Consider the following 56387-nt stretch of genomic DNA (forward strand, 5'->3'; position numbering starts at 1 on the left):
GAAATATCGATCCACAGCTTTGGCCAACATCGGCAAACATTTGGCCGAAAAGCGATGTTCGCACATCAGGCCGTTTGGAAATTATACTATCGAAGTCAGCGAGAAATAATGTCAGCGTCAGCCTCGCCCCCCTCTGAGGCTCGGCTGGTCAAGCGAGCGAGCCTAGCGGACGTTGGCTAGTTGTGCCGCTGGCGGAAAACATGCCGAGTAGTGTCCTGAGCGTCACTCGCCGTTTGGCACATAGGAAGGCAAATAATACGACAAAGCACCACCAAGTATTTTGAAAATCAAGAACCTAGGATGAATTGTGGCGGAGACGAAGTCCGAAAGTTATTTTATATCAGTAACTTAAGTCTATGTTTTTGTTGGAGTCAGGATTTCCGAGGGTTGCTATTTGTGCAGCAAAGTGTGCAGCAGAATTGGGCGACTTTTTCTGCTCATAGCCTTCGACCAGGGTAACCTGATGCTGCGAACCGGTCATTTGCGAGACCGCGGAATTTCGCGCTCATGTCCGCGAACCTCCGAAGTGTCGCACCTCAGAGCAGGGCTCTGCAAAGAGACGTTCTCGTCCCAGAGCCGACCTTGGCCGCTGGTTCTGGATTCTGCAGTGCAGCCCGTCGAACCAGCCATTCGCTGCGCCTGCAAAATCTCAGCACAAGCGAACTCACGGTCTGCGGGACAAAGCTGCCGTGCAAGTGGTATGAATGAACGACAGCTTTCTCAAAAACCGCTAGCCCGCCCTAGCTTTGTGCCGCTGAGCGGATGACAATGTCGCCGACCTCAACATCTGATGGCTGGTTGATGGCAAAAGCGATGGCTTGGGCGATTGCATCAGGTGACAGGCCAATTTCACCCATTCGCTTTTCGATAGCCCCTCTCATCGCTTGATCCGTGATCGAGCTGGCAAAGTCCGTTTGGACAAATCCGGGCGAGACGTTTGTGACACGCAGGTCCGGACCTGACTCTAGGCGTAGTCCTTCCCCAATGGTGCGCAACGCATTCTTTGTCGCAGCGTAGACGGCCATTTTGGGTGCGAGGACCAATCCGGCGGTCGAGACGACATTAACGAAATGCCCGCGCTTTTGCTGTCTGAAGATCGGTAAGGCTGCCGCGATCCCATAAAGCGGCCCGCGCAGATTGACATCAATCATCGCATCCCATTCCGCGACGTTCAGATGATCAAGATCTGATATCGGGGCAATTCCGGCATTGTTCACCAAGGCATCAAGCTGACCGAACTGATCCTCAGCCGATGTCACAAAAGCCGATACACTGGCCCGGTCCGCGACATCCAACGTGCAGGCGATCACATCTGCGCCTTCCGCGCGCATATCTTCTGCGGCGGCCTCGATTTTATCAGCGCGGCGCGCGCCGATCACAAGCTTTGCGCCGCTTTTGGCCAATAGCTTTGCTGTTGCGAGGCCGATTCCGCTGCTGCCACCGGTGATCGCAACAACCTTGGGGGTGGTATCCATCATGATTTATCCTTTGTTTTGCTTTCCACTTCTCAATAATTGACGGACACTTGAGGATTTTCTATATTTCAAGACCTCATTTTATGTAGAAATCGTCCAAATGACCGATGTGCTTTCCGATGTGTTGAACCATCTCAATTTGCGCAGTGTGCGCTGCACGCGACTGGAAGCCGCCGGTGGGTGGTCTTTACGGTTCTCTCTTCGTACGACGCTAAAATTTGTTGCCGTGATGAAAGGGAACGCTTGGCTCATTCCTGACGGTCAGGATGCGGTCCAGCTTTTTGAGGGCGATACGTTTTTCTTAGCTAATGCGGCCGGTTATGTCGTCACGAGTGATCCAACATTGACGCCGATAGATGGATTGCAGGCGTTCGATTGGGATACAGGAGAAACCGCATGTTTTGGCGGCGACGACACCATCATGCTTGGCGGCGGTTTCGATGTACGGGGTGATCCCATCGATTTTCTGCTCAAGGCGATGCCGAGCGTAATCCGGTTTTCGGCGCAGGATCATTCAGCGACGGCACTGCGTTTGTCTCTATCGCTTTTGAATAACGAATTGGAAAACCCGAAAATCGGATGCGATGCGGCTAGTAAAGGCCTTGCAGATGTCATGCTTGTCCATGCGCTGCGGGCATATGCCTTTAGGGGTGATCATCCCGCGCCGACATGGCTGAACGGCCTTGCACATCCTAAAATTCGGCGGGCGTTGGAGGGTATGCATGGAAATCCTGAATACGGGTGGACAGTGGACAATTTGGCCCGCGCAGTTGGTATGTCACGTTCGTCTTTTGCCCGAACTTTTACGGAAACGGTTGGGAAGCCACCTTTAGCCTATCTGACCCAGTGGAGATTAGAACGCGCCTGCGCTGCCTTGCGCAAAGGTGTGGAGCCAATGTCCAACATTGCTCAAGCCGCTGGATACGGATCAGAAAGCGCCTTTGGATTGGCATTTAGGCGACAGTTTGGCATCTCGCCCGGCCGATATCGGAATAATCATACCGTAACGGATCACGTAATAGCTGACATTGGCCCATAGTGCTGCATCGAGCACTTTGGGCTCAAAGCGGTCACCGGGTGCGGCGCAGCATCTGCTCAATTTTGACCTTGGCTGGCGACACGAGCGGTCCAAACCGGACATCCGTGGTTTAGTTCTTCACCGCGTTCTTGTTTCCCTAAAGCAGACATCGTTCAAATAAACAGCATCATCGGGGCCGGAAGGCTGCTGCTCGTACAACAAGGCCTTGATGCCGGTACAAGAAGTGGTTGCTTTCTTGGGCGACCTCGCAAGAAGACCACCTAGTCAATCGACCTTGGCTCACTGTGATAACAAATCTGGGTCGTCTCTTCCGTTGTTAGATTCGCCCCAAGTAGCTGACAGGCACCGCCTTCGCCTTGCTTCTCAAAATGCTTGCACCTTCTGCACAGACCAAAATCCCGTTGCTGTTTCGCAAGAAGAACTCTGTTTAAGACCGGTCGCAGGACCAAAGCAATTTCAAGCAGCTTTTCGCGAGGGATGCCATCAAGCGCTTCTGTGAGGGTGTCGGTCTCTGCAAGACGTTCAATACCTTTTGCAGTGAGAACGAAAGACTTTGAGCGCCTGTCCAACTCCGGGCAATGTTCTTCTGCGATAAATTCTTTTTCGGCAAGAGCTTTGAGCGTTTGGGATACGGTTCCCCGCGTCGACCCCAAAAAATCCGCAATATGGGATGGCTTACGCGAAAACCGGTTTGCGCGCCCCAGATATTCCAACGCTGTGCGCTGCGCAGGCTTTAAGTCTGATTTCCACCCTTCATTTTCATCTACTCGGGCAAGCCTTTTGATGAGGTGTTTGATAAATTCTTTTTCGATCATGGGCTGTTCCAACACTCGCCTTCGTTTACCAGTCAGGCTTTTGCCTTGCAATAATTTCGAAGCGCTACTAAATAAAACTGATAGCGGTTCACTACTAAATTTTCGATCCAACATATACCTCAGAAAAGGTTAGCCGATGACACAGACCATTTTCATTACCGGCGCCTCTTCGGGCATGGGAAAAGACACAGCAAAGCTCTTCCATTCAAAGGGTTGGAACGTTGTCGCAACAATGCGCTCTCCTGAAAAAGAGACGGAGCTGACTGAGCTTGAAAACGTTTTGGTCCTGCGTTTGGACGTCACTGATCATGACAGCATCGACGCAGCGCGCGATGTAGCCGTCGCAGCTTACGGCAAGATTGATGTCTTGCTGAACAATGCAGGTTATGGCGCGTTTGGGCCCCTTGAGACGTTCCCAATGGCGGGGATTGAGAAGCAATTTGCGACCAATGTTTTGGGTTTGATCGCGACGACCAAGGCTTTCATCCCTCATATGCGTGCAAACGCGTCGGGAACCATCGTAAATGTGTCCTCCATGGGTGGGCGAGTTACTTTGCCGCTCGCAAGCCTGTACCATGGTACAAAGTACGCCGTCGAAGGATTTACGGAGTCGCTGAGATATGAGCTTGAGGCGTTTGGTGTGCGTGTGAAACTCGTTGAACCTGGCAACGTCAATACAGATTTCAGTAGCCGGTCACTTGAGTTCGTGATGGATCAAAGCATCCAAGAATATTTGCCGATTGCGGGCGGCATGACCAAGCTTTTTGAAAAGATGGGCCCTGATGCGTCCGAGGTGAGCGCCGCAAGTGAGGCTATTTGGTCTGCGGCAACCGATGGCAGTGATACGTTGCGATATGTTGTTGGCGAAGATGCGCGGAAAATCCTGTCCAAGCGCAATAGCCAAGACGACGATGCGTTCCACGCCACAATGAAGACCATGATGACCTAAAGCGGATCCGCTCGCCGAATGATCGCTACCCCAGTCATTGCCACAATACGGCAGCCCCAACGAATTTTTTTGCCAGCAGAGGAACGTCCACATGGAAATTAGTGTCAATGGTGAGAAGCGCGAGATTGATGTCGCACTAGATATGCCGCTGCTTTGGGTGCTTCGCGACGAGCTGGGGATTATGGGCCCAAAATACGGCTGTGGCATCGCTCAATGCGGTGCTTGCACAGTCCATATTGACGGCATGGCTGTCCGCTCTTGCCAATTGGCCGTTAGTGACCTCGCTGGAGGCGAGGTGACGACGATTGAAGGTCTCGGGACACCTGACGCCCTTCATGCCGTGCAAGAAGCTTGGATCGAAGAGCAGGTCGCGCAATGTGGCTACTGTCAATCGGGACAGATCATGCAGGCCGCATCTTTGCTCGATGCAGACCCCGCCCCATCGGATGAAAAGATCGATGCGGTGATGTCTGGAAACTTGTGCCGCTGCGGGACTTATCCTCGCATTCGCGCAGCCGTGAAATCCGCGGCCACCAAACTGCAGGAGACCTGATCCATGAGCCGTGTTGGAACAATTGCCCGTCGTACGTTTCTAATCGGATCGGCTACCATTGCCGGTGGTGTCGCCTTTGGTGCGTATATGGTGAACCGCCCGATCCCGAACCCTTTGCTAGACGATCTTGCTGAGGGCGAAGCGGCGATTACGCCATACGTCAAGATTGATGCAAACGGGATTACGTTGATCACACCGCGTGCGGAAATGGGGCAAGGCGCAGTTGCGCTTCAGGCGAACCTGATCGCAGAAGAGTTGGACATTGACCCTGCCTCTGCAACTTTGACCCCCGGGATGCCCGGGCTTGCCTACTATAACGCGGCCACCCTCGAAGAAGGTGCCGCGCCTGGATATGACGATAGCACATCGACGCAGATCACCCGGTACATGTTTGGCAAAGTCGCCAAATTGATCGGGCTTCAGATCACCGGTGGATCGTCCACAACGCCTGATAGTTTCACAAAACTTCGCACAGCAGGAGCCGTGGCACGCGAAACCCTGAAAGAGGCGGCAGCGCAGCGCACGGGCGTGGACCGCAGCCAGCTTGCGACAAAAGACGGGCACGTCATTTTGCCAAACGGCGAAGAAATTGCCTACACAGCGCTTGCGGCTGAATCAGCACTCATCGCCCCCGTCGAAGACGTGACCTTGCGCGACCCCAGCACTTGGCGCCTCCTTGGTAAGCCGAACATGAAGCGGTTGGACATGGTCGCCAAAAGCACAGGAACCGAAATCTACGGAATTGACTGTAAGGTTGATGGCATGGTTTTCGCGTCTGTTTGTGCCAATCCTGCCATTGGTGGTGACATAATCAGCTTCGATGCAACGACAGCCAAAACAATGCCGGGCGTCCAAGAAATTGTGCCTGTAACTGGCGGCGTTGGCGTGATTGCCAGCAACACATGGTACGCGATCCAAGCGGCGAACGCAGTGGAATGTGTCTGGGGACCCGGTTCTTACCCTGAGAACTCCGAAAAGATGTGGAACGTTCTTGAGACGGCCATTGATAACGAAGACTATTTCAACGACCGGCAGCGTGATGAAGGTGATGTGGCCGTCGCGTTGGAAACAGACGACATCATCGAGGCCGAATACCGTGTGCCCTATCTGGCGCATGCCCCGATGGAACCCATGAATGCCATTGTTCTGGTGACCGATACGAAATGTGAGATTTGGAGCGGCGTGCAGGCCCCCATCTGGACTCGTGACAAGGCTGTCGCATTAACCGGTCTTGCCCCCGAAAATGTGCACGTCTACGTCCAGCAAATGGGCGGCAGCTTTGGCCACCGCGCAGAGATCAAACATGTCGAACAAGCCGTCGAAATTGCGATGGCCGTCAAGGGTACGCCCGTCAAATTGACGTGGAGCCGTGAAGAAGACATGACCCACGAATTCCCCCGCCCACCAGCAATTGCACGCGCGCGGGGCAAGGTTTCGAACGGTCAAGTGGACACATTTGACCTGTCAGTCAGCCAAGCGGCCGTCATCCCAAGCTGGTTGGAACGAAACTCGGGCATCGCCATGCCGGGGCCCGATCCGTCGATCGCTCACGGGTCTTGGGACCAGCCGTTCACGATTCCGAATTACCGCGTAACGGCGTATCGCGCCCCCGACATGGTTCCGGTTTCGACATGGCGTTCTGTTGGGGCATCTGGAAACGGGTTCATGCACGATACGTTCATGGACGAACTCATTCATGCTGCCGGGGCAGATCCGTTGGTAGAACGGGTCCGCCTTTGCTTCGATGGTACTTCCCGAAAAGTTATGGAAGAGGTTGGCAAAATCTCTGGCTGGGATGGGCCGTCTCTGGGTGAAAACCGCGGTCGCGGCATTGCATTCTGCATGTCATTCGGCGTGCCCGTCGCGCAGGTTGTAGAGGTTACCAACACACCCAACGGCATTAAGATCGACAAAGCGTTCATCGTGGCGGACGTCGGCACTGTTCTAGATCCGAAGAACGCGGAAGCGCAGTTGTTCGGGGGGATGATCTACGGGCTGGGTCACGCAATCAACAGCGAGTTGACCTACGAAAACTACGCAGCTCAGCAAGACAACTACCACGCCAATGAGGGACTGCGGTTGTTCCAAACCCCTGAGTTCGAAGTGAAAATACTGGAGAATGGCCATCATATCCGTGGCCTTGGAGAACCCGGTGTCCCACCTGCTGCACCTGCCTTGGGCAACGCGATTTTTGCCGCAACTGGACAGCGCATTCGTGAAATGCCGTTCCACAAGCACATCAACTTTGTCTGAGAAAGGTAGATTATGAAATATCCACTTTTAGTTGCCGTAATCCTTGGCATGGGCTCAGCTGTGTTAGCTCGGGAAACGGCGGTCGAAATCGTGCCACCTGCGGAGGGTTCGGTATCGGTTGAAGACGGTTTGGACGCCTGGTCGCGCGTCTATGAAGTCACGGGTCATCCAAGGTGCGCGAACTGTCACACCGGCCCCTCGGACCGACCCATGTGGTCAGGGCCAACCTACGGCGAAACGCGCCCACACGGTATGAACATTCAGGCTGGCGAAAGCCGCATGGGCATCGAAAACCTGCAATGTTCCACATGCCATACAACCAAAGATGAAGACTGGGATAATGCAAATGATATCCCACATGCCGCCCCACGCGTTGCAATGGGATGGCAGCTTGCGCCAGTTGAGGCTGATTGGTTCGGCCGCTCTACGGAAGAGATTTGTGCACAGCTACGTGACCCGGATCGCAATGGCGGACGGACCGCGATCGATTTGGCTGAACACCTCAATCACGATCTGATCCTGCATTGGGCGTGGTCGCCGGGGGGCGGACGCGAACCTGCACCCTACAGTCTTCAGGAACACATCAACGACATTTTGGCCTGGGGCGTGGCTGGTATGCCCTGCCCACAAGATTAAGGACTACCTATCATGGGACTAGCAGGATCACTCCTCGTATTCACAGGTTTTTGGCACGCATGTGAATGGATAATGGGCGGGCGCAACAGGGACACGCTCGCGCTGATCCCATTCGGAATCGTCTATATCGTTTTGGGCTACTTGATCGTCACTTTCACAGGCGGGATAGCGGTTCCAATCCTTGCTCTTGTTATTGTCCTCGTAGGCCTGTCCCTCGGGATTATGACGCGTCGTGTGACCGCAGTCAGAAAATGGGTCCTGTGGATTTTCATCGGCTTGGATATTTTGATAGCTTTGGGATTGCTGATCGGGCTTCTTAACTAACGTTACATGGCCATCAGCTGAACAAAGAAACGAAAATCGGGAACGCTCCAGATATCGTGAGGCACCGCCGAGGTTTTGTGCTCTAACGATCATGAACAGGATGCGTAAATCTGAAAGGCCGCTTAAGGACCAAAAATTCTAATGGCCATCACCACCCCCCTTGCAGAACACCTAGCGTTTCCAAGTGCGCCAATGCGCCGCAATCTAGTCCATCCTTAAAATAACTACGCTCTCGCGCCTTGTGACCAAAAAAATTCTTATATCTCGTTATCGTACTTTCAGCATCATCGCCGCCTGTTATCACTGTGATCTTTGGTCGAATGTTTTCTGTCAGCTGAATTCTCTTTAGCATTGCCTTAAATTCGAAATCAGCGGCGGGAAGAGAATAACCAAAAAAAATCCAATTTGTAGCTTCGGCAAGTCGTTTTTCAGCAGTCGTCCAACTTGCAGTGAACATCGGGAAATCGAGAGCCTTCTTATAGCTGAATGTTGCAAAGCGTGTTCCCAAGCTTTTTGCAGAGCAATAGGGACACTTAGGTTGGATGCACACGTGGCGCTTACCTCGTGGACCTACGCCGATGGCGTCCCAATCAGCAGGTTGGAACAATGCACGGGCGATCTTTGACGAACTTTCGCCACCCACCCAAAAAGTTGCACGACAGTTGTCACAGTAGAGCCAGTTCACCGAGCCATGCGGCTTAACGATGTGCAGAGTATCCCCAGACCGTTTCGTTTCTTTTAAGGAATCTTTGCAAAATTTTGCAGACAATGCATTGCAACCATACTCGATACTTTCAACACCCTGAGTTCGAAGCAAACCCTCTTCAAAAACTGTATCCCAATTCATACTCAAGACGGCACATTCCTCGAAACAAAATCTTGAGAACAAATCTTCCAGATTGCTCCACTTGGCGTCAGGGTTACGTCTTTTCTTTCTTGCTGACTGCTCGAACATGCGTATGAGCCGCACCAAAATCGCTCTGCGTACTACACGTAAATCCCGAGGCGCATAGTCTTTTCCAAGATGATGACCAGTGTTGGCTGACAAATCTATTAGGGTAAAAATATCTTCTATTTCCGGCCAACTACCAGCATCAATATCGATATCTTCTGCAAATACGCGTTTTACAAAAGTCTTGATGTATCGCACCTGTGCGACACTTGGTCCATCAAGACTCAATCTCTTAGTGTCAGTCAATCTGTCCGTAAAGTCACTGGCAAGTGGAAGCCCCGCATTAAAAGAAGCTCCTGCACCCACTATTAACACATGCTCAGCTTCAAATGGTCGCTTTGCAGTCATTGAAAAACTGTCCATTTCATTGCGTAGCCCATAACATCAAAAAAACCTTAAGTCCGCACCACTGCAAAAATATCAAAGCCAAGCAAGAGTCACTATGATGCTATCTGTCGCAACGCGATACCCTATCATTCCACCTAGTTCCAGAATGCGATGGGGGATCAAATGGGGGATCAAAAATACCTAAGTCGCATATTTTATCATAAAAACAACGACTTAGGTGATGTGTCTGGCGGAGACGAAGGGATTCGAACCCTCGAGACCCTTCCGAGCCTACTCCCTTAGCAGGGGAGCGCCTTCGACCACTCGGCCACGTCTCCGACGACGCGTATATCGCCACATGGGCTGAAAGAACAAGCGGTTATCGCAGGTATCTGCACGTTTCTGTAAATCACGGGATTTGATCGCTTAAACGTGCGCGCGCGGCGTACAAATCATTTTGTTGTTCTTTGCATGCCGCCCCACCAGCTGCTTTTGTGCGGCACCTTTCGGAATGGGGCACGTTGGCGTCATTCCGGCACCTGCATCCAACAGCAGCGGGAACAGATCGGCAATTTCGCGCGTGGCATCCGGCCCCAATGCGGCCAAAGAACTTTGGGTCACCAGCAGGCTTTCTGTGCCAGCCCCTTCCGCAAGGACGATGGCATGATCGTCCAGCAAGAGATGCACATATTCTATCGAAGACACCTCAGAGGCTATTTCTACCCCTCGCAAGCCCGTCAAATGAATGGCGGCAATGAGCACTTCGTCATCACCAAACATCCGCTTTGCGATAGGGGACCGTGTCAGCATTCGGTGCTGACGCGACACCCAAAGGTCGCGCTCGGGCAGCCCTGCGCCCAGCGCCCCGGTCCTTATGCGGACAGGCTTTAACTTCGGGTTCTTGGCCAAATCGCGCGCATCAATCTTGCGATGCATCCGCAGGCGCAGTTGGTGCCACGCGCCGTCATGCGCCAAAAGCCTGATACCAACCGGCAAATCTTCAACCGGAATGGGGCCATCTTCAGTTTCAATCAGGGTGCCTGCACAAAAACACGGAATCGCACCAGACGTCGGGCTGGTTTGGGTTGTATACGTCGCACCACCATCGAGCGTTTCCAAAGACGAGCCCGCCCCCGCAGACCCGACTTGCGTTGAACTTTGACCGCTGGCGATACCCGATGTCGCGTTCACAACCGCCCCGTCATCGAACGACGAAAATGACAACAACGACCCACCTTGTTCCAACGCAACGCCGCCGGACTTGTTCAGCCCGTTAAACGTGCCAGACGTCGATGTGCTGATGACGTAAATATCTTTGCCGTATTGCGTGGTGACCGAACTGCCCAGGCCATTGACCGTGCGCACGGACCCGTTCGGATTGTAGATCGTCACAAAAATATCCGAAACATCGGTGCCGGCATCCACAGCAACCTCAACGAAGTCGAGCGTCGCACCGCCCAAATACTTCATTTCAGATACATAGGGGTCCGGCATTACAAACACTCGCGCTGTTAAGATCCAGCAAAATCGGGGCGTATATGATCGCCCAGAAGTTGGCTGGCTTGAAATCTTAACTCGCGATTAACGTGTAAACCTGACGGAATTTAGGTGAAAAACCGTCAAGTTACGTCACAATTGGGCGAAATACCCCGTTGCTGTCCGGCTTAGGTGTTGAACAGGAAATGCAGGACGTCGCCGTCTTTGACGACATATCCCTTGCCCTCGGCGCGCATTTTTCCGGCCTCTTTTGCGGGTTGTTCCCCGCCGAGGGTCACGAAATCATCATAGGCAATGGTTTCAGCGCGGATGAACCCTTTTTCGAAATCACCATGGATCACACCCGCCGCTTGCGGTGCTTTGGTTTCGGCCGGTACCGTCCAGGCACGAGCCTCTTTGGGGCCAACGGTGAAATAGGTTTCCAGATGCAGCAGCGCGTAACCTGCTTTGATCAGGCGATCCAATCCGGCCTCTGCTAACCCCATTTCTTCCAGAAACATAACCGCTTCATCGTCTTCAAGCTGGCTGATTTCTTCTTCGATCTGGGCGGAGATTATGACGTGGCTGTTGCCCTGCGCTTCAGCCATGGCGGCAACGGCGGCAGAATGGGCGTTCCCCTCGGATGCTTCGGATTCACCCACGTTGCAAACATACAAAACAGGCTTGGTCGTCAGCAATTGCAGCATGTTCCAGGCTTTCAGATCATCATCATCAACCTCAACAACGCGCGCAGGTTTCCCATCCTCAAGCGCGGCCTTGGCCTCCTCTAACAAACGGACCTGTTGCACCGCATCTTTGTCGCCACCGCGTGTCTTGCGGATCAGGTTTTGCAGGCGCTTTTCAATGCTTTCCAGATCAGCCAGCATCAGTTCTGTTTCGATGGTTTCCGCGTCCGCAACAGGGTCAACGCGCCCGTCAACATGGGTCACATCGCCGTCTTCAAAACAGCGCAGCACGTGGGCAATCGCGTCCGTTTCGCGAATGTTGGCCAAGAACTGATTGCCCAGCCCTTCACCCTTGGACGCGCCTTTGACCAGTCCTGCGATATCCACAAATGTCATCCGTGTCGGAATGATAGATTTCGACGATGCAATCGCCGCAAGTTTATCAAGCCGTGCATCAGGCACTGCGACCTCACCGACGTTGGGTTCAATCGTGCAAAACGGGAAATTCGCAGCCTGCGCCGCCGCCGTGCGTGTCAACGCGTTAAACAACGTCGATTTGCCAACATTCGGCATGCCGACGATACCCATCTTAAAACCCATCTGGACGCTCCTTTTCGCGGTTCTTGGGCTTCTAGGCCGCAGCGCGCATCACCGCAAGCAAACTGTGCTATAATCATATCAGGAGGACGACCCAATGACCGTAGTTCCATATTTGAAATTCAACGGCACCTGCCGCACGGCGATGACCACATACGCCAAGATTTTCGGTGTCGAGATTGAAATGATGATGACCGCCGCAGAGATGCCGGACTTTGACGCGCCGGACGGCACACAAGATCACATCGCCCATTGCAGCATGAAAGTGGCGAGCGGTGAAATATACGCATCAGATTCGTTCATGGACGGCAGCGGTGCGATGGACGGCTGTTCCATCATGGTTTCCCTGCCCTCAAACGTGGCCAGTCGTGCCGCGTTCAATGCACTCGCGGATGGCGGCGCGGTGGAAATGCCCTTTCAACCGACGTTCTGGTCAGGGGGTTTTGGCACCTGCACGGACAAGTTTGGCGTCAAATGGATGATCTCATCGCTCGAAGAACCCGCGCAAGGCTAACGGCCATTGATTTTCCCTGATACTTCGCGCAAACCCAGCCGAGGTATTCAGACGGGGATCATCATGAGCAGACTTGACGCCAAATTCGCAGAGCTGGCCGCAGCCAACAAAAAAGCCTTCGTGGCCTATATCATGGCGGGCGATCCCGACTACGCGACATCGCTTGAAATCGTCAAAGGCCTGCCCGCCGCGGGCGTTGATGTGATCGAACTCGGCCTGCCCTTCACGGATCCGATGGCAGATGGCTCCACGATCCAGCTCGCCGGACAGCGCGCCCTTGAGGGCGGCATGACGTTGGACCAGACGCTGAACATCGCGCGCGAACTTCGCCAATCCGATGACACCACGCCGATCGTTTTGATGGGCTATTACAACCCCATCTATTCACGCGGCGTTGATACATTCCTGACCCAAGCCAAAGACGCAGGCATCGACGGGTTGATCATCGTTGATCTTCCGCCCGAAGAAGACGACGAATTGTGTATTCCCGCGCAGGCCGCTGGCCTCAACTTTATCCGCCTCGCGACGCCGACCACAGATGCAAAACGCCTGCCCAAGGTGCTGCAAAACACATCCGGCTTTGTCTATTACGTGTCCGTCACCGGAACGACAGGCGCCGCCGCCGCACAAGCATCAGATGTTGCACCAGAAGTCGCCCGCATCAAAGCGTCGACCGATCTGCCCGTCATCGTGGGTTTTGGCGTGCGCACACCTGAAACGGCCAAAGACATCGCAGGCGTCGCAGATGGCACGGTCGTCGGATCCGCCATCGTCGAAAAGATCGGCGCGGGTGAACCTGTGGCCGACGTTCTGGCGTTTGTTAAATCTTTGGCCGATGGGGCACATTCTGCATAACGGCTGACCGGACTAAACATTTGCACTGAATTGGCCGAATTGGTAAAAGAACCTAACCAATCCAGCCGAAAGCACGTGTAATGCCCGTCATCACATCCATCGCCGATCTGAAACGCCTCCATAAACGTCGCACGCCAAAGATGTTCTATGACTACTGCGAAAGCGGATCATGGACGGAACAGACATTTCGCGAAAATACGTCCGACTTTGATCAAATCCGCCTGCGCCAACGCATCGCCGTGGATATGTCGGACCGCACAACAGCCAGCCAGATGATCGGGCAAGATGTGGCGATGCCCGTCGCCCTCGCCCCTGTCGGTCTGACCGGAATGCAGCGTGCGGATGGCGAAATCAAAGCCGCGCGCGCCGCTGAAAAATTCGGTGTACCCTTTACCCTGTCGACCATGTCGATCTGTTCTATCGAAGACGTCGCCGAACACACAACCAAACCCTTCTGGTTCCAGCTTTATGTGATGCGCGACGAAGACTACGTCGATGCGATCATCGAACGCGCCAAGGTTGCGGGCTGTTCTGCGCTGGTCCTCACGCTTGATCTACAAATCCTTGGCCAGCGGCACAAAGATTTGAAAAATGGGCTGACAGCCCCGCCCAAGTTAACGCCGCCGGTGATCCTCGACCTCGCCACAAAATGGCGCTGGGGGATTGAGATGCTGCAAACCAAGCGCAAGACATTCGGCAACATCGTGGGTCACGCGAAGGGCGTAGAAAACATGAACTCCCTTCACACTTGGACCGCGGAACAGTTCGATCCCCGCCTTGATTGGGAAAAAGTCCGCATTCTGAAAAAGAAATGGGGCAGGAAACTGATCCTGAAGGGTATTTTGGACGTCGAAGACGCGAAAATGGCCGCCGAAGTGGGGGCTGACGCGATCATCGTGTCAAACCACGGCGGCCGCCAGCTTGATGGGGCACTATCGTCAATCAAGATGCTGCCCGGCATCATGCGCGCGGTGGGTGACAAGGTCGAAGTGCACCTAGACAGCGGTATTCGCTCCGGCCAGGATGTGCTCAAGGCGCTCGCGCTTGGCGCAAAGGGCGTGATGATCGGGCGCGCCTACATTCACGGGCTTGGTGCCATGGGTGAAAAGGGCGTCACAACCGCGCTTGCGGTCATCCAAAAGGAACTCGACATCACCATGGCGCTGTGCGGCAAACGCGATGTCAAAGACCTGAGCCCCGACGTCCTGTTGGTGCCCGACGATTTCGAAGGAAAATGGGCCTAAACCCCCTTCCCAAACGGCCAAACCTGCCCTATACGCGCGGCTTCACTAGGGACCAGCAGGTTCCTGACATGGCAAAGTGGGTCACCCAGAGAATTCGGTGACGCGCGAATTGAAAGGACGATACTATGGCTGGCCAAGTTCCAGATTTCGAAGCAACATTGCGTACTGACACAGGCAAAGGTGCTGCGCGCCAAGCCCGCCGCGACGGCCTCGTGCCCGGCGTTGTCTACGGTGGCGGTGAAGACCCTATCGCGATCAATGTACCCTTCAACGTGCTGCTTAAGCGGTTGAAAGCAGGCCGTTTTCTTTCCACATTGTTCAACCTGAAGGTTGAAGGCCACGACGATGTGCGCGTGATCTGCCGCAACGTGCAGCGCCACGTTGTCAAAGATTTGCCAACGCACCTCGACTTTATGCGCCTCAAGCGCACAACGAAAATCAACCTGTTCATCGGTGTTGAATTCATCAACGAAGACGAATGCCCGGCCCTGAAAGCTGGCGGTATTTTGGTGCCTGTGCGTAACGAAGTGGAACTGGTTGTCACCGCTGGTGACATCCCAGAGGTTCTTACAGTTGATCTCGCAGGTCTCGAAATCGGCGATACAATCACGATTTCCTCGATCACGCTGCCATCTGGCGCGAAGCCGACAATCGACCGCGACTTCGTCATTGCGAACCTGCAAGCTCCGGCAAGCCTGACATCCGCAGAAGATGACGACGAAGGTGAAGTTGCAGCAGACGAAGTGCCCGCAACAACGGAAGCATCCGAAGACTAAGACGCTGCGGCGTTAGTCTGAAATTCAGGAAAAGGGCGTGCCGATTGGTGCGCCCTTTTTACGTCCGCACACCGCCTGTCTTAAACACATGCGCCTACGCGGTTTTTGTGCCGCCCAGAATCAGGGACGCCAATGCAGGGCGACCCAAATAATACCCCTGCCCCAATTCAACACCCAACATACGCAGCGTTTGCATTTCGGCTTCGGTTTCGATGCCTTCGGCGACCACATGCGCCTTGGTGTCCTGCGCAAATTGAACCATCGCAGACGCCAGTGACCGCCTGGCGAGGTCTTTGTCGACGTCTTGTGTCAGCGACATATCCAACTTGATAACATCCGGTCGCAGCCGGATAATTTGCTGCAATCCTGAATATCCGGCACCCGCATCATCCACGGCGATCCGCGCGCCGAGGTCCCTCAGGCGGTCAATCTCCATCAGCAACACATCAAGATCATCAATTGCAGCATGCTCGGTAATCTCGACGACCACGCGGTCCCGGCCAACAGCCTCAACCAGCGGCGAAATCCGCCCCGTCGCAAGCGTCGCCGGGGACGTGTTCACCGCCAGATAACACGCCGCCGGAAGATCCGCCAAAAGGGCCAAAGCGACCTCAATAACATGAAGCTCAAGCGCGACTTGAAGCCCGACGGCGGCAGCATCATCAAACCAAAAATTCGGCGGGCGATATGGAGTAGGAGAGAACCTGCACAGCGCTTCGTACCCGGCAACCCCTTGATCTTGCAGGCGAAGAATAGGCTGCAACGCGATTTCGAAATCACTTGTCTGCAACACCTTTTCAATCGAATCCCGTTTGGCCTGTATGGCAAAATCCGAGGTCAGCTGCGTGTTCACCTGATCCGCGGACAGCGACGCAAATGCGCGCATCACCTCAAGATCACGCGAATTCAGCGATCGGCGCGGCTTACGGCTCAAACAGCAAAACATGCCGTAGATATCGCCATTTGTACGGTGGATCGGGATGCTCACGTGCGACCGCACAGGCAAATCATGGGTCATCGCGATACCCTGCGCGAACGGAACATCATCCGTATCCGGCATCAGTTCAGGCAGGCGCCCTTCAAGGATATGGCGGCAATACACCTCATCAAGGGGCATCGACCCACCAACGCTGACCATATCTTCAAGTCCGGGCGCATTAACCGCGCGAAACACCAGATTCTCATCAACGAATTCGGACAGATACGCAACTTCCATATCCAAGTGGGACCGCACAAACGCCAGAGAGTTAGAAACGATATCCCCGTTGTCCCCTGTCACCCGTGGCACAAGCGCCGCTGTCGCCGGGTCCATTTTTGTCATTCTCGCACCTCATTCCTGTAGAACAAATGTGCCCGAAACTTCCTAACAAAGTGCTTATGATCTTGGTGGAGTTTCGCTCAACTGTTAATCAAATCTCCCCTTGTCACGAGGGCTAGGACTGCGCCGCTCAGGCCGTTATAAGGCGGCATGAAATTGTTTGTTGGCCTCGGCAACCCCGGCGCAAAATATGCGCAAAATCGTCATAACATTGGGTTTATGGCGCTGAATCAGATTGCGCGCGATCACGGGTTCGCACCCTGGCGTGCCAAGTTTCAGGGACAAATGTGCGAAGGCCGCCTCGGGTCTCAAAAGGTGGTCCTGCTGAAACCGGAAACATTTATGAACCTGTCCGGCCAGTCCGTCGGTGAGGCCATGCGATTCTTCAAACTCGACAGCACAGATGTCGTTGTCTTCCACGATGAAATTGACCTCGCCCCTGCCAAAGTACGCCTGAAATCAGGGGGCGGCCACGCGGGCCACAACGGGTTGCGATCTATTCACCAACACATCACGCCCCATTATGATCGCGTGCGGTTGGGCGTCGGACATCCCGGCCACAAAGACCGCGTGCCGGGCTATGTCCTTAGCGATTTTGCAAAGGCCGATCAGGACTGGCTGGATGATGTGCTGCGCGGCATGTCGGACGGCGCACCGTATCTGGCGGATGACGACGGACCAAAATTCCTTAACGCGGTTGGCCTGCGAGTGACGCCTGCCCGTTCCTCAACCACGACGCCAAAACCCAAACCCGCCACTGCGAAACCGCAAACACCCAAGGCAGCACCTGATGACGCCCGCAGTGCCATGCAAAAGCTTGCGGATCGGTTCCGGTGACCATCCCCCTGCGCATGGCCTTTGGCGAACAATCTACGTCCTGTGATGCCCTTGGTTCCCCGTTCATGGGACAATTGTGCCGCCTTCTTGGCCAACGGCTGAAACCGGGCAGCGCCCTCACGGACCGTCTGTTTTCATGGGGCGGCGAACTCGGCCCGCGTGGCGATAGCGTGCCATTACGCCTGTGCGGTGCCTTGCATGCGTTGCGCCTAAAGGGGGACGCGGGCCTTGCGTCAGCCTACCCGCCACACGCCTCGTCAGATGATGATCTTTGGGCCGCAATCCAGACCGCGCTGACCAACCATTCCTCTTTCATTGACGCCTTTATAAATTCCCCACCACAAACCAACGAAGTGCGCCGTGCATCCGCCCTGATCGCCGCCGCGCATGTGATCGCGGCCAAAATGCCGAACCCGATCCGCGTGTCCGAACTTGGCGCAAGCGCGGGTCTAAACCTCAACTGGGATGCCTTCGCGCTGAAAATCAATGATACAACATTCGGGGCAGACGACCCCGTCCTGACCTTAACGCCAAATTGGAGCGGCGCGCTGCCACCGCGCGCCAATCCAAGGGTCGTGTCACGTCGCGGCGTAGATCTGAACCCCGTTGATCCCGTCACGGACCGTCTGCGCCTGCTGGCTTATCTGTGGCCCGACCAGCCCGACCGCCTCGCGTTGACGGATGCCGCGCTGTCCCTCCCTCATGCGCCCGTGGATCGCGGCGATGCGATCGACTGGCTGGCCCCGCGTCTGGCCCACGTGGCGGTGCAAACACACATGATCTACACCACAATCGCGTGGCAATATTTCCCTGCTGACAAACAGGCCGAAGGCATCGCGATGATCGAAACAGCGGGCGCACGCGCCACACCGGACACCCCGCTGGCCTTTGTTCAAATGGAAAATGACGGCGGCACAAACGGCGCGGCCCTGACCCTGCGGCTCTGGCCGGGTGACATACACATGACGCTCGGGCGGGTGGATTTCCACGGACGCTGGGTTGATTGGGCGGGCTGACTTGCCGACCCTCACCGCGCGTGTCAGGTTTATGAAAACCATTCCCCCTATGGTAATGAGGCACTTGCGATGAAAACCTTTTTCTCTTGGCTCCTGCGCGGCCTGCTGATCGGCATTCTGGCCGTTGCAGGGCTGGCCGTTCTCGAACGCGACCGCATCGGCCAGCTCATATCCTTCATGACGCTATACAACAAAGACGACATCGTCGAAAACTTCGCCACCATGGACAGCATGTTTGAAACCGCAACGATGGTTCCGAACACAGACACCGTGAACCGCCTGACGACCGGTGCCACGATGGATATGCCCGCAGGATTTACCGCATGGACACAGGACCGATCCGTCACGGCTGTGATGGTCCTCAAAGACGGCATCATCCGCCATGAAAGCTATCCGCTGACGGCCCCCAACGAAACAGATCCCGCAACGTCAAACCGAATGGGGTTTTCGCTGTCCAAATCGTTCCTGTCCGTACTGATGGGCGTCCTTGTCGATGATGGCACGATCCCCGACCTCGACGCGCAAGTGACCCAATATGTGCCGTCCCTGATCGGATCCGCCTACGCAGGCGCAACCATCCGCGACGTGCTGCAAATGTCATCCGGCGTGACCTTCGATGAGGATTATCTCGCTTTCTGGTCCGACATCAACAAGATGAGCCGCGTCCTCGCCTTGGGTCAATCCATGGATCAGTTTGCCGAAGGGCTGACAGACACCTTCACCACCCCCGGTACAGACTGGCAGTATGTGTCAATCGACACCCACATTATTGGCATGGTCATTCGCGGCGCAACGGGCCGCACGATCCCCGATCTGCTCAACGAAAAGGTGATCACCCCCCTCGCCCCCACAGTGCCGCCATTCTACCTCAAGGACGGATACGGCGTCGCCTTTGTGTTGGGCGGCATGAACATGACAACCCACGACTATGCCTTGTTCGGGCATATGGTCGCCAATGGCGGCATCTCCTTCGGCACCCGCATCGTATCCGAGGCGTGGATCGACGAAAGCACCGCCCCCAGCGCGAACACAACCGCACAAGAACTCGGTTATGGGTATCAATGGTGGTCCCCCGTGGGCGCAACGACCGGCCAATTCATGGCACGTGGCATCTACGGGCAATACATCTACATCGACCGCCCCCGCGGCGTGGTCATCGCCGTGAATGCAGCAGACAGATTGTTTCGTGAAGACGGCGTCGCAGACAGCAACGTCGCCATGTTCCGCCAAATCGCAGAAAGTATTGAGTGATGGAAAAAGATGCCTCTCTGAATGTGCTGGGTAAGCCCCTCGCGCTGTGTTCCACCGACCCGATGACAGGGTTCTTTCGCAACGGCGCTTGTGACACCTGCGCTGCGGACAATGGCAGCCATACGGTGTGTGCCGTGCTAACCGCCGAATTCCTCGCGTTCTCCAAATACGTCGGCAATGACCTCAGCACCCCGCGCCCTGAATACCGGTTCGCAGGCCTCAACCCCGGCGACGGCTGGTGCCTGTGTGCGTCACGGTTCCTACAGGCGGCTGAGGAAGGCTGCGCCCCAAAGGTGAACCTTGCTGCAACTCATCAAAAGGCACTCGATATCGTGCCGCTTGCGGTGTTGGAGCAACATGAAATTTCGAAATGAGGCGACCTAAGACACTTTCGAATGTCTGCTTTGAGCCCAAACCTACTGATGCTGCAGAGTGCGTGAACGGCTGCGCAGGGCGGAGAGCGGACATTCGCGGCTGTTGCGCAATGTAAATCCAACCACAGCAGAAGCTGTAATTGGGTCAGGATTTGACGGACCAAATTGTATAGGACGCAGATGGCCTGCTTTGAATCCTCATCGACGAACGCGACTAGTTCGTAATGATTTCCGGTCCCATAAATGTGATGGGCAACACGGTCGACAGCCATGGGATGTAGGTCACCATGATCAGGAACACGAAGAGCACGGCCAAGAACGGCAGAGCCGCGCGCACGACCCGCATCATCGACATGTTCACCACGCCCGATGTCACGAACAGGTTCAAACCAACGGGCGGTGTGATCATCCCGATTTCCATGTTCACCACCATGATGATGCCAAGGTGGATTGGGTCGATGCCCAGTTGAATTGCGATCGGGAACACCAGCGGAGCAACGATCACGATCAGCCCCGACGGCTCCATGAACTGTCCACCGATCAATAAGATTATGTTGACGATGATCAGAAATGTAATCGGGCCAAGACCTGCTGCCAGCATCACTTCGGTAATGTGTTGCGGGATTTGTTCGTCTGTCAAAACATGTTTCAGGATCAACGCGTTCGCGATGATGAACATCAACATGATCGTCAGTTTACCGGCCTCAAGAAGCGTTTGCTTAGTGTCACGATGAAACAATGCTGGGATCGCGAAGATCACGTTTTCCGCGTTGGCACGCAATAGGTTCTTGCCCCCCGCAATCAACGACTCGACATAGCCGCCACCCGACACTTCCAACCGCTGCGCCCCGCGCACCAGGCTAAACACGAAAACCGCCGGTGGCAGCAATAGGATGAACACCGCTCCGATGATCTGGACGATCACAAACAATACCGCCACGTCCGATGTCAGCACCGAATATACCGCATAGAGCATCGGCAGCACGCCAAAGATCAGCACAGCCCCCGTTGCAACCTGCATCCCATTGCCTGCGGGCACTGCTTTGGCGATTAACATCGCCAAAACCGAAGCTACCAATAAGAACGCACCAGCGGCCGCAAAGGCGAACCACATCGGCGTGCCCATCATGAAACAGCCAATCGCATAAAGAATGAAAGTGACGAGCGTGAAACCCCAGACGCGGAGCCCCAACAAGCCTAGGTCGGCCTCAGCTTCGGGCAGCCAGCTGCGCCCCTTCAATGGCCCCATGTCGCGGTAAATGAAAATCGATACGATAAAGGCATAGACAGAGGCAATCGCTGCGGCTTCGGTCGGCGTGAACACACCCCCATAGATACCGCCCAAGATGACCACCATCAGGAACAGCCCCCAAGAGGCGTCAAGAATGGTCGAGAACACTTGTTCAAATCCCTGCCATTCACCTTTTGGCAAATTTTTGACTCGTGCAATGACATAGATGGTGACCATCAGCATGAAGCCCGCCAAAAGGCCCGGAATGACGCCCGCAAGGAACATCCGCCCCACGGACACATCTGTGGCCGAGGCATAAACGACCATCACAATGGATGGCGGGATCAATATGCCAAGCGTCCCCGCGTTACAGATGACACCCGCAGCAAAGTCTTTGGTGTAGCCGGACTTGACCATGCCTGCGATCACAATAGACCCGACAGCGACAACCGTTGCGGGAGATGAGCCAGACAAGGCTGCAAAAAGCATACACGCCAGAACGCCCGCAATCGCGAGACCCCCACGCACATGGCCAATGATCGCAATCGCGAAATCAATGATCCGGCGCGCCACTCCACCTGTGGACATGAAGGAAGATGCCAAGATGAAAAATGGGATCGCGAGCAGCGTGTAGTGCCCCGCCATCGCCTGATAGAGCGACTGCGCCACTGACGCGAGCGAGCTGTCAGACAACACCAACAAGAACAGCGTCGACGACAGGCCAAGGGCCACAGCGATTGGAACCCCGATTGCCAGCAAGGCAATGACCATGCCAAAGAGAATTGCGACTTCCATGACTCAAGTCTCCTTGGGCAAGCTGGCGCCAGCTTCTTCAACGGCGTCTTCAGCTTCGTGGCTGACGATGATTGTGTCGATCTCTCCGCGCAGGATCCGGATTAAATTCTGCACAACGCGAAACAACATCAACGCCATCGCGAACGGCATCATCGCGTAAGGCACGACGCGCGGCAGTTTCTCGTATTCTTCACCAAGGTTGAACGTGTTTTCCAACCATGTCTGCGCGAACGGAATCGGCACTTGGTCCAATTCATACCAGCCTTGATCGCGGGAGTTCTCGAATCCGGTGGGGAACCAGCGGCCTGACGTGGCGTCCAGCCCCGCAAACGGCGCCCAATAGTCCCAGGCGCCTTTCAGCAACAGCACGCCGTAAAGGATACACGCCAGCGTCGCCAGAATACCAAGCCCGCGACGTGTCGATTTTCCCGTCAAGTTCAGCATGGCATCCACGCCAAGGTGGCTGACCACTTTGAACCCATAAGAAATGCCAAACAAAACCAGCCATGCAAATAAGATGAGAACCACCTCAAGTCCCCAGATCAACTGGCTGTTGAACCCATAGCGCATCACAACATTTGTAAACGTCACGAGGGTCATCAAACCCAACAACACGGCGATGATGCTCTCTTCGATGTTGTGAACGATCGAACTGATCCGCCCCTTGGGTTGATATCCACCCGACATTGCTATCCCTCCTCAAGACGGAATCGGCCACAACAGCAGCCGACCCGATTGTTAACGTAGGATCAAAGCCTTACAGTGCATCGTTGATCGCTTGTGCGGCGTCGATGTTTTCTTGGCCCACGTCATCCACGAACTGTTCCCAAACGGGCTTCATGGTTTCGACCCATGCTGCACGCTGCTCTGATGTCAGCTCACGGATCACACCGCCTGCATCGATGATGGATTGCTTGGCGACCTCGTTCACCGCAAAGCTCTCAGCGTTGCGCGTTTCGGTGACTTCGCTAAGGATCGTCAGGAACTGATCTCGCACTTCGGGCTCAAGCCCGTCGAGCCAATCAACAGAGGTCACCACAAGGTAGTCGATGATCCCGTGATCTGTCTGGGTTGTGCCGTCCTGAACTTCAAAGAACTTTTGACCCCAAATATTGGACCATGTGTTCTCTTGGCCATCAACAACGCCCGTTTGTAGGGCACCGTAAACCTCAGAAAACGACATCGGCTGCGGGGATGCGCCCATGGCTTCCATCTGCGCAATCAACACGTCGGACGGCTGGACGCGGAACTTTAGCCCTTCGGCGTCCGTCGGCACCATCAGCGGAACATTGGCCGACATTTGCTTCATGCCATTGTGCCAATACCCCAGACCCTGAAGACCGCGGCGCTGCATGGAATCAAGCATCGCCTGACCAGTGTCAGACGCTTGGAACTGATCCACGGCTTCAATATTCGCGAACATGAACGGCAAATCAAAGATACGGAACTGACGGGTGAAGGCTTCGAACTTGGACAGCGAAGGTGCAGCCAATTGAACGTCGCCCTGAAGCATCGCTTCCAGCACCTGGTCATCGTTATAGAGCGAAGACTGCGGGAACACTTCCATGCACATCACGCCGTTCATCTCGGCGTTCACACGCTCTTGCAGCAACGTCGCCGCGATGCCTTTTGGGTGGCGGTCGGTGTTGGTGACGTGACTGAACTTAACGACGACCTCACCCTCATCGCAGTCCGCCAACGCGGACGTCGCGCTGAACGCCATTGTCAGGGAAAGTGCCGTGCTTAAAAAAAACTTCATAGTATCCTCCATTGAACCGCATCGCCGCGCCCATGGATTTCTCTAGGGCGGCTTGTGTCGCCAAAGCCTATCGGGGATTGCTGTGAGGATTAGTCGGCAATACTGATCAGTTTTTCCGATTAATGTTTCCAAATTAATCTGAGATACTGGATAAAAGCATTTTCCCCGGGGAGTTCGAAATGTTCCAGGATTTCGTTGAAGAGCGTATCGAAGGCGATGGTGCGACGCTGTTCGTCCGCCGCGCGGGGCCCGAAGGGGCGCCACCGATTGTCCTTCTTCATGGGTATCCGCAGACATCTGCTATGTGGCACGGTGTAGCGCCAACTCTGGCACGCTCGTACCAAGTCGTCTGCCCAGACTTGCGCGGATATGGTCGATCAGACAAACCAACGTCGGACGCGTCGCATGAACCTTATTCAAAACGCGCTATGGCGGGTGACATCGTCGCAGTCATGCAGCGTTTGGGGCATAATAGGTTTCTAGTCGGAGCCCATGATCGAGGTGCGCGGGTGGCGCATCGGATGGGTTTGGACCATCCCGAATATGTCGCGGCCATGGCTTTGCTCGACATCGCACCGACCCGCGAAATGTATGCTGGTACCGGCGTCAAATTCGCGCGTGCTTACTGGCATTGGTTCTTCCTGACCCAACCAAACCCGTTGCCCGAACACATGATCGGTGCTGACCCGGAAGGGTTTTGGAAACTGAAGTGTTTCAATCAGGCACGCGGCGACAATCCGTTCTCACCCGACGCTTTGGCGGAATACTTGGCGGCCTTTGCCGATCCGGACGCCATTCATGCAAGCTGCGAGGACTACCGCGCCGCCGCAACCATCGACATCGAGCATGACGACGCAGACCAAGGGCGAAAACTCGACATGCCCCTCCTGACGCTCTGGGCGAAACGCGGTGTGATTGAGGCCTGCTTTGATGCGCTTGGCCTCTGGCGTCAGCGCGCCGCGCAGGTTGAGGGCGAGGCTCTCGACACCACTCATTACATGGCCGAAGAAATTCCGGATGATATCGCTGCGCGCATGTCTGATTTCTTTGCCCGTCACCCGATCCAAGCGGAGACAGCCAAATGAACCGGACGCTTTATGACAAATTGGTCGACGCCCATAAGGTGTGCGATCTGCCCGATGGCGACATGCTGATCTACGTCGATTTTCACATCATGAATGAATACACCAGCCCACAGGCCTTTTCGGGGCTCGACACAAAGGGGTTGGATGTTTGGCGACCCGAGGCGCATCTAGCGGTCGTAGACCATGTGAACGCGACCCGAAGCAGTGAACCCCATGATGCGGCGTCAAAGCTGCTCATCGACAACTTGCAGGCAAACTGCACCAAACACGGTATCGCCTTTTACGGCCTTGGCGACCCGCGACAGGGCATCGAACACGTTGTGGTGCCTGAACAGGGGCTCGTCGCCCCGGGGATGCTGATCGCTTGCGGCGACAGCCATACCACCACCTATGGAGCTTACGGCGCGCTTGGCTTCGGAATCGGCACATCCGAGGTCGAACATGTGCTCGCCACCCAAACCCTGCGCTACAAGCGCATGAAAACCATGCGCGTCACGCTCAACGGTGAGACTGCGCCTGGCGTGACCGCAAAAGACATCATCATGAAGGTCGTGCAAGTCGTGGGCGCAGGAGGTGCAAATGGATTTGCAGTAGAATTTGCAGGCTCAGCCATTCGCGGTCTCGATATGGCCGGACGTATGACCGTTTGCAATATGGCGGTTGAGCTGGGCGCTCGCGCGGCCTTGATTGCAGCGGATGACATTACTGAGCGTGCATTGCAGGGTCATCATCATAGCGGTCATTGTGCCTTCGAAAGTGAAACCTGGGTCAGTGATTCCGAAGCCGTATTTGACAAAGAGTTCACCATCGCGGGGGCCGAAATTGAACCGTTGATCACTTGGGGCACTAGTCCGGATCAGTCAGTGCCCATCACAGCGAATGTGCCTTCAAAAAAGAACTTTGTCTCCCCGAAGGCTAAAGCGGCGCTGGAACGAGCGTTGCAATACATGGGGTTAACCGAAGGGCAACCGGCCCAGTCGATAAAAATCGACACGGCATTCATCGGCTCTTGCACCAACAGCCGTATCGAAGATTTACGAGAGGCCGCCAAAATACTGGATGGCCGGAAAGTTGCCGACGGAGTCGAAGCCATCGTTGTGCCAGGTTCTGCCATGACACGTATCAAGGCCGAAGCGGAAGGCCTGCGTGCCATCTTTGAGGCAGCAGGTTTTGAATGGCGACCTGAAGCAGGCTGTTCCATGTGTCTGGCGATGAACGACGACATTGCCATGGATGGAGAGCGGGTAGCCTCATCTACCAACCGAAACTTTGAAGGACGTCAGGGCCGTGGTGCGCGCACCCATTTGATGTCGCCAGCAATGGTTGCCGCGGCCGCAGTCACTGGTCATCTGGCTGATGTGCGAGATTTCAAATGAAAGACAAGCCGATGACGAAAACGATCAAAGGGATCGCCGCCCCATTACCATTGGCGAATGTCGACACCGACGTGATCATGCCTAAGCGGTTTCTGATCACGATCACCCGCGAAGGGTTAGGTAACGGAACGTTTGCTGACCTGCGCTTTGACACCGCGGGTGGGCAGCGCCAAGAATTCATCTTGAACAAGGCGCCTTGGACGCAGGCCAGTATCTTGGTCGTCGGTGACAATTTCGGCTGTGGGTCCAGTCGGGAACATGCCGTTTGGGGCCTGCGCCAGCTTGGAATAGATGCTTGCATCGGGACGGGTTTTGCCGGGATATTTTACGACAACGCTCGCAAAAACGGTCTTGCACTTCCAGTTGTTTCCCCCTCGACACGGGACGCACTTTTACAATTTGCGAGCGATGCCTGTGGAGGCGAGATATCGATTGATCTCGAAAAACGAACGATTGCGGCAGGCAAACTGTCGGAGCCTTTCGAGATGGACGATGCCACACAGACATCGCTGATCCGAGGTCGCGATGATACGCTAGATTCGCTGGATTATGCAGGTGCGATCCGGGATTTCGAAGCCGGATTGAACAACGAAATGCGTGTAAGCGTTTTAAAGTAGACCGTCAAAGGGGGACAGATTGGATATCAGACAACTGGAATGCTTCGTCGCTGTCGCCGAAGAACTTCACTTCCGACGCGCAGGGGAACGATTGGGGCTAAGCCAATCCGCTCTGTCTGAACGGGTCTCCGCGTTGGAGCACGAACTTGGGGCCCGGTTGCTTTTCAGGACGACCCGGCAAGTCAGCCTGACCCAAGCCGGATCGGAATTCATTCAAGATGCCAAAAGAATTCTAACCGATATCGAAAGATCAGTCTCCAATGTTCGTCATACTGCCGAGTCTGACTTGCGTCACATTCGGGTTAGCGGCGTCGACGAAGCAATTTCGATGTTGTTGCCGCGGACTCTGCTGGCTTTCCGGCAAACCGACCCAAAGGTCCATGTTCAGGTTCTGGAAATTTCTTCCTCTGAACAGCACTCCCAAGAGTTGATCGGCCATCGTACCGATGTTGCCTTTGTTCGCACGCCTCTAGATGACGAATTCATTACCAGCGAGCTCCTGCACCGCCAGCCAATCGTGGTTGTCATTGCTGATGCCAACCCGCTTTCCGGCGCGGCGTCTCTTTCCACATCCGATATCGTTGACCAGCCGATCGTGGGGTATCCTAAGCACGCGCGACCAATCCTGCACGAGGCACTATGGAGTGGTTTTCGCCAAATTGGCGCTCAACCAAATATTGTCTGTGAGATCATCGACAAGTCCACGTTGCTACAGTTCGTGGCCCATGGTCTCGGGATTGCGCTGGCACCAGCCTGGGTCAGGAATATCGCCCCACCCGGCGTTACCTTTGTCTCGTTTGAACCATGCGAAAACCAAATCGACCTGTATGTTGCGTTTCGAAAGTTAGGGAACTCTGACACCATTAAAAGTTTCGTCGATACCGTAAGAACAACCGCCGTCTAACAGCATGGCTCCGAAGTATGCTTTGACGAGGGCTCAGTTTCTGTTCGGTGTTGCCAAGTTCTTGTCGCCGTAGCGAAATGTCGACAATACGGGCTGCAACTGCGGCATCATTGCATTCACTCAATGTCCGGATTGGGTTGTTTGCAGACACTGGCACCCAGCAGCCCAACGGCAGCTTTGTCCCGCAGAGCGGACATTGAGGGTTACCCAATGACCTCAAGCCCCGTCAGACATATCCCAACCCAGCGCCCTAGCCACCGTAAAGATATCCTTATCACCACGGCCGCACATGTTCATCACCAGCAAATGATCACTCGGCAACTCCGGCGCGATCTTCATCACATGCGCCAGTGCGTGGGACGGTTCCAACGCTGGAATGATGCCTTCCATCGCGCACGACAACTGAAACGCCTCAAGCGCTTCGACGTCCGTAATGCTCACATATTGCGCGCGACCGATTTCATGCAGCCATGAATGTTCGGGGCCGATACCCGGATAGTCCAGACCAGCCGAAATCGAATGGCCCTCAAGGATTTGCCCATCATCATCCTGCAGCAAATACGTGCGGTTGCCGTGCAGTACGCCGGGGCGACCGCCTGTCAGGGATGCGCAATGTTCCATCTTGGCGTTCACGCCTTTACCGCCGGCTTCAACACCGATGATGTTGACCTCTTTGTCATCCAGAAACGGAAAAAATAGACCCATCGCGTTGGACCCGCCGCCAATAGCGGCGATCAATGTATCCGGCAGACGCCCTTCAGCTTCGTGCATCTGTTCCTTGGTTTCCTTGCCGATGATGGCCTGAAAATCACGTACCATCGCGGGGTATGGATGCGGGCCAGCGACCGTGCCGATGCAATAGAAGGTGTCGCGCACGTTGGTCACCCAATCGCGCAGCGCGTCATTCATCGCGTCTTTCAACGTTCCGCGTCCTGACGTCACGGGGATCACCTCAGCGCCCAGTAATTTCATGCGGAACACGTTGGGGGCCTGACGTTCAACATCATGCGCACCCATGTAAACAACACATTGCAAACCAAATTTCGCGCAAACCGTCGCCGTTGCCACACCGTGCTGGCCCGCGCCCGTTTCCGCAATAATCCGCGTTTTGCCCATGCGGCGCGCCAGAATGATCTGGCCCAACACGTTGTTGATCTTGTGCGCGCCCGTGTGGTTCAGCTCATCGCGCTTCAGATAAATCTTTGCACCGCCCAAATGTTCGGTCAGGCGTTCCGCGTAATACAACGGCGACGGGCGGCCCACATAATGGGTCCACAGATCATGCATTTCAGCCCAGAACGTCTCATCCGTCTTGGCATGCTCATACTGCGCCTCAAGCTCGAGGATCAGCGGCATCAGTGTCTCAGACACAAACCGTCCACCGAAATCACCAAAACGGCCCTTTTCATCAGGGCCAGTCATAAAGGAATTGATCAGATCGTCAGGCATTGTGCGTCTCCCATTTGGCTGGTCGCGGTTCCGCGTCACAGCACGTCGCGTTTATATCCGATGTGCGAAGCCGTAAAGCCAAGCTGCGCATAGAATCGCGCTGTTTGGGTGCGACTTTTGTTCATCGTCAACTGCATCAAGTTGCAGCCCGCGTCCCGCGCCCGCATTTCAGCGTCAACCATAAGGTGATGCCCGATACCCTGCCCACGTAAATCACTGGCCACACGTACGCTTTCGATTTGGGCACGCCGTGACGCCTTGAGCGATAGACCAAGGATAAAGGTAATCTGATACGTCGCAACGATGCGGCCGTCCTGTTCCCCAACAATCAGGGTATTGCCCGCATCCTTATCCATCGCATCAAACGCTGATTGATAAATCGCCATGTCTTCGGTTTCACGGGCGCTGCCCAGACCATCATCCACCAGCAACCCAACAACCGCAGGAACGTCAGCGCGCGTCGCAGGGCGAAAGATAACAGTCATGCCTGCGCGGCAGCGATAAAGGCTTTGATCAACGCCGGATCCTTAACCCCGGGCGAGGATTCCACACCGCTAGACAAATCGACCTGCGTGGCCCCTGTCGTCGCGATGGCCGATGCGACGTTGTCCATGGTCAGCCCCCCCGCCAACATCCACGGCTTGGTCCAGTATTTCCGACCTGCCAGTAAATTCCAGTCAAAGGCGTTTCCATTGCCACCCGGCAGGTTGGCGTCTTTGGGCGGTTTCGCATCAATCAACAGCTGATCAGCCACAGCGGCATAGGTATCGATCTTATCCAGATCAGCCGCGCCAGAAATCCCGATGGCCTTCATCACAGGCAAACCATACCGCGCCTTCACGTCGGCCACCCGCTGTGGTGTTTCGGACCCATGAAGCTGCAACATATCCAGCGGCACCTGCGCGGTCAGCTGGTCCAGAAACGCATCATCGGCATTCACCACCAGCGCGACCTTGGCCACGCCCATGGGCACCTCAACCGCCAGCGCAGCGGCCTTTTCGATCGTCACATTGCGCGGAGATTTGGCAAAAAACACAAAGCCGATATAAGACGCGCCCGCATCCGCCGCGGCCATAACATCAGCCACGGTCCGCAGACCACAAATCTTTACCCGAACGTCGGACATGATGTCTTAGCTGGCTTTATCGAGGAGCGCGACAATCTCGTCTTTGCCCTCGTGCTTTTGGTCTTTCAGGCTGTCGACTTCACGCTTGAGCGCATCACGCTCTCGGCCCATCGCACGGGCGTCCGCCCGCATGCGATGCTCGCGCACCCATTCCCACAGGAACCCGATCAACAGACCAATACCCACCCCGATAAAGATCGCCATGAACAACGGCAGTTCAATATCCGGCGAAATCCCAAGCGGTCCGGCCAAGGCTTCTGGCATGGCGCGCAGGGTCACAATCCCACGGTTCGCCATCCCGACAATCACAAGGGCAATCGCAACGATTCCCCAAAACGTATATCTGATATATTTCATGGGAGCAGTTTACTTCCCGTTGAGCCGGTCCCGCAAGAGCTTGCCGGTCTTAAAGAACGGAACATGCTTTTCATCCACCTGCACCGCATCACCCGTGCGCGGGTTACGGCCCAGACGCGCATCGCGTTTCTTCACGGAAAAGGCACCAAAGCCACGCAGCTCAACACGGTCACCGTTGGCCATGGCATCAATAATGCGATCAAAGATGGTGTTCACAATTTTCTCAACATCACGTTGATAAAGGTGTGGATTTTCTTCGGCGATCTTTTCGATCAACTCGGAGCGGATCATATTGGTTCTTCCCCCGTCGGTATTTCATGGGGAGTGGCGCAACTCCCTCTTATCATTTGACTATATGCCGGAAAAACCATTCTAGGAAGAACCCCTAAGGGCGATATTCCAAGCAAATCAGCTGATTTCAGCCCAAAATACGGCCAAAACTGTAAACCAAACTGTTCACATCCTGCGCGGTCAAAATGCTGCACAGCGGCATAGACCATCCGATTCGCACCCTAAAATGCAAAACGCCGCCGGACTGAACCGGCGGCGTTTCGTCTTTTCGAATGGCCCGTCAGGGCCAGAGGGACGTCTTACTCGTCGTCGCCCTTGTTCAAAGCTGCACCAAGGATATCGCCCAAGGATGCGCCGGAGTCGGACGAACCGAACTGCTCAACTGCTTCTTTTTCTTCCGCGATTTCGCGTGCCTTGATCGACAGACCCAGACGACGTGTCTTGGAGTCGATGTTGGTCACACGAACGTCGACCTTGTCGCCCACGCCGAAACGCTCAGGGCGCTGCTCGGCACGGTCACGGGACAGATCGGAACGACGGATGAAGGATTTCGCACCTTCATAATCGACCTCAATACCACCGTCTTCGATCTTGGTAACTTCAACTGTGATGATGGAACCACGCTTGGTGCCGCCAACAGCGTCTGCAAACGGATCACCGTCCATGGCTTTGATCGAAAGCGAAATACGCTCTTTCTCAACGTCCACTTCGGTAACCTTGGCATTCACCATGTCGCCCTTGCGGAAATCGCCGATTACGTCTTCGCCGCGGCCTTCCCATGTCAGGTCGGACAGGTGAACCATACCGTCGATGTCGCCTTCAAGGCCAACAAACAGACCGAACTCGGTGATGTTTTTGACTTCGCCTTCGACTTCGGTGCCCTCAGGATGTGTCTCCGCGAAGACTTCCCATGGGTTGCGCTGTGTCTGCTTGAGGCCAAGGGAAACGCGACGCTTGCTTTCGTCGATTTCCAGAACCATCACTTCTACTTCCTGAGATGTAGAAACGATCTTGCCCGGGTGTACGTTCTTCTTTGTCCAAGACATTTCAGAAACGTGCACAAGACCTTCAACGCCGGCTTCGAGCTCAACAAATGCGCCGTAATCCGTGATGTTTGTCACGCGACCTGTGTGTGTTGTGTCCAGCGCGTATTTCGCGGCCACAGCATCCCATGGGTCTTCTTGCAGCTGCTTCATGCCAAGGCTGATGCGGTGCGTTTCTTTGTTGATCTTGATGACCTGCACCTTGATCGTCTCACCAATTGTGAGGATCTCGGATGGGTGGTTCACACGGCGCCATGCCATGTCTGTCACGTGCAACAGGCCGTCTACGCCGCCGAGGTCAACGAACGCACCGTATTCAGTGATGTTCTTGACGACGCCGTCGACTTCTTGACCTTCAGTCAGGTTGCCGATGACTTCCGCGCGCTGTTCTGCACGGGATTCTTCCAAGATCGCACGACGCGATACAACGATGTTGCCACGACGACGGTCCATTTTCAAAATCTGGAACGGTTGCTTCAGACCCATCAATGGGCCCGCGTCACGTACAGGGCGCACGTCAACCTGCGAACCCGGAAGGAACGCAACCGCGCCGCCCAGATCAACAGTAAAGCCACCTTTAACGCGACCAAAGATTGCGCCTTCAACGCGCTCTTCGTCTGCATATGCTTTTTCGAGGCGATCCCATGCTTCTTCACGGCGCGCCATCTCACGAGAGATAACAGCTTCGCCGCGGGCGTTTTCGGAAGAACGAAGGAACACTTCGACTTCGTCGCCAACATTGATTTCTGGGGCTTCGCCAGGATTTGCGAATTCTTTGATATCTACGCGGCCTTCCATCTTGTAGCCGACGTCGATGATGGCTTGGCCTGCTTCAATCGCAATGACTTTGCCTTTGACGACACTGCCCTCTTGGGGTGTGTCGATTTCGAAGCTTTCATTCAAGAGTGCTTCAAACTCGTCCATAGATACGTTCATAGCCATGTGGCGTCTGTTTCCTAAGGTCTGTGTTGGCCGTGCGCGTAACGGGTGCGCCGGACTTGGTTAAAATTTGTCTTACGTCTTGAACAACAAAAGAGGGCCGGACGAACCGACCCTGCTCAGTTGCACGTTCTAACGACGCTTCAACGAGGCGGCGTATAGGCGAATATCGCTGCGGGAGCAAGCCATCCTTGCACCAGCGCCGTCCACACATAAGCCAACAGGCACTGGATGCCCGCGCAGTCGCAAGATTGCGCCGATGATCGCAACATTGCGCATCAATCCGCCCACCATGACCATCCAAGACCGCAAGCAGACCGCAGTCTGATATCCCCAACACCGATCAGTCGCACGAATTCCTTTCAAACCCCCATGAAACAAAGGCCGTAACGCTGCGACAAACCACCGCGAACGCTACGTCAACATCATTCTTGACATCAACCAGAATCATAGTCAAAGTGACTATCAAATTTGAAAGATATTTATATATATAATGTGTTTAGGTATCTTTTGAAGTCATATTGAATTCTTGGGGTTGCGAATGGAAGATACAACGCGCTACACACTAAACACCGGACGGCCTTCCTTCCTCCGGTACACAGAATCACGTTCTGATGCCGTGTTAACAGCCAATGCCCCCCCAGCGCTCAGGCTGGGCAGCACGAACGTGATCCCTATGCAGCGGTCTGCCGTGGTTCAGCCCCACAGCGCTGAATACATGGCAGACCAGCTGTTCCAGGAATACGACCGCCAACAGGAAGCAGACGACGCCGCGCTCTGGTCGCGCAGCGTCGTCGCCCTGTGCGCGCAAAACGGGCGTGCCAAAGACATCGTCATGGACCTGTCCGATGACGTGGGCGACATCACGACCTGTGACAGCGTCAGCTCTGTGCTGCGCTACGCCACAAACTGCGACGGCGCGATGACGATTGCCTTGCTTGATATCGATCTGATGGATGAGCTCCATGAAACCGTGCCGCGCCTTTTGACATTGCGGCAGGCCAATCCTGAACTTGTCATCGTTATCATGTCGCGCACATTCGCCCATTCCGACTTTTCGGCGGAACGCGCGCGCATCGCAGACGCATCCGTCCGCCTCCCTGCGTCACAATCCACACTGCTCGCGGCATTTCGTGCCGCAGTTTCAAACACAAAACAGCGGCTTGAGTTGTAATATGACTACAAAATGAACACCTGAACGATGGTTACACAACGTAACGGCGATCTTCAGCCACTTTCAGACTATCAAAATGACTGCGTATTGAGTATTCCAGATATGGGATAGTACACCGTTTTTAGAGGCTGATCGTGGACAACAAGATTTTACAGCAGATCGCCACGCTGCGATCATTGCTGGAAGAAATGGAACACGAATTCGGCATGAGGGACCTGTCGCGCAACGAAAGGGACATTTTGCTGGCGATGGCACAAGAACAAAAGGCCAGAGGTGACAGCAGTGACATGTGTTCAACCGAGGCCGTGCGAGAAAATTCGATAACCAAAGAACTGTCGCAGCCAACTTTCCATCGTACCCTCAAACAACTGGTGAAACGTGGTCTCGTAGAACCATGTGAGGGTTTTCCAAAGGGTCTTTATAGGCTCACCAATAGTGCGGACGGCTACCTCTGAGGGCTGTGCGCCCCTCAGAATGAAACTGAATTCGCGTGAAAAACATCGTTGAAACGATCAAGACGGATTTGGACGACCATCTCGCAAAGATGGCGCTTCACAGCAGCGCCGTGTTTATTGCGTATTGTTTGTCATGGCTGGTCATATCGCCGGTCCAGAACCATTTGCTTCCCAATCTATTCACCCTGATTTCGCTGTTCTATCTGCCATTCGGGATCAAAATCATCTCGGCCTTCTTTGAAGGCTACAAATCAATGATCTACCTCGCCCCCGGCGTCCTGATTTCATTCGCATTGTTTGTGGAAATGCCGTTGGGTGCGATGAAAACCAATATGACATTGTTGATCAGCTACGGCGCAGCGCCCACGGTTTTCATACTTCTGGACTGGCTCAAGGCCGACGGCGCGCACGGATTATCCGCCAGCCAGGCGTGGCGCACGCTGGTACTGGGCGGCGCTATCTCATCGGTGTTGATATCGTTTCTGATACACGGCGTGTGGCATGACACCATCGATCCGAACGTGATGTTCTCCAGCATGTTGCGGTTCATTATCGGTGACATGCTGGGTCTCGCTGTTGTGCTGTCCGTTCTTATGGGCGTCTTTCGCCTGCGCTCAAAACGCAGCCGGTATCGTGCCAACGAACACCGTCCCGAAGGGTAACAACAGGGGCGATCAGTCGTCCTTCACAATCATCAGCGCCTCAACGCTCTCGATCTCGGGCATGGCGCGTCCTGCAATTCCCTGCAAATCCCCATGCATTCCGACGGTCGATGCAATCACCAGATCAATCTGTTTGGCCCGCAGCGCCCATTGTTTTTCAATGAAAACACGCTCTTTGCGCAGGTTGTCCTGCATGTCCTCGAACCGTTCAACGATTGCATCAACCCGCTGCTTGAACTGCGTGCCGGTCAGATAATCATAGATCATCTCCATCTTGGTTTCTTGGCCCATGGCCCGTCCCTTGGCCCCCGCAACATCAATCAGACCCTGTCGCAAAGATGTCGCCAGCGGCACGGCATAGCGCGGCGCGCACACCCAGATGCCGTCGACCAAACCGAAACTCTCGATCCCGTCGGGCAACGCCACAGACGTGATCACCGCAACCTCGCACCCGCTGGCACGTTGATCATCGCGCAGTTTTGCCAGCCATCCGGCCGTCCAGTTCTTCGTGCGCTTGCTTTCCCATAAAATCCGTCCCGCCAGAACGCCCTGCGCCATGACGTTCTGTTGCACATCCGCGCCGTTCACACCTTTGGCAACGGGCACAAAATCATCCATCACGAACGCCTGCCCCAGCGTTTCCTCAAGAACAATTTCGGCCGCCTCGCCCTGCGTCTGCATCGATCCTTGCGTCGCGCGCTTTTGCAAATCCTCAATCCGGTTGGTCAGCGCGTCAATCTTTTGCGCCTGCTCTGCCTCGCGCAGCGATGCCTTTTCCTGCGCTTCCTTAGCCAGACGTTCCTCTAGCGCGGGGCGTTCAGCCGCCAACATCTTTTGCAATGTCAGCTCCATCTCTGCCTCTTTGTCCTTCAATTCCTGTTCACGCCGCATCGCCGCGGCCTGCGCGGCTTGGGCTTCGCGCAATTTGACGTCCTGTTCTTTGACGCGCTCTTGCAGGGCCACTTGCTCTGCGGCTGCCTCAACCTTGGCCGCCTCTTTGGCCTGTGCCTGTGCCACCGCCAACGCCTTGGCCGCTTGTGTCTGCTGGCGCTGCATTTCCTCGTCAAAGGACCGTCGCAAATCCGCCATCATGGGGCCTGCCAGTTGTTCGGTCAGCTCAATCTCGTTCGAACATTTGGGGCATTGGATCGTCAGATCAGACATGACTTCACTCTCGTTTGGGGTTGGCCCATCCCTAACACGCCAATCATTGCGCCTCCAGCAGGGGTGTCTATGGTGCGGCCATGTTTCGACTGATCCCTTTGTTGTGCCTTTTGCCCACATACGCCGCCGCCGATTGGTCGCCGTTGCCGCGTGCATTTGATTACACTGCGGTCTTTGATCGCTGCACGCTCGATCCCACCCGCGTTGACCCCGACGAATGCGCAGCCTTTTTCCATGACGCATTTATCCTGAACGAAGCGGTGGCAAATACCGTCGCAGATTGTACCGCCCCGTCCCTCGCCGCCTGTGACACCCAGTTCGAAGACATCGGCCTGCCCGCAATCGCGGCCCGCATTGCAGTTGATAGCGCGTGCGAACAAACACCGACCGCAACATTTGAACCGTTCACGCATCTGCCGGCGGATCATTGCATCACCATGATTTCGGACATCTTGCGCGACGAAGGCGTCGTGCCACTGGACGCACCGCTGCATTCAACCGGGCACTGCGCAAATCGTGACCTCGATTGCGAAGACATGCTGATGATTCACGGTGAATACTGGTATCGCGCGGTGATCGCCCTGTCAGATACGGACCTCACGCGGTTCAGATCTGACACTGCGTCGAACGACTGCCTGTCATCATCACCAACCGACGCAGCGGTGTATCACTGCCACGCATCCGCCCTTGCCACGATCTGGGCGGACCTTTCCCAAACCGAACAGGACAACTGATGGGTGAACTTTATCTGGTCCGCCACGGCCAAGCCAACCCCGGTGCCAAAACCGAAGAAGACTATGACCGCCTGTCAGACCTCGGCCATGCGCAGGCCGCGCTGTTGGGCACATGGATGCGCGATCACGAAGCCCCGTTTGATCTGACCCTCGCAGGCACCCTGCGCCGCCACCGCGAAACCGCCGAAGGCATGGGATACACCCCCGACACCTTCGATGAACGCCTCAACGAAATGGAATACTTCGCACTGGTGCGCGACATGGAGGCATTTCACAACGTCGCCCCGCCCGCCTCACCGGAAGATTTCGCCACCCACATGCCCCAGACCTTGGCGGCATGGGAACAGGCCACAATCAACGGATCAGAACCCTTCGCCACATTCGAAACCCGCATCCATTCAGCCCTGTCAGAGGCCGCGAAGCCCGGAAAACGTGTGCTATGCGTCACGTCAGGCGGGGTGATATCAATGGTCATGCGCGGTGCGTTGGGCCTCAGCACGGATCAGATGGCGCACGTGCTGCTGCCCATCTACAATTCATCCCTGCACAAATTTCGCATCCGTCCTGATGGCACATTCCTGATGGCATTCAACGCGGTGCCGCATCTGGACCCACCCCATTTGGCCGATCACCGCACCCACCTTTAGATGTCTTGCCCGCGGTTCAGCAGATCATCAATAAGCCCCTGATAAATATCGTTTGAATCGCCCCCACCAAACACCTGCGCACCGCCCGAATACAGCGTGCCATACGTCCGCGCGAGGTTCACCGTCTGCGCAATCGCCGACAAAAACTGATCCCTCTCAAGCGCGGCCAGCGGATGGATAAACACCCCCCAAACACGCCCGTTTGCCACCGCATAGCGCGCATCCAGCGCCGTATCGAAATTGGCCTGCATCATGCGGTTCATTTCTTCTGGGGTAACGTCATCAACGCTCGCGATTGGGACCATCGCGCGCATCCGGTCAGCACCGGGGGCCATAACGACCAACACGGGAATGTCCTCAATCGTCAGCTCAATCCCGTTTGCCGTCATCGCGGCATCAGGATCAATGTCAGTGATAATGTCGGCCAACCGATCCGCCGTCATCGCGTCTTGGGCAAACGCGGGCGTGGCAAAGGCCAATAACAGGGCAAAAACGCGAAACATAAATGGCAGACCTTTCGGGTTGGTTCGTGAAACCCTACCCCGACATGCCCTCACTCTCAAAGCACCGCTGCGTGATTGGATCAGCCGCGCGCCGCCGCCACGATCGCAATCGCGCGGGCAATCGCGGCCTGCGCGCTCAGATCAGATGTATCCAGCAGCACCGCATCCTGCGCGGGTTTCAACGGTGCGGTTTCACGATCACGGTCCCGCGCATCACGCGCCTCTACATCGGCAAGAACGTCTGCGAATTCCAACCCCATGCCCTTGGCGTTCAATTCATCCAGCCGCCTGCGCGCACGGGTCTGTGCACTGGCCGTGACAAACAATTTCACATCCGCGCCGGTGCAAATCACCGTGCCAATGTCGCGCCCGTCCAATACCGCACCCCCGTCACGGGCGGCAAACTGGCGCTGAAACGCAACCAAGGCCGCGCGCACGTCAGGATCAACAGCCACCTTGCTGGCGGCCTGCGCCACCTCGGGCGTGCGCAAATGATCACCCTCTAGATCAATAGGCTCCAATGTTTGCGCCGCCTCAAGCGGATCAACACCGTGCAACACCTTGGCCCCGACAGCGCGGTACAACAGCCCCGTGTCCAGATGTGCAAACCCGAAATGTGCCGCAACCGCCTTGGAAATGGTGCCTTTGCCCGCCGCCGCAGGCCCGTCAATGGCCACTGTAAACATCACGCGGACCTCCTCAGATGAACAATCAACACCAGACCACACAGATAGAGTGACGCAAACTTCGCCATTGTTAAATGGCTCGCGACGCGCACAACATCAGGATCAAGGATCGCCACACGCACAAAGTGGAAAATCGCGACGTTTTCCGCCAGATCAACCATCGTATAAAGCGCGGCCAGCCCGGCCACAAAATACCGCATCCAACCGCCACGCCACCCTGTCAGGGCCAGCCACAACGCAAGCGACACAATGAAAATCCGGTCCCAGCGCATCAAGATCACCGCATAGGTATCGCTGGCCTCATCCCGGATCACGTTCACAAAATCCGCAATGCTGGCCGCATCATACCCGCGCAAATGAAAATCCGGCGGCCACAGCCCATCCGCACCCGGCACAACGGTGAAATACAGCATCGCCCCCATCACCAGATAACTGACGATCGCCACGGTTCCGGCAATGCGGCGCGTCAGATCCATCACACGTTAGACCGCGTGATCCCCGCGCCCAGCTGCGTCATCAGCCCCTCGAAAATGGGGAAAGACGTGGCAATCGGGCCGCCATCATCCACCGACATCGGGGCATTCGTGGCCAATCCCATCACAAGGAACGACATTGCAATGCGGTGGTCCAGACAGCTTTGCGCGGTAATCCCGCCCGCAACATTGCCAAACCCGGCGCCCGTTACGGTCCACCAATCGGGGCCCTCGTCCACGGTCACACCAGCGGCGCGCAACCCCTTGGCCATCGCATCGATCCGGTCGCTTTCCTTGACGCGCAATTCCTTCACGCCCTTCATCACGGTCTGGCCTTCGGCAAACGCAGCAACAACCGACAGCACCGGATATTCGTCAATCATCGAAGCTGCGCGCGCGGGCGGCACCTCGATCCCAACCATATCAGGGGAATATTTCGCACGAAGATCGGCAACAGGCTCGCCGCCCTCTTCACGCATGTTTTCAAACGTCAGATCGGCACCCATCTCTTGCAGGGTGTAAAACAATCCCGCACGGGTCGGATTCAGCCCGATATTTGGCACCAACACGTCGGACCCTTCGGCCAGCAACGCCGCACACACCGGAAACGCCGCCGAAGACGGATCGCGCGGCACAATAATTGTCTGCGGCTTCAACTCGGGCTGCCCCTTCAGGGTGATCACACGGCCCTCGTCGGTATCTTCAACGCTCAGATCCGCACCAAAACCAACCAACATGCGTTCCGTATGGTCCCGCGTGGCTTCCTTTTCGATCACCACCGTTTCACCCGGCGCATTCAAACCCGCCAGCAACACCGCAGATTTCACCTGCGCCGACGGCACCGGAACCGTGTAGCGCACAGGCACAGGCGCGTTCGCACCGACAATCGTCATCGGCAAACGCCCGCCTTCACGGCCAACGGCAACAGTCCCAAACAATGCCAAAGGGTCCGTGACCCGCCCCATAGGACGCCCGTTCAAGGATGCGTCACCCGTAAACGTCACCGTAATCGGACAGGTCGCCATAGCGCCCATAATCAACCGCACGCCGGTGCCAGAATTGCCGCAATCAATGACGTTCTCGGGCTCAGCAAATCCGCCCACACCCACACCATGCACAGACCACTCACCACCACCATGGTTCACAACCTCAGCCCCGAAGGCCTCCATCGCCCGGCCCGTATCCAGAACATCCTGCCCTTCCAAAAGGCCGGTCACCTTGGTCTCACCCACCGCCATCGCCCCAAGGATCAAGGACCGGTGCGAAATTGACTTGTCACCAGGCACATGGGCCTCGCCCTTCAATGGGCCACCCTTGCGGGATATCATAGGAATGGGGTCGCCGTGGCCTGACATATCGTATCCTTTACAGTGCTAAGGCCTGATAAACCGCGCACCTTGAAACGTCCACGCCCCGCTTGTCTTTGGTTTACAAATATTCTGGGAGGTCTGGAGGGCTGGCCCTCCAGCGGATCGGATGGCGCAGCCATTCGATCCCCAATCGCTTATGTCTTGCGAAACGTCAGATAATGGGCCGTGCGCCCTTCGCGAAACGCCTTTTGCTCATAGCGCGTCGAAATCCAGTCGCCCCACGGATCACGCCAATCCTGCGCCTCTTGCGCCAACCATTCAAATCCGGCCTTGGGCACCTCTTCCAACGTCTGGCGCACATAATCCTTGATATCCGTCGCGACACGAAACTCGGCGCCGGGCTTTAGCACTCTCGCCAGTGGCTCCAAATGCTCCGGCGTCACAAACCTGCGACGATGGTGGCGCGATTTCGGCCAAGGATCGGGATACAACAAAAACGCCTTTGAAATCGTTGCATCCGGCAACACGTCAAACATATCGCGCACATCACCGGGATAGATCCGCAGGTTCTCGACGCTGGCTTTGCGCACTTTACCCAACAGCATCGCAACGCCGTTGATATAGGGCTCACATCCGATAATCCCGACGTCAGGATTTTCGGCGGCTTGGTGGATCACATGCTCACCACCGCCAAACCCGACCTCAAGCCAGACATCACGGCCCCCAAACAACGCACCCAAATCCAAATTATCCCGTGTCGGGTTATCATCCCAAGACACAGCACCGGGCGACAACGCCGCCAGATCTTCGTCCAGATATCCCTTTTGGCTGTCCTTCAGGTGCTTGCCCTTCAGGCGGCCATAAAAATTGCGGTGCGGGCGCTCGGGGTGGTCCATGTTCGTCAGATTGCCTTTTTCAAGGCATCCACCAGATCGGTGCGCTCCCAGGAAAATCCGCCATCGGCTTCGGGTGCGCGCCCAAAATGGCCATAGGCCGCCGTGCGCTGATAGATCGGCTTATTCAGATCAAGGTGCGTGCGAATACCGCGCGGCGTCAAATCAATCACCTGCGGGATCGCCGCCTCGATCGCTGCGGCTTCAACCTCGCCGGTGCCGTGCGTATCAACGTAAATCGACAACGGCTTGGCCACGCCAATCGCATACGACAACTGCACCGTGCAGCGCGTCGCCATCCCGGCAGCCACCACGTTTTTGGCAAGGTAGCGCGACACATACGCGGCAGAGCGGTCAACCTTGGTCGGGTCTTTGCCCGAAAACGCACCGCCGCCATGGGGCGCGGCACCGCCGTAGGTGTCCACGATAATCTTGCGCCCGGTCAGGCCAGCATCGCCGTCCGGCCCACCGATCACAAACTTACCGGTCGGGTTCACGTGCCATTCGGTTGCCGTATCGATCCAACCCTCAGGCAGTACCTCGCGGATATAGGGTTCCACGACTGCGCGCACATCCGCACTGGTCATGGTTTCATCCAAATGCTGCGTGGACAAAACGATGGACGACACACCGACAGGTTTGCCGTTTTCATAACGCACAGACAGCTGGGATTTCGCATCAGGGCCCAGCGTCGGCTCGGTTCCGTTTTTGCGCACCTCCGCCAAACGGCGCAGGATCGCGTGGGCGTAATGCACAGGTGCGGGCATCAATTCGGGTGTTTCATCAACGGCATAACCGAACATGATCCCTTGGTCGCCCGCGCCTTCGTCCTTGTCACCCGATGCGTCAACACCTTGGGCAATATGCGCGGATTGTTCGTGCAGCAGGTTCATCACGTTGCAGTACTTCCAGTGGAACTTGTCCTGCTCATACCCGATGTCTTTGATGCAATCGCGCGCGATCTGGTCAATATCGCCCATCATCGCCGCCAGTTTCGCAGGGTCCGACAGCCCGATCTCGCCGCCGATCACAACCTGATTGGTCGTGGCAAATGTCTCAGCGGCCACGCGGGCCTCAGGCTCAACCGCGATCAGCGCGTCAAGGACAGCGTCTGAAATACGGTCACATACTTTGTCGGGGTGCCCTTCGGATACAGATTCCGAGGTGAACGTGTAATTGCTTCGTGCCATGGGGAGCGCTCCAGTTTTTTGCCGATCCACGTCAGGAAGCCGTTGTGGATGGATTTCTGAGACCCCGCCTAACCGCGCGATGTGCCAGCGTCAATCTTATTGCGGCGCGCCTGCGCAACGCCCGCTGCAAGTGCGACGATAAGCAACACTACCAATGGCCAATCCCCGATCCGCGCATAAAGGGTCGGTGGCAGCGGCGCGGGCACCATCGCATCAAGGTATCCCGCCGTGTTCAGGGCCAGACTGGCGACAATGCGACCCCGCGCATCAATCACCGCAGAAATGCCGGTATTGGCGGCGCGCACCACGGGCAAACCCTGTTCAATCGCGCGGGCCTGCGCCTGCACCAAATGCTGGCGCGGCCCTGCATTATTGCCGAACCATGCATCATTGGTGATGATCAACAAAATGTCGGCACGCACTTCACCGCGCTGCATGTCTTCGGGGAAAATCCCCTCATAACAAATCAGCACCCGCGCAGTGCCAAGCCCGTCAACCTCCATCAGCCCGTCACCCGTTCCGGGACTGAACCCCGCAACCTGTTCAACCAGCGTGCCCAGACCAAGCGGTTCCAGCAGCCACGCCAGCGGGATATATTCCCCGAACGGCACCAGATGCGCCTTGTCCGAAATCGCGGCGACCGTGCTCGGCCCTTCGATCAAAATCGCGGAATTGAAATATTCCCCCTGATCGCGCCGCTGAATGCCCGCCACAACAGGCGCACCGCGCGCGGCAAGCGACATTTGTTCCAACCACGGATCAGCATAATCCAACACAGCCGGAACAGACGTTTCTGGCCAGATCACCACATCCACAGCGTCACCCGCGCCCGTTTGCGCGATTGCACGATCAAAGAAAACGGGCATCCAGTCGCGATCCCATTTTTGATGCTGGGGCGCGTTGGGCTGGATCAGGCGCACCGTCTGCCCGGTCGTCGCGGACGCTAACGGCGTAAGTCCCACCAGTGACATCGTGACCAGCACCACAGCCCCAATCACAGGCGCGGCGATCAACCAGCCCCGCGTCAGGCCATACACAACAGCCACCGCCACCACGCTTAAGACAAACAACGCGCCGTATGATCCGACCCAGGCCAGCCAGACATCTGCCCCCGTCCCCACCAGCGCATAAGATGGAATGCCCCAGGGAAACCCGCTGAACACATGGCCGCGCGCCAGTTCCGCCGCCGTCAAAGTGACAGGCATCCACAAAACCGCGCCCGATTGGCCGCCAATACGCCGCGCCACACCAAATGCAGCGGCCCAAAACAGCGCCAGCCCCCCCGCCATCAATGCAATCGCAAACGGGGCCATCCAGCCATGGCGCGCAACGTCCACCAAAAAAGGTTCAACGATCCAGCGCAGCGTCCAGCCGAAATACCCAAGCCCCACCAGCCAGCCAAACAACGCCATCTTTTTGGGGCGGTCCAGCGGCATCAACATCAAGATCAGGATCAAACCGATCAGAATGTGAAACGGGCCAAAAATCGTGTCGTCATGGGCGCGGGCCAAAAACAACCCCAACAAAACCGGGGCGATAACGCGCGCAACCTTGATCCAGAACGGCACAGACCCCGCCGGAGTGCGCAGGCTAAACCTAGCCACTCGTTGTGCCCGTAAGGCGCACGCGCAAACGCTTGATGCGGCGCGGGTCAGCCTCGACCACCTCGAATTCCGGGCCTTCGGGATGCCGGATCACCTCACCGCGCGCCGGAACATGGCCCGCCAGCATAAAGACCAACCCCCCCAGCGTGTCGATTTCCTCTTCGTCAATCTCTTCGTGTTCGGTCAGCGGCGTTCCGATCTCGGCTTCGAACTCCTCAAGGGGGGCCTTGGATTCGACCATGTAAACGCCCGGTTTTTCAAGCGTCCATAGCACCGCTTCGTCGGTGTCATGTTCGTCCTCGATCTCACCCACGACCTGTTCGATCAAATCCTCGATCGTGACCAGCCCGTCCGTGCCACCATATTCATCAATGACCAGCGCCATGTGGATCCGTTCCGCCTGCATCTTTTGCAACAACACACCCAGCGGCATGGACGGCGGGACAAACAACAGCTCGCGCACCAGATCACGCAGATTGAACGCCTTGGATTTTCCGTTGAACCCATGGATCAGTGCAAAATCCTTGAGGTTCACAAACCCCAGCGGGGTGTCCAGCGTCCCGTCAAAGGCCGGCAGGCGCGTCAGCCCGCTGTCCCGGAACACCTGCACCAGATCGGCGCGGTTGATGGTGACAGGAACGGCGACAATATCCGCCTTGGGGATCATCACATCTTCGACGCGCTTGCGACGCAGATTGATCATGCCACGTGTTTCAGCGGGGGGCATATAACCGACGGTGGCAGGTTCATCTGTCGGGGTGGTCGAAGGGCTCAGCGCCTCGACAATCCGGTTGAAAAAGCCGCGGTCGGTCGTGCTTTGCGGGGGGTCGTCTTGCGCGCTTTGCGCCGCGTTAGAAGATCCGTCTGTGGTGTCGCCCATGGAGTCCTGTTTTCAAAACGGGCCGCACAATGCGCACCCAAAGAAGCTGTCCTTACGAATATGGGTCAGGGATGTCCAGTTTGCCAAGTATTTCTGTCTCTATCCCCTCCATTAGCGCGCCGTCGCCGTCCCGGACGTGGTCAAAACCCAGCAAATGAAGCGTCCCGTGCACGATCAAATGGGTCACGTGATGGTCAAACGGTTTGCCCGCCGCCCCCGCCTCGCGTGCGCAGGTGTCATAAGAAATGGCAATATCGCCCAATTCAGCGTCCATCGGCAGGCGCGGCGGGATCGGCATTTCACCGTCCGCTATCGCGCCGCGTTCGTCGGACGGCCAAGACAACACATTCGTCGCCGTACCCTTTTGGCGAAAATCCGCGTTGAGCGCCGCAATGCGGGTGTCATCACAGGCCAGAATGCTGACCTCGAAGGTGGATGGTTCAAGCCCCGCGCCGATCAACGCGGCATCCACAGCGCGCAGGGCAATGGCATCAAGATCCCAACGATCGTCTTCCACGAGGATATCGAGCGTGACGCTCATGCGCAGGCAGCGGGGGCCAGCCCCCGCACCCCCGGGATATTTATGAACCAAAGAAAAGGAACGGCTGCTCTATTTCGGGTCATCGGCTTCGTAGGCTTCGATAATGGCTGCAACCAGCGGGTGGCGCACGACATCTTTGGACGTGAAGTAGTTGAAGTCGATCTTCGGGATTTTGTTCAGCAGGCGTTCCGCGTCACGCAGGCCGGACGATACACCGCGCGGCAAATCGATCTGGGTGCGATCGCCCGTAATCACCATGCGCGATCCTTCGCCCAGACGGGTGAGGAACATCTTCATCTGCATCGTTGTGGCGTTCTGCGCTTCGTCCAACACGACAAAGGCACGGCTGAGCGTACGCCCGCGCATAAACGCCAGCGGCGCAATTTCGATCTTCTTTTCCTCGATCAGCTTTTCCACCTGTTTTTGCGGCAGAAAATCGTTCAGCGCATCATAAAGCGGCTGCATATACGGATCGACTTTGTCTTTCATGTCACCGGGCAAATACCCCAGCTTTTCGCCTGCTTCGACGGCCGGGCGGCTGAGGATGATCTTTTCCACATGCCCGCCGATAAATAGGTTCACCCCAACGGCGACGGCCAGATAGGTTTTGCCCGTCCCCGCAGGGCCGATGCCGAACGCCAATTCATTCTTGAACAGGGATTTCACATAGGCCTTTTGCGCTTCGGTGCGCGGTTCAACCATCTTTTTGCGGGTCTTGATTTCAACGCGGTCCCCAACGCCAAGATCCATCTGATCGCCCAATGGGGTGCCCGTGCCCTTTTCGGATGCGCCCATGCGCACTTCTCGGTCAATGTCACCTGGTTCAACGGCGCGCCCAGCTTCGAGGCGTTCATAAAGCGCGGTCAGAACCTCGCCCGCTTCGCGCGACGCCTCCGGTTCACCGTGGATCGACAATTGGTTGCCGCGCCGCACCACTTGCACGCCCAGCTTCAATTCAACATCTGCGAGATTGCGGTCATGTTCGCCGCACAAATCGATCAACAAGAAATTATCAGGAAATTCGAGCACCACGGGCGGCGCATCTTTTTCATAGGCGGTTGGGGGCTGTGTGCTGGTGGCCAATCAACTCTCCGAACGGTTTGGGGTTTATCGTGATCGTGGCAACAACACACGTAGGGCGCAAGCCATCACATGACAATGCCACAGAATTGATAACAAAAGGGGCCACAGATTTCTCTGCGGCCCCTAAAAGCGTTTCAAGATGCCTGCTATTACAGCGGATCAGGAATGCTCGTGCCTTCGTTGAACGGGCCAACAGCTGTGGATGGCGGTGCAACACCGGAACACACAGGGCGCCCATCCGGCGTCAGACGCTCGGACAGGTAACCTTCGATGCCGTCATCGATGATCCAGTGGTCACACCCGTTCGGGTCAACCCAGATACCGGCAACCAGCTGTGTCAGGCTTTTCTCATCGCGGCCGGCGTCTACGAAACGCTCCGCACCTGTGCGGTTGCCACCCTCGACGTTGAATGTGGTCAGCAGTGCTTCGCCACAACCCGAAACCGAAAGGCCCAGACCCAGAAGAGCAGTGATTTTAAGTACGTTCATCTTTTATGCTCCTCAGCGAATGCAGTAGATTTCGACGCGACGGTTTTCCGCACGGCCAGCATGTGTGTGGTTGTCGGCCCGTGGGCGACGCTCACCAAAGCCGCGTACGTCAACAACGCGGGTGCCCGCATCCTGTGCAATACCAGCGACCATCTGTGCGCGGCGGTTGGACAGGTTCATGTTGTATTCGTCAGACGCGTTGCTGTCTGTGTGGCCATAGATCAGGAAACCAAACGCATTGGCCTGCTGGAAAAACGCCATCAAACGCTGCTTGTCGGAATTGGAAATCCAAGGCTCGTCGTTTTCAAACAGTGTATCCGTCGGGATCACACCGCAAATTTCGGACCGCATGCAGATCGGGGATCCATCGCGGTTACGACGTGGGGACATGTAGCCCTCAAAACCGTCATCCATCACCCAGTGCGTACAGCCGTCCGGGTCAACCCAGATTGTCGGCTCATAGCTCTGACCAGTGATTGTCTGTTGTGCAGCCGCAGGTGTCGCCATCATAAACGCACCCGTGAACGCGGCAGCAAGCCCCGTCAGCACTGTCTTGCCCATTTTCATTTTCATTGTTGCCACAGCCTCTTCCTCTGTCTGTCCCAAACACTGGACACTCTGGGTGCCCCCCATAAGACCTTACGTCACATTATCTGCCTATGATTAGCAAACTTTAGGCATATTGGAAGGATAAAACACCAGATATTGTGGCTGTTTTCGCAACAAAATGAGGCAAAACGCCTGAATCACGCTGTGGACAACTCATATTGCCCACAATCGTCAAGCGGTTAACGGCTAAAGTTCAGGCGCAGTCCAAGCCTAGCAAATTTCCCCGCCAAGGGAATTTCTCTCGGATTTGACGATGCGAACATCGCGCAAATCGCCGATCTGGACATCGGTGGTGTCCGCAAAGACCGCGTGCAGGTATTCGGATTTCCCGATCATCTGCCCCGTTTCGCGGCCCTTCTTTTCAAACAACACCTTCACGGTGCGCCCGATCATCTCGTCCTGGATTTCACGTTGCTGTTCCCCCAAAAGCGCTTGAAGGCGGTGCAGACGTTCCAGTTTCACGTCCTCATCCAGCTGTTCACGCTCTGCGGCGGGGGTGCCGGGCCGTGTTGAATATTTGAAAGAATAGGCCTGCCCGTAGCGCACGGTGCGCACCAGATCCATCGTATCCTCGAAATCTTCCTCGGTCTCACCGGGGAAACCGACGATAAAATCACCCGAAAGCAACAGATCAGGGCGCGCGCCGCGAATCCGTTCCATCAGTTTGAAATACTGATCGCGCGTGTGCTTGCGGTTCATCGCCTTGAGGATTTTGTCAGACCCCGATTGAACGGGCAGATGCAGATAGGGCATCAATTTATCGCAAGTGCCATGCGCGTCGATCAGCGCATCATCCATGTCGTTGGGGTGGCTGGTGGTGAACCGGATACGTTCCAATCCGTCGACCTTATCCAGCGCCCAGATCAGCCCCGCTAAACCGCCGTCGTGCCCGTGGTACGCATTCACATTCTGGCCCAGCAGTGTGATTTCACGCACGCCCGCCTCAACCAGTTCTTGGGCTTCGCGGATAATCCGGTCTGCGGGGCGGCTCACTTCGGCGCCACGGGTGTAGGGCACCACGCAGAACGCGCAAAACTTGTCGCAGCCCTCTTGCACGGTCAAAAACGCTGTCGGCCCGCGCTTTGCCTTTGGGCGCGATTTCAACGTGTCGAACTTGTCATCCTCGGGGAAATCCGTGTCCAGCGCCTTTTCACCGCGCGCAACAGCATCCTCCATCGCGGGCAAGCGGTGATAGCTTTGCGGGCCAACAACCAGATCAACCATCGGCTGGCGTTTCATGATTTCCGCGCCCTCGGCCTGTGCGACGCAGCCCGCCACACCAATCTTCAGGTCCGGCTTGGCGGCCTTCAGCCCCTTCATGCGGCCCAATTCGGAATAAATCTTTTCCGCCGCCTTTTCGCGGATGTGGCAGGTGTTCAGCAGGATCATATCTGCATCCGCCGCCACATCGGTGGTTTCATAGCCTTGTGTGCCAAGGCTCTCGGCCATGCGCTCACTGTCATAAACGTTCATCTGACAGCCATAGGTTTTGATAAACAGCTTCTTTGGCGCGGACATTGGGGCAGCTTTCTGATGGGATATGCCCGCCATTTAACCCAGCCCAACCGCGCTTGCAATGAAGTGCGATTTCCCTGACATTGGCCCCAATCAGGCAGAGCATAAAAATGATCCACCACACCGACCTTCACGCGTTCCTAAAAGACGGCGCGCCCGCGTTCAAAAAAGGCCCCGTCGCGCTGATTTTCGCGGAGGACGAGGTCGAGCTGGATGCAACACTCCGCCATCACCTCGCGCTTGGCTTCAAACATACCGTCGTTTTCGCGATGCCCGAATTTACAATCGCCGAAGACGTGCAGGATCAGATCATCCGCGTTAGCTACAACATGCTGGCCGAAGGCGCGCTGGAAACAGCCGTCAACGCGGTCATGAAAGCCACGGGCGACATCTGGATCTATTACTGCTTCAACTCGGAATTCCTGTTTTACCCGTTCTGCGAACACCGCACCGTGGGCGAAATGATCGCGTTCAACGTCGAAGAACGCCGCGACACGATCCTGTCTTATGTGATTGATCTGTATACGGGTGATCTGTGGGTCAACACCAACGCCGTATGCATCGAAGACGCGCATCTGGATAAAACCGGATATTACGCACTGGCCCGCAAAGACCGCTGGAACAATGATCTGGATCGCCAGTTGGATTTCTTTGGTGGCTTGCGGTGGCGGTTCGAAGAACACATTCCAGTACCGCGCCGCCGCATTGATCGCGTTTCACTGTTTCGCAACAAACCCGGCCTCGTGTTTAACAGCGATCACACCTTCAATGACGCTGAATACAACACCTATGCCTGCCCGTGGCACCATAACCTGACGGCGGCGGTCTGTTCGTTCCGCACCGCCAAAGCCCTCAAACGCAACCCGGGGTCTACCTTTGAAATCGACACGTTCAAATGGCACAACTCCATCCCGTTTGAATGGCATTCCCAACAATTGCTGGATCTGGGGCTGATGGAACCCGGCCAGTGGTTCTAACGTAACACGTCAGGCCACTGCCACGCCCATACCCGATGCCTGCGCCGTTGTGTTGTTGGCAGAACTATACGGCCAATCCTGCGCCTGCTTTACCAAACCGGCCCGCACCGGGGCGTCTTCAATAAAGGCCGTGCGCATCGCAACGATGGCATTGGTGATTTCTGTGATTTCAATCGTATCACCCCAAATCGCAGCATGATTGCCCCGATGATGCCCCGGAACATGGCGGGTGAACGCACTGGTGATCAGGCGGATCGCCCCGCGCACACCAAATTCGGGATCAGGAAAATTGCACAGCAGCTGGACTTCGCTCGGTAAAACCACCGCCGCTTCGATAGAGAACCCCCATCGTTGCTGCGACAAGGCCACACAATCGCGCAGCAGGCGCACATGGCGCACCAACAAATCATCGGTTCCGTCAGCCAATCGCAACGTGACAGACACATGAGTAGACAAAGGAACGGGGCGGGGGATGGGGGCTTGATAAGACATGCCACACTTTGGCCGCAAAGGTCTTAACGGGTGGTGAAGCGCGCGCGATTAACTGCGGCGCAGCCGGATCACCACATCAACAGACGCAATTTCGGCCCCCTCGGGCGCATGGGGCACCTGTGCGATCACCAGCTGTTCAGCGGGCGCATCAGACAAACGGTTTTCGTCTTCCCAGTAAAAATGCGGATGGTCGGTCATGTTGGTATCGAAATAGGATTTCGACCCGTCCACCGTGATTTCACGCAGCAAACCCGCATCACAAAACGCACGCAGCGTATTATAAACCGTCGCAAGGGATACCTTATCGGCGGTGCGCGCCGCGGCCTCGAACAGGCTTTCTGCGGTGACATGGCGGTCACGCCCATCGCCCACCAGCAATCCCGCCAGTGCAACCCGCTGGCGGGTCGGGCGCAATCCAGCACCGGCCAGCCAATCGGTGCCGCGCTCTGTTTGGGTCTGTGATGTCACGTCCGTCATCGAAAAGTCCTGCGTTTGCTTGTTCAACAATATGGGGGAACGTTGCAATTATTCAATCTCAAATGCGAATAGGTCGCAGCTCGCCCTCCCCTTGCCCTCGTTCTGCCCGTGATGGTAGCAGTCGGGTCACACAATGCCCCAAAGGAAAGACCGCGCCCATGACCCAATTCCCATCCAGCTTTGACCGCGACGACCTGCTCAAATGCGCCCGCGGCGAATTGTTCGGTGAGGGCAATGCCCAACTTCCCGAACCACCCATGCTGATGATGGACCGTATCACCGATATTTCCGGCGACGGCGGGGCCCACGGCAAGGGCCACGTGCTGGCGGAATTCGACATCAAACCGGATCTGTGGTTCTTCGATTGCCACTTCCCCGGCAATCCGATCATGCCCGGCTGCTTGGGCCTTGATGGCTTGTGGCAGCTGACAGGTTTCAACCTCGGCTGGCGCGGTTGGACAGGGCGCGGCTATGCGCTCGGTGTTGGCGAAATCAAACTCAAAGCCATGGTGCGCCCTGATGCGAAACTGCTGACATATGAAATCGACTTCACCAAAGCGATCCAAACCCGCCGCCTGACGATGGGCGTGGCCGACGGCATCGTCAAAGTCGACGGCGAACTGGCCTATGAAGTCAAAGACATGAAAGTCGCGCTGAGCGAGAGCTAAGCCAGATGTCTGATCCAAGAACGACGCGCAACGGACAACTTATCGCGGCGTCTATATTAATCGGGTACATGGCTTTCGTTGGTCTCCGGTTAAGGGCTGGAATGGACATGCAAGACGGAATTCGCCCGTTCGCACCTGCGATAGGGCCGGATTTCGTCAACAGGCTGGCCGAAACCTATGGTGGGAACGTCGTAGGCAACTGGATAATCGGATTGGCGGTCGCGGTTGGCGTGGCGATCGCAATTTGGACATGGCGCAATCCAGTGCAGTAATCGCTTAGAACTTTGGTCACGACCACGCTCGGGTTAAATTCGAACCGGCATGTGGCGCCACACTTGCCCCTCTGCCCTGCCTCCCCTACATCTAAACCAAAGGGAACAAGGGAGCCGCTATGCGTCGTGTCGTCATCACAGGTCTGGGGATTGTTTCCCCTATCGGGAACAATGCAGCCGAAGTGGATGCCAGCCTGCGGGCCGGTAAATCCGGTATTGTCGCGTCTGAGGAAATGGCCGAACACGGCTTTCGTTCCCAGATCGCGGGCACCCTGAAAATCGACATTTCTGAACACGTCGACAAACGCACCCTGCGCTTCATGGGCCCCGGTGCCGCCTACGCCCACATCGCCATGGGCCAGGCGATCGAAGACGCGGGCCTGTCCGAAGACGACGTTGTGAACCCGATGACAGGCCTCATCGCGGGGTCCGGCGGGCCATCCACGTCTGCCATGTTTGCCGCCCATAAGGTGGTCGAAAACACAGGCGCCACCAAACGCATTGGCCCTTTTGCGGTGCCAAAAACCATGTCCTCCACCGTCAGCGCAAACCTCGCGACGGCGTATAAAATCAAAGGCATGAACTTCTCGATCACCTCGGCCTGTTCCACGTCCTTGCACTGCATCGGCATGGCCGCCCAGCAAATCGCGCTTGGCACACAAGACATCATGTTCGGCGGCGGCGGCGAAGAACTCGATTGGACCCTGTCGTGCCTGTTCGACGCCATGGGCGCGATGAGCAGCAAATACAACGACACCCCCGAACGTGCGTCGCGCGCCTTTGATGCAGACCGCGACGGTTTCGTGATCGCAGGCGGCGGCGCAATGGTTGTGCTTGAATCCCTCGATGGCGCATTGGCCCGCGGCGCAAAAATCTACGCCGAAGTCACAGGCTTTGCGGCCACTTCAGACGGCGCCGATATGGTCGCACCATCAGGCGAAGGCGGTGAGCGGGCCATGCGCGGCGCGCTGAAAACCCTGCCAGAAGGCCGTAAAATCAGCTACATCAACGCCCACGGCACATCGACCCCGGTCGGTGACGTGGGTGAGGTTGAGGCCGTGCGCCGCGTCTTCGGACAAGGCACCACACCGCCCATCTCCTCAACCAAATCCATGACAGGCCACTCTCAGGGTGCCACCGGCGCACAAGAAGCCGTCTATTGCCTGCTCGCGCTGCAAGGCGACTACATCATCCCAAGCATCAACGTCGAAACCCTCGACCCCGCGCTGGACCCCGCCGAAATCGCGACCGAATTCAAGGGCGACGCAGGGCTTGATACGGTCATGACAAACTCCTTCGGGTTCGGCGGCACCAACGGATCAATGTTGCTGAGTAAGTATCGGGACTGAGGCCTAACTGGCGACGCTGCGGACAAACCTATCCTTCGTCACTTAACCCTCAAGGACCGCTTTCTAAAAAACGGTTCAAATTCGGGTTACCTTTTGATGATATTAGAGCGTCGTGACGCGCTTATAAAACGGGAGGCACTTCGATCGTTACAATCTCTGCTTCAGAGCCTTCTCGGATAATCGAAAATAACGCGTTCATCATTGTCTCTACATCTTGGCGCACCATAAAAATATTCCCTCCCAATAGCTCTGCAAACGGGTCCCAGTCAAAACATCCGATAACGATTTTATCCTGTGTCGCAAGGTCATTTTCACGAAGGCTGGTAACTACTCCTTCGAGGGAAATTGTCGAATTAACAAACATCGTTGCAGGCGGCTCAGCGGCATCTTTCAGGAACCTCGATAGAGCAGCAGCAGCTTTTTGCGATGCGTATCCGCAAGCAAGAATTTGATCCTCTGTAACTGTAATCCCAATCTCCGCATGCGCATCCCTAAAACCTCTGATCCTTTCTTGGGTGTTGTGATCCGCCTCGCGCCCACCCACAAACAGCGACCCTTGTGATCGCTCCGGGGCCGCCGCCAAAATCTTCTTCGTCAGTTTGAATGCACCCGCATAGTTATCAGAAATGACAGAAGATGCCTTTTTCCCGGGAAGGTCCAAGTTCAGGGTCGGCACACCTGCTGGCGCGCACAGATCATGGATTTTGTCCGGATCGGTGGCACCCGTGCAGATCAGATATTCTACCTGATAGGCCAGCATTGTGCGCGCAGCCGTTAACTCAAGTTCGGGATCACGCTGTGTACAAGTCACGATTGGAAAATACCCGGCCGCGCGTGCCATGCGTTCGAACGTCTGTGCAATCGAGCTGAAATAGCGGTTATCATACATCGGGACCACCATGCCGATGATGCCCGATTTTTCTTTGCGCAAGGTGCTCGCCTGCATGTTGAGGGCATAGCCGTGTTCATCCGCAAGGTTGCGCACCTTGGTCGCCAATTTCTCGCTGATTCGACGCTTTTTCCAGTTGCCGTTCAACACAGCGCTGACGGTGCCAGCAGACGTCCCCGCCAACTGTGCGAGGTCATAGATCGTTGTTTTCTTGGTGTTTTGATCTGTCAAAGCCCGCATCCGCATAAAGGTTTCTAAAAGACATTGACACTTTATGGGCAATTGCACAATGTAGCACAATCGATTGTGCATTGATGCATGATCGATTGTGCAATAAACCGACGGGAGGTCGGTTACAGGGAGGACGCCATGAAAGGCATTTCAAAATTAATGAGCGCAGCTGCGGCTGTTGCTTTATTTACGACGGCCCCGCTTGCCGTTTCGGCAGAAACCACCATCGGCGTCGTCGTCAAAATCGGTGGAATTCCGTGGTTTAACGCGATGGAAGCAGGCATCGAACAGCGCGCAGAAGAGCTGGGCATCAACGCGTTTATGGTCGGCCCAACCAGCGATGATCCTGCTCTGCAGGTCCGCGCGATCGAAGACCTCATCGCCCGCGGTGTTGATGTCATCGGCGTGGTACCGAACGATGCTCAAGTGCTTGAGCCAGTTCTTGAGCGCGCACGTGCAGCAGGCATCAAGGTGATTACCCATGAATCGCCAGACACCATCAACAACGATTTTAACTTTGAACTCGTTTCTTCAAACGATCTGGGCGTGGCTCATGCACAGTTATTCCAAGAAGCGACAGGTTGTGAAGGCGGATATGCCGTTTATGTCGGCGGTTTAACTGTTCCGGCCCATAACGCATGGGCGGATGCAGCAGTGGCATACCTTGAAGAAAACTGCCCCGACATGACCCAGGTCGCTGAACGGTTTGGCGTTGCAGAAAGCGTCGACGACAGCCGCAACACGACATTGGATTTGATGCGTGCAAACCCCGATCTGGCGGGCATTCTGGCATTCGGCAGCCAAGGCCCGATCGGTGCAGCTCGCGCCGTTGAGGAACGCGGTCTATCCGGTGAAGTTGCTGTCGTTGGGCTGTTTTCTGCGGGTCAGGGCCGTCAGCTGGTCCATGACGGTGCGATCACAGGTGGTTTCGTCTGGAGCCCACTTGAGGCTGGCAAGGTCTTCGTCGAACTTGGCAATATGCTTGTTGAAGGTGGTGAAATTACCGATGGGGCCGATCTTCCACTGCTTGGCGAAATCGCACTTCAAGGCAACAATATCTTTGCCAACAAGCCCCTCGCGCTCAGCAAAGATACGGTCGATGGCCTCGCAGAGATGGGCCTTTGATCTAACAGGTTTCTCCCAAGCCTGCCTCGTGGGGCGCTTGACCAACAAGCGCCCCAC

Annotated in this window: 60 protein-coding genes, 1 tRNA gene and 1 riboswitch; of the genes, 27 read left to right on the forward strand and 34 right to left on the reverse strand. The window is 55.9% G+C overall.

Annotated elements, in window-relative coordinates; translation table 11 throughout:
• Nucleotides 1–740 precede the first annotated feature (740 nt).
• Nucleotides 741–1478, reverse strand: coding sequence for an SDR family oxidoreductase (locus L0664_RS06855; protein WP_235224911.1), 738 nt, complete (start codon nt 1476–1478; stop codon nt 741–743).
• Between the two features lie 97 nt (nt 1479–1575).
• Here L0664_RS06855 and L0664_RS06860 point away from each other — a divergent pair, with 97 nt between their 5' ends.
• On the forward strand, nt 1576–2514 hold the full coding sequence (locus tag L0664_RS06860) for an AraC family transcriptional regulator (RefSeq protein WP_235224912.1): 939 nt from the start codon (nt 1576–1578) through the stop codon (nt 2512–2514).
• Nucleotides 2515–2774: 260 nt separating this feature from the next.
• Here L0664_RS06860 and L0664_RS06865 read toward each other — a convergent pair whose 3' ends face one another.
• Complete coding sequence (locus L0664_RS06865) at nt 2775–3329, reverse strand: MarR family winged helix-turn-helix transcriptional regulator (protein WP_235224913.1); 555 nt, start codon at nt 3327–3329, stop codon at nt 2775–2777.
• Between the two features lie 136 nt (nt 3330–3465).
• Here L0664_RS06865 and L0664_RS06870 point away from each other — a divergent pair, with 136 nt between their 5' ends.
• The 4 genes from L0664_RS06870 to L0664_RS06885 all read left to right on the forward strand — a co-directional run bounded on the left by L0664_RS06870 (nt 3466) and on the right by L0664_RS06885 (nt 7720).
• Nucleotides 3466–4278: an SDR family oxidoreductase gene (locus tag L0664_RS06870; protein WP_235224914.1), complete on the forward strand. Its 813-nt coding sequence runs from the start codon at nt 3466–3468 to the stop codon at nt 4276–4278.
• Nucleotides 4279–4369: 91 nt separating this feature from the next.
• Complete coding sequence (locus tag L0664_RS06875) at nt 4370–4831, forward strand: (2Fe-2S)-binding protein (protein ID WP_235224915.1); 462 nt, start codon at nt 4370–4372, stop codon at nt 4829–4831.
• Nucleotides 4832–4834: 3 nt separating this feature from the next.
• The gene (locus tag L0664_RS06880; RefSeq protein ID WP_235224916.1) at nt 4835–7084 is read left to right on the forward strand and encodes a xanthine dehydrogenase family protein molybdopterin-binding subunit; all 2250 of its coding nucleotides are present in this window, start codon (nt 4835–4837) and stop codon (nt 7082–7084) included.
• A gap of 12 nt (nt 7085–7096) precedes the next feature.
• Nucleotides 7097–7720, forward strand: a complete 624-nt coding sequence (locus L0664_RS06885; RefSeq protein WP_235224917.1) for a hypothetical protein — start codon at nt 7097–7099, stop codon at nt 7718–7720.
• Nucleotides 7721–7747: 27 nt separating this feature from the next.
• Here the strand turns inward: L0664_RS06885 and L0664_RS06890 are convergent, their stop codons facing one another.
• The 5 genes from L0664_RS06890 to ychF form a co-directional block, all read right to left on the reverse strand.
• Nucleotides 7748–8137, reverse strand: coding sequence for a hypothetical protein (locus L0664_RS06890; RefSeq protein WP_235224918.1), 390 nt, complete (start codon nt 8135–8137; stop codon nt 7748–7750).
• A gap of 55 nt (nt 8138–8192) precedes the next feature.
• Complete coding sequence (locus tag L0664_RS06895) at nt 8193–9359, reverse strand: hypothetical protein (protein WP_235224919.1); 1167 nt, start codon at nt 9357–9359, stop codon at nt 8193–8195.
• Nucleotides 9360–9571: 212 nt separating this feature from the next.
• Nucleotides 9572–9661: transfer RNA gene (locus L0664_RS06900), tRNA-Ser, on the reverse strand.
• Nucleotides 9662–9749: 88 nt separating this feature from the next.
• A complete protein-coding gene (locus tag L0664_RS06905) occupies nt 9750–10817 on the reverse strand; it encodes a Hint domain-containing protein (RefSeq protein WP_235224920.1) in 1068 nt (355 codons plus the stop codon).
• 170 nt (nt 10818–10987) lie between these two features.
• Nucleotides 10988–12085: a redox-regulated ATPase YchF gene (ychF, locus tag L0664_RS06910; protein ID WP_235224921.1), complete on the reverse strand. Its 1098-nt coding sequence runs from the start codon at nt 12083–12085 to the stop codon at nt 10988–10990.
• 94 nt (nt 12086–12179) lie between these two features.
• Between ychF and L0664_RS06915 the strand changes: the two genes are divergently transcribed.
• The 4 genes from L0664_RS06915 to L0664_RS06930 all read left to right on the forward strand — a co-directional run bounded on the left by L0664_RS06915 (nt 12180) and on the right by L0664_RS06930 (nt 15471).
• Entirely contained in the window at nt 12180–12596 is a 417-nt protein-coding gene (locus L0664_RS06915) for a VOC family protein (RefSeq protein WP_235224922.1), read from the forward strand.
• Between the two features lie 63 nt (nt 12597–12659).
• Nucleotides 12660–13451, forward strand: coding sequence for a tryptophan synthase subunit alpha (gene trpA / locus L0664_RS06920; protein WP_235224923.1), 792 nt, complete (start codon nt 12660–12662; stop codon nt 13449–13451).
• Nucleotides 13452–13531: 80 nt separating this feature from the next.
• Complete coding sequence (locus tag L0664_RS06925) at nt 13532–14695, forward strand: alpha-hydroxy acid oxidase (RefSeq protein WP_235224924.1); 1164 nt, start codon at nt 13532–13534, stop codon at nt 14693–14695.
• Nucleotides 14696–14820: 125 nt separating this feature from the next.
• Nucleotides 14821–15471 (forward strand): 50S ribosomal protein L25/general stress protein Ctc, encoded by a 651-nt coding sequence (locus L0664_RS06930; protein WP_235224925.1) that lies wholly within the window; start codon nt 14821–14823, stop codon nt 15469–15471.
• Between the two features lie 94 nt (nt 15472–15565).
• Here L0664_RS06930 and L0664_RS06935 read toward each other — a convergent pair whose 3' ends face one another.
• Nucleotides 15566–16792 (reverse strand): sensor domain-containing phosphodiesterase, encoded by a 1227-nt coding sequence (locus tag L0664_RS06935; protein ID WP_235224926.1) that lies wholly within the window; start codon nt 16790–16792, stop codon nt 15566–15568.
• Nucleotides 16793–16939: 147 nt separating this feature from the next.
• Here L0664_RS06935 and pth point away from each other — a divergent pair, with 147 nt between their 5' ends.
• From pth to L0664_RS06955, 4 genes are all read left to right on the forward strand, one after another.
• The gene (gene pth, locus L0664_RS06940; protein ID WP_235224927.1) at nt 16940–17626 is read left to right on the forward strand and encodes an aminoacyl-tRNA hydrolase; all 687 of its coding nucleotides are present in this window, start codon (nt 16940–16942) and stop codon (nt 17624–17626) included.
• Nucleotides 17623–18642, forward strand: a complete 1020-nt coding sequence (locus L0664_RS06945; RefSeq protein ID WP_336247100.1) for a DUF2332 domain-containing protein — start codon at nt 17623–17625, stop codon at nt 18640–18642. The genes pth and L0664_RS06945 overlap by 4 nt, the downstream gene beginning before the upstream one ends.
• Nucleotides 18643–18711: 69 nt before the next feature.
• On the forward strand, nt 18712–19893 hold the full coding sequence (locus tag L0664_RS06950) for a serine hydrolase domain-containing protein (RefSeq protein ID WP_235224928.1): 1182 nt from the start codon (nt 18712–18714) through the stop codon (nt 19891–19893).
• A complete protein-coding gene (locus tag L0664_RS06955) occupies nt 19893–20267 on the forward strand; it encodes a DUF2237 family protein (protein WP_235224929.1) in 375 nt (124 codons plus the stop codon). The genes L0664_RS06950 and L0664_RS06955 overlap by 1 nt, the downstream gene beginning before the upstream one ends.
• A gap of 214 nt (nt 20268–20481) precedes the next feature.
• Here the strand turns inward: L0664_RS06955 and L0664_RS06960 are convergent, their stop codons facing one another.
• The 3 genes from L0664_RS06960 to L0664_RS06970 all read right to left on the reverse strand — a co-directional run bounded on the left by L0664_RS06960 (nt 20482) and on the right by L0664_RS06970 (nt 24052).
• Entirely contained in the window at nt 20482–22293 is a 1812-nt protein-coding gene (locus L0664_RS06960; protein WP_235224930.1) for a TRAP transporter large permease, read from the reverse strand.
• 3 nt (nt 22294–22296) lie between these two features.
• Complete coding sequence (locus L0664_RS06965) at nt 22297–22980, reverse strand: TRAP transporter small permease (protein ID WP_235224931.1); 684 nt, start codon at nt 22978–22980, stop codon at nt 22297–22299.
• A 70-nt stretch (nt 22981–23050) separates the two neighbouring features.
• Nucleotides 23051–24052, reverse strand: coding sequence for a DctP family TRAP transporter solute-binding subunit (locus L0664_RS06970; RefSeq protein ID WP_235224932.1), 1002 nt, complete (start codon nt 24050–24052; stop codon nt 23051–23053).
• A 179-nt stretch (nt 24053–24231) separates the two neighbouring features.
• Between L0664_RS06970 and L0664_RS06975 the strand changes: the two genes are divergently transcribed.
• The 4 genes from L0664_RS06975 to L0664_RS06990 are packed head-to-tail and all read left to right on the forward strand — an operon-like array spanning nt 24232 to nt 28034.
• Nucleotides 24232–25137, forward strand: coding sequence for an alpha/beta fold hydrolase (locus L0664_RS06975; protein WP_235224933.1), 906 nt, complete (start codon nt 24232–24234; stop codon nt 25135–25137).
• A complete protein-coding gene (leuC, locus tag L0664_RS06980) occupies nt 25134–26513 on the forward strand; it encodes a 3-isopropylmalate dehydratase large subunit (RefSeq protein ID WP_235224934.1) in 1380 nt (459 codons plus the stop codon). The genes L0664_RS06975 and leuC overlap by 4 nt, the downstream gene beginning before the upstream one ends.
• 11 nt (nt 26514–26524) lie before the next feature.
• Nucleotides 26525–27130: a 3-isopropylmalate dehydratase small subunit gene (leuD, locus tag L0664_RS06985; RefSeq protein WP_235224935.1), complete on the forward strand. Its 606-nt coding sequence runs from the start codon at nt 26525–26527 to the stop codon at nt 27128–27130.
• Nucleotides 27131–27149: 19 nt separating this feature from the next.
• Nucleotides 27150–28034: a LysR family transcriptional regulator gene (locus tag L0664_RS06990; RefSeq protein WP_235224936.1), complete on the forward strand. Its 885-nt coding sequence runs from the start codon at nt 27150–27152 to the stop codon at nt 28032–28034.
• Nucleotides 28035–28250: 216 nt separating this feature from the next.
• Here the strand turns inward: L0664_RS06990 and trpB are convergent, their stop codons facing one another.
• From trpB to rpsA, 6 genes are all read right to left on the reverse strand, one after another.
• Nucleotides 28251–29483, reverse strand: a complete 1233-nt coding sequence (trpB, locus tag L0664_RS06995) for a tryptophan synthase subunit beta (protein WP_235224937.1) — start codon at nt 29481–29483, stop codon at nt 28251–28253.
• A gap of 35 nt (nt 29484–29518) precedes the next feature.
• Complete coding sequence (locus tag L0664_RS07000; protein WP_235224938.1) at nt 29519–29968, reverse strand: GNAT family N-acetyltransferase; 450 nt, start codon at nt 29966–29968, stop codon at nt 29519–29521.
• Complete coding sequence (locus L0664_RS07005; protein WP_235224939.1) at nt 29965–30609, reverse strand: phosphoribosylanthranilate isomerase; 645 nt, start codon at nt 30607–30609, stop codon at nt 29965–29967. The genes L0664_RS07000 and L0664_RS07005 overlap by 4 nt, the downstream gene beginning before the upstream one ends.
• A 6-nt stretch (nt 30610–30615) precedes the next feature.
• A complete protein-coding gene (locus tag L0664_RS07010) occupies nt 30616–30966 on the reverse strand; it encodes a LapA family protein (RefSeq protein ID WP_235224940.1) in 351 nt (116 codons plus the stop codon).
• A gap of 9 nt (nt 30967–30975) precedes the next feature.
• The gene (gene ihfB / locus L0664_RS07015; protein WP_235224941.1) at nt 30976–31257 is read right to left on the reverse strand and encodes an integration host factor subunit beta; all 282 of its coding nucleotides are present in this window, start codon (nt 31255–31257) and stop codon (nt 30976–30978) included.
• 299 nt (nt 31258–31556) lie between these two features.
• Nucleotides 31557–33242: a 30S ribosomal protein S1 gene (gene rpsA / locus L0664_RS07020; protein WP_268821606.1), complete on the reverse strand. Its 1686-nt coding sequence runs from the start codon at nt 33240–33242 to the stop codon at nt 31557–31559.
• 664 nt (nt 33243–33906) lie between these two features.
• On the opposite strand from rpsA, the gene L0664_RS07025 reads away from it, so the two are divergent.
• The 3 genes from L0664_RS07025 to L0664_RS07035 all read left to right on the forward strand — a co-directional run bounded on the left by L0664_RS07025 (nt 33907) and on the right by L0664_RS07035 (nt 35530).
• The gene (locus tag L0664_RS07025; RefSeq protein WP_235224942.1) at nt 33907–34413 is read left to right on the forward strand and encodes a hypothetical protein; all 507 of its coding nucleotides are present in this window, start codon (nt 33907–33909) and stop codon (nt 34411–34413) included.
• 134 nt (nt 34414–34547) lie between these two features.
• On the forward strand, nt 34548–34868 hold the full coding sequence (locus L0664_RS07030) for a hypothetical protein (RefSeq protein WP_235224943.1): 321 nt from the start codon (nt 34548–34550) through the stop codon (nt 34866–34868).
• A 35-nt stretch (nt 34869–34903) separates the two neighbouring features.
• Complete coding sequence (locus L0664_RS07035; RefSeq protein WP_235224944.1) at nt 34904–35530, forward strand: hypothetical protein; 627 nt, start codon at nt 34904–34906, stop codon at nt 35528–35530.
• 12 nt (nt 35531–35542) lie between these two features.
• Here L0664_RS07035 and L0664_RS07040 read toward each other — a convergent pair whose 3' ends face one another.
• The gene (locus L0664_RS07040) at nt 35543–36694 is read right to left on the reverse strand and encodes a DUF2130 domain-containing protein (RefSeq protein WP_235224945.1); all 1152 of its coding nucleotides are present in this window, start codon (nt 36692–36694) and stop codon (nt 35543–35545) included.
• Nucleotides 36695–36774: 80 nt separating this feature from the next.
• Between L0664_RS07040 and L0664_RS07045 the strand changes: the two genes are divergently transcribed.
• Together L0664_RS07045 and L0664_RS07050 are read left to right on the forward strand one after the other, a co-directional pair.
• Nucleotides 36775–37428: a hypothetical protein gene (locus L0664_RS07045; RefSeq protein ID WP_235224946.1), complete on the forward strand. Its 654-nt coding sequence runs from the start codon at nt 36775–36777 to the stop codon at nt 37426–37428.
• Complete coding sequence (locus L0664_RS07050; RefSeq protein ID WP_235224947.1) at nt 37428–38075, forward strand: histidine phosphatase family protein; 648 nt, start codon at nt 37428–37430, stop codon at nt 38073–38075. The genes L0664_RS07045 and L0664_RS07050 overlap by 1 nt, the downstream gene beginning before the upstream one ends.
• Here the strand turns inward: L0664_RS07050 and L0664_RS07055 are convergent.
• From L0664_RS07055 to miaB, 13 genes are all read right to left on the reverse strand, one after another.
• Complete coding sequence (locus L0664_RS07055) at nt 38072–38578, reverse strand: hypothetical protein (protein ID WP_235224948.1); 507 nt, start codon at nt 38576–38578, stop codon at nt 38072–38074. The genes L0664_RS07050 and L0664_RS07055 overlap by 4 nt on opposite strands.
• A gap of 80 nt (nt 38579–38658) precedes the next feature.
• The gene (locus L0664_RS07060) at nt 38659–39267 is read right to left on the reverse strand and encodes a (d)CMP kinase (RefSeq protein ID WP_235224949.1); all 609 of its coding nucleotides are present in this window, start codon (nt 39265–39267) and stop codon (nt 38659–38661) included.
• Nucleotides 39264–39740, reverse strand: coding sequence for a hypothetical protein (locus tag L0664_RS07065; protein WP_235224950.1), 477 nt, complete (start codon nt 39738–39740; stop codon nt 39264–39266). Before L0664_RS07065 ends, L0664_RS07060 begins: the two co-directional genes overlap by 4 nt.
• Complete coding sequence (gene aroA, locus L0664_RS07070; RefSeq protein WP_235224951.1) at nt 39740–41092, reverse strand: 3-phosphoshikimate 1-carboxyvinyltransferase; 1353 nt, start codon at nt 41090–41092, stop codon at nt 39740–39742. The genes L0664_RS07065 and aroA overlap by 1 nt, the downstream gene beginning before the upstream one ends.
• Nucleotides 41093–41241: 149 nt before the next feature.
• Nucleotides 41242–41943, reverse strand: a complete 702-nt coding sequence (trmB, locus tag L0664_RS07075) for a tRNA (guanosine(46)-N7)-methyltransferase TrmB (RefSeq protein WP_235224952.1) — start codon at nt 41941–41943, stop codon at nt 41242–41244.
• 5 nt (nt 41944–41948) lie between these two features.
• The gene (gene metK, locus L0664_RS07080) at nt 41949–43130 is read right to left on the reverse strand and encodes a methionine adenosyltransferase (RefSeq protein ID WP_235224953.1); all 1182 of its coding nucleotides are present in this window, start codon (nt 43128–43130) and stop codon (nt 41949–41951) included.
• A 6-nt stretch (nt 43131–43136) separates the two neighbouring features.
• Nucleotides 43137–43184: riboswitch (SAM-SAH riboswitch) on the reverse strand.
• Nucleotides 43185–43198: 14 nt separating this feature from the next.
• Nucleotides 43199–44734, reverse strand: coding sequence for an apolipoprotein N-acyltransferase (lnt, locus tag L0664_RS07085; RefSeq protein WP_235224954.1), 1536 nt, complete (start codon nt 44732–44734; stop codon nt 43199–43201).
• On the reverse strand, nt 44727–45614 hold the full coding sequence (locus tag L0664_RS07090) for a hemolysin family protein (RefSeq protein WP_235224955.1): 888 nt from the start codon (nt 45612–45614) through the stop codon (nt 44727–44729). The genes lnt and L0664_RS07090 overlap by 8 nt, the downstream gene beginning before the upstream one ends.
• Nucleotides 45615–45666: 52 nt before the next feature.
• Nucleotides 45667–46155, reverse strand: coding sequence for an rRNA maturation RNase YbeY (gene ybeY / locus L0664_RS07095; protein ID WP_235224956.1), 489 nt, complete (start codon nt 46153–46155; stop codon nt 45667–45669).
• A 69-nt stretch (nt 46156–46224) separates the two neighbouring features.
• Entirely contained in the window at nt 46225–47238 is a 1014-nt protein-coding gene (locus L0664_RS07100) for a PhoH family protein (RefSeq protein WP_235224957.1), read from the reverse strand.
• 149 nt (nt 47239–47387) lie between these two features.
• On the reverse strand, nt 47388–47726 hold the full coding sequence (locus L0664_RS07105; RefSeq protein WP_235224958.1) for a hypothetical protein: 339 nt from the start codon (nt 47724–47726) through the stop codon (nt 47388–47390).
• Nucleotides 47727–47738: 12 nt separating this feature from the next.
• Complete coding sequence (locus tag L0664_RS07110; RefSeq protein WP_235226156.1) at nt 47739–48299, reverse strand: OmpA family protein; 561 nt, start codon at nt 48297–48299, stop codon at nt 47739–47741.
• 246 nt (nt 48300–48545) lie between these two features.
• Nucleotides 48546–49853 carry a tRNA (N6-isopentenyl adenosine(37)-C2)-methylthiotransferase MiaB gene (gene miaB / locus L0664_RS07115; RefSeq protein WP_235224959.1) on the reverse strand — a complete coding sequence of 436 codons (1308 nt, stop codon included), beginning with the start codon at nt 49851–49853 and terminating at the stop codon, nt 48546–48548.
• Between the two features lie 110 nt (nt 49854–49963).
• On the opposite strand from miaB, the gene L0664_RS07120 reads away from it, so the two are divergent.
• The gene (locus L0664_RS07120; protein ID WP_418888031.1) at nt 49964–50827 is read left to right on the forward strand and encodes a hypothetical protein; all 864 of its coding nucleotides are present in this window, start codon (nt 49964–49966) and stop codon (nt 50825–50827) included.
• Nucleotides 50828–50836: 9 nt separating this feature from the next.
• Here the strand turns inward: L0664_RS07120 and L0664_RS07125 are convergent, their stop codons facing one another.
• Nucleotides 50837–51319, reverse strand: a complete 483-nt coding sequence (locus tag L0664_RS07125) for a hypothetical protein (protein ID WP_235224961.1) — start codon at nt 51317–51319, stop codon at nt 50837–50839.
• Between the two features lie 48 nt (nt 51320–51367).
• Nucleotides 51368–51796, reverse strand: coding sequence for an iron response transcriptional regulator IrrA (gene irrA, locus L0664_RS07130; RefSeq protein WP_235224962.1), 429 nt, complete (start codon nt 51794–51796; stop codon nt 51368–51370).
• A 158-nt stretch (nt 51797–51954) separates the two neighbouring features.
• Between irrA and fabA the strand changes: the two genes are divergently transcribed.
• The 3 genes from fabA to L0664_RS07145 all read left to right on the forward strand — a co-directional run bounded on the left by fabA (nt 51955) and on the right by L0664_RS07145 (nt 54085).
• Entirely contained in the window at nt 51955–52464 is a 510-nt protein-coding gene (gene fabA / locus L0664_RS07135) for a bifunctional 3-hydroxydecanoyl-ACP dehydratase/trans-2-decenoyl-ACP isomerase (RefSeq protein ID WP_235224963.1), read from the forward strand.
• Between the two features lie 101 nt (nt 52465–52565).
• A complete protein-coding gene (locus L0664_RS07140; RefSeq protein ID WP_235224964.1) occupies nt 52566–52736 on the forward strand; it encodes a hypothetical protein in 171 nt (56 codons plus the stop codon).
• Between the two features lie 119 nt (nt 52737–52855).
• Nucleotides 52856–54085 carry a beta-ketoacyl synthase N-terminal-like domain-containing protein gene (locus L0664_RS07145; protein WP_235224965.1) on the forward strand — a complete coding sequence of 410 codons (1230 nt, stop codon included), beginning with the start codon at nt 52856–52858 and terminating at the stop codon, nt 54083–54085.
• A 121-nt stretch (nt 54086–54206) separates the two neighbouring features.
• Here the strand turns inward: L0664_RS07145 and L0664_RS07150 are convergent, their stop codons facing one another.
• Entirely contained in the window at nt 54207–55286 is a 1080-nt protein-coding gene (locus L0664_RS07150) for a LacI family DNA-binding transcriptional regulator (protein ID WP_235224966.1), read from the reverse strand.
• A gap of 78 nt (nt 55287–55364) precedes the next feature.
• Between L0664_RS07150 and L0664_RS07155 the strand changes: the two genes are divergently transcribed.
• Complete coding sequence (locus tag L0664_RS07155; RefSeq protein WP_235224967.1) at nt 55365–56330, forward strand: substrate-binding domain-containing protein; 966 nt, start codon at nt 55365–55367, stop codon at nt 56328–56330.
• The last annotated feature ends 57 nt before the right edge of the window (nt 56331–56387 follow it).

It is taken from the genome of Octadecabacter dasysiphoniae, assembly GCF_021532615.1.
Taxonomy (GTDB): Bacteria; Pseudomonadota; Alphaproteobacteria; order Rhodobacterales; family Rhodobacteraceae; genus Octadecabacter; species Octadecabacter dasysiphoniae.

Excerpts from the sequence above, each read along its gene's own strand:
- L0664_RS06855 (WP_235224911.1), bottom strand. The coding sequence starts at position 1,478 with ATGATGGATACCACCCCCAAGGTTGTTGCGATCACCGGTGGCAGCAGC.
- L0664_RS06860 (WP_235224912.1), top strand. The coding sequence starts at position 1,576 with ATGACCGATGTGCTTTCCGATGTGTTGAACCATCTCAATTTGCGCAGT.
- L0664_RS06865 (WP_235224913.1), bottom strand. The coding sequence starts at position 3,329 with ATGATCGAAAAAGAATTTATCAAACACCTCATCAAAAGGCTTGCCCGA.
- L0664_RS06870 (WP_235224914.1), top strand. The coding sequence starts at position 3,466 with ATGACACAGACCATTTTCATTACCGGCGCCTCTTCGGGCATGGGAAAA.
- L0664_RS06875 (WP_235224915.1), top strand. The coding sequence starts at position 4,370 with ATGGAAATTAGTGTCAATGGTGAGAAGCGCGAGATTGATGTCGCACTA.
- L0664_RS06880 (WP_235224916.1), top strand. The coding sequence starts at position 4,835 with ATGAGCCGTGTTGGAACAATTGCCCGTCGTACGTTTCTAATCGGATCG.
- L0664_RS06885 (WP_235224917.1), top strand. The coding sequence starts at position 7,097 with ATGAAATATCCACTTTTAGTTGCCGTAATCCTTGGCATGGGCTCAGCT.
- L0664_RS06890 (WP_235224918.1), bottom strand. The coding sequence starts at position 8,137 with ATGATCGTTAGAGCACAAAACCTCGGCGGTGCCTCACGATATCTGGAG.
- L0664_RS06895 (WP_235224919.1), bottom strand. The coding sequence starts at position 9,359 with ATGGACAGTTTTTCAATGACTGCAAAGCGACCATTTGAAGCTGAGCAT.
- L0664_RS06905 (WP_235224920.1), bottom strand. The coding sequence starts at position 10,817 with ATGCCGGACCCCTATGTATCTGAAATGAAGTATTTGGGCGGTGCGACG.
- ychF (WP_235224921.1), bottom strand. The coding sequence starts at position 12,085 with ATGGGTTTTAAGATGGGTATCGTCGGCATGCCGAATGTTGGCAAATCG.
- L0664_RS06915 (WP_235224922.1), top strand. The coding sequence starts at position 12,180 with ATGACCGTAGTTCCATATTTGAAATTCAACGGCACCTGCCGCACGGCG.
- trpA (WP_235224923.1), top strand. The coding sequence starts at position 12,660 with ATGAGCAGACTTGACGCCAAATTCGCAGAGCTGGCCGCAGCCAACAAA.
- L0664_RS06925 (WP_235224924.1), top strand. The coding sequence starts at position 13,532 with ATGCCCGTCATCACATCCATCGCCGATCTGAAACGCCTCCATAAACGT.
- L0664_RS06930 (WP_235224925.1), top strand. The coding sequence starts at position 14,821 with ATGGCTGGCCAAGTTCCAGATTTCGAAGCAACATTGCGTACTGACACA.
- L0664_RS06935 (WP_235224926.1), bottom strand. The coding sequence starts at position 16,792 with ATGACAAAAATGGACCCGGCGACAGCGGCGCTTGTGCCACGGGTGACA.
- pth (WP_235224927.1), top strand. The coding sequence starts at position 16,940 with ATGAAATTGTTTGTTGGCCTCGGCAACCCCGGCGCAAAATATGCGCAA.
- L0664_RS06950 (WP_235224928.1), top strand. The coding sequence starts at position 18,712 with ATGAAAACCTTTTTCTCTTGGCTCCTGCGCGGCCTGCTGATCGGCATT.
- L0664_RS06955 (WP_235224929.1), top strand. The coding sequence starts at position 19,893 with ATGGAAAAAGATGCCTCTCTGAATGTGCTGGGTAAGCCCCTCGCGCTG.
- L0664_RS06960 (WP_235224930.1), bottom strand. The coding sequence starts at position 22,293 with ATGGAAGTCGCAATTCTCTTTGGCATGGTCATTGCCTTGCTGGCAATC.
- L0664_RS06965 (WP_235224931.1), bottom strand. The coding sequence starts at position 22,980 with ATGTCGGGTGGATATCAACCCAAGGGGCGGATCAGTTCGATCGTTCAC.
- L0664_RS06970 (WP_235224932.1), bottom strand. The coding sequence starts at position 24,052 with ATGAAGTTTTTTTTAAGCACGGCACTTTCCCTGACAATGGCGTTCAGC.
- L0664_RS06975 (WP_235224933.1), top strand. The coding sequence starts at position 24,232 with ATGTTCCAGGATTTCGTTGAAGAGCGTATCGAAGGCGATGGTGCGACG.
- leuC (WP_235224934.1), top strand. The coding sequence starts at position 25,134 with ATGAACCGGACGCTTTATGACAAATTGGTCGACGCCCATAAGGTGTGC.
- leuD (WP_235224935.1), top strand. The coding sequence starts at position 26,525 with ATGACGAAAACGATCAAAGGGATCGCCGCCCCATTACCATTGGCGAAT.
- trpB (WP_235224937.1), bottom strand. The coding sequence starts at position 29,483 with ATGCCTGACGATCTGATCAATTCCTTTATGACTGGCCCTGATGAAAAG.
- L0664_RS07000 (WP_235224938.1), bottom strand. The coding sequence starts at position 29,968 with ATGACTGTTATCTTTCGCCCTGCGACGCGCGCTGACGTTCCTGCGGTT.
- L0664_RS07005 (WP_235224939.1), bottom strand. The coding sequence starts at position 30,609 with ATGTCCGACGTTCGGGTAAAGATTTGTGGTCTGCGGACCGTGGCTGAT.
- L0664_RS07010 (WP_235224940.1), bottom strand. The coding sequence starts at position 30,966 with ATGAAATATATCAGATATACGTTTTGGGGAATCGTTGCGATTGCCCTT.
- ihfB (WP_235224941.1), bottom strand. The coding sequence starts at position 31,257 with ATGATCCGCTCCGAGTTGATCGAAAAGATCGCCGAAGAAAATCCACAC.
- rpsA (WP_268821606.1), bottom strand. The coding sequence starts at position 33,242 with ATGGCTATGAACGTATCTATGGACGAGTTTGAAGCACTCTTGAATGAA.
- L0664_RS07040 (WP_235224945.1), bottom strand. The coding sequence starts at position 36,694 with ATGTCTGATCTGACGATCCAATGCCCCAAATGTTCGAACGAGATTGAG.
- L0664_RS07045 (WP_235224946.1), top strand. The coding sequence starts at position 36,775 with ATGTTTCGACTGATCCCTTTGTTGTGCCTTTTGCCCACATACGCCGCC.
- L0664_RS07050 (WP_235224947.1), top strand. The coding sequence starts at position 37,428 with ATGGGTGAACTTTATCTGGTCCGCCACGGCCAAGCCAACCCCGGTGCC.
- L0664_RS07055 (WP_235224948.1), bottom strand. The coding sequence starts at position 38,578 with ATGTTTCGCGTTTTTGCCCTGTTATTGGCCTTTGCCACGCCCGCGTTT.
- L0664_RS07065 (WP_235224950.1), bottom strand. The coding sequence starts at position 39,740 with ATGGATCTGACGCGCCGCATTGCCGGAACCGTGGCGATCGTCAGTTAT.
- aroA (WP_235224951.1), bottom strand. The coding sequence starts at position 41,092 with ATGTCAGGCCACGGCGACCCCATTCCTATGATATCCCGCAAGGGTGGC.
- trmB (WP_235224952.1), bottom strand. The coding sequence starts at position 41,943 with ATGGACCACCCCGAGCGCCCGCACCGCAATTTTTATGGCCGCCTGAAG.
- metK (WP_235224953.1), bottom strand. The coding sequence starts at position 43,130 with ATGGCACGAAGCAATTACACGTTCACCTCGGAATCTGTATCCGAAGGG.
- L0664_RS07090 (WP_235224955.1), bottom strand. The coding sequence starts at position 45,614 with ATGGGCGACACCACAGACGGATCTTCTAACGCGGCGCAAAGCGCGCAA.
- ybeY (WP_235224956.1), bottom strand. The coding sequence starts at position 46,155 with ATGAGCGTCACGCTCGATATCCTCGTGGAAGACGATCGTTGGGATCTT.
- L0664_RS07105 (WP_235224958.1), bottom strand. The coding sequence starts at position 47,726 with ATGAACGTACTTAAAATCACTGCTCTTCTGGGTCTGGGCCTTTCGGTT.
- L0664_RS07110 (WP_235226156.1), bottom strand. The coding sequence starts at position 48,299 with ATGAAAATGAAAATGGGCAAGACAGTGCTGACGGGGCTTGCTGCCGCG.
- miaB (WP_235224959.1), bottom strand. The coding sequence starts at position 49,853 with ATGTCCGCGCCAAAGAAGCTGTTTATCAAAACCTATGGCTGTCAGATG.
- L0664_RS07125 (WP_235224961.1), bottom strand. The coding sequence starts at position 51,319 with ATGTCTTATCAAGCCCCCATCCCCCGCCCCGTTCCTTTGTCTACTCAT.
- irrA (WP_235224962.1), bottom strand. The coding sequence starts at position 51,796 with ATGACGGACGTGACATCACAGACCCAAACAGAGCGCGGCACCGATTGG.
- fabA (WP_235224963.1), top strand. The coding sequence starts at position 51,955 with ATGACCCAATTCCCATCCAGCTTTGACCGCGACGACCTGCTCAAATGC.
- L0664_RS07140 (WP_235224964.1), top strand. The coding sequence starts at position 52,566 with ATGGACATGCAAGACGGAATTCGCCCGTTCGCACCTGCGATAGGGCCG.
- L0664_RS07145 (WP_235224965.1), top strand. The coding sequence starts at position 52,856 with ATGCGTCGTGTCGTCATCACAGGTCTGGGGATTGTTTCCCCTATCGGG.
- L0664_RS07150 (WP_235224966.1), bottom strand. The coding sequence starts at position 55,286 with ATGCACAATCGATTGTGCTACATTGTGCAATTGCCCATAAAGTGTCAA.
- L0664_RS07155 (WP_235224967.1), top strand. The coding sequence starts at position 55,365 with ATGAGCGCAGCTGCGGCTGTTGCTTTATTTACGACGGCCCCGCTTGCC.